47 protein-coding genes (1 of these 47 running past the window's edge) are annotated in these 57,671 nt (G+C 64.5%); 28 read left to right on the top strand and 19 right to left on the bottom strand.

The annotated features are described in order from the left end of the window. A protein-coding gene (locus tag G8O24_RS31615) for a YeaH/YhbH family protein (RefSeq protein ID WP_188106272.1) crosses the window boundary here: on the bottom strand, positions 1-597 show its 5' portion. 681 nt of this gene lie to the left of the window's left edge; 597 of the gene's 1,278 nt are visible here — the first part of the coding sequence; it begins with the start codon at positions 595-597; its stop codon lies off the left edge, out of view. A gap of 19 nt (positions 598-616) precedes the next feature. Continuing rightward, the gene (locus G8O24_RS31610; protein ID WP_188106267.1) at positions 617-2,560 is read right to left on the bottom strand and encodes a PrkA family serine protein kinase; all 1,944 of its coding nucleotides are present in this window, start codon (positions 2,558-2,560) and stop codon (positions 617-619) included. A 924-nt stretch (positions 2,561-3,484) separates the two neighbouring features. Between G8O24_RS31610 and G8O24_RS31605 the strand changes: the two genes are divergently transcribed. The 7 genes from G8O24_RS31605 to G8O24_RS31575 are packed head-to-tail and all read left to right on the top strand — an operon-like array spanning position 3,485 to position 11,693. Beyond that, positions 3,485-6,334: a bifunctional transaldolase/phosoglucose isomerase gene (locus G8O24_RS31605; RefSeq protein WP_188106265.1), complete on the top strand. Its 2,850-nt coding sequence runs from the start codon at positions 3,485-3,487 to the stop codon at positions 6,332-6,334. A gap of 12 nt (positions 6,335-6,346) precedes the next feature. Continuing rightward, positions 6,347-7,345, top strand: coding sequence for a phosphogluconate dehydrogenase (NAD(+)-dependent, decarboxylating) (gene gnd / locus G8O24_RS31600; RefSeq protein ID WP_188106263.1), 999 nt, complete (start codon positions 6,347-6,349; stop codon positions 7,343-7,345). 29 nt (positions 7,346-7,374) lie between these two features. Further along, positions 7,375-8,886 carry a glucose-6-phosphate dehydrogenase gene (gene zwf / locus G8O24_RS31595; protein ID WP_188106261.1) on the top strand — a complete coding sequence of 504 codons (1,512 nt, stop codon included), beginning with the start codon at positions 7,375-7,377 and terminating at the stop codon, positions 8,884-8,886. Then, positions 8,886-9,635, top strand: a complete 750-nt coding sequence (gene pgl / locus G8O24_RS31590) for a 6-phosphogluconolactonase (protein WP_188106259.1) — start codon at positions 8,886-8,888, stop codon at positions 9,633-9,635. The genes zwf and pgl overlap by 1 nt, the downstream gene beginning before the upstream one ends. A gap of 22 nt (positions 9,636-9,657) precedes the next feature. Beyond that, positions 9,658-10,161: a gluconokinase gene (locus G8O24_RS31585; protein WP_191093401.1), complete on the top strand. Its 504-nt coding sequence runs from the start codon at positions 9,658-9,660 to the stop codon at positions 10,159-10,161. A gap of 14 nt (positions 10,162-10,175) precedes the next feature. Then, positions 10,176-10,991: an HAD family hydrolase gene (locus G8O24_RS31580; RefSeq protein WP_188106256.1), complete on the top strand. Its 816-nt coding sequence runs from the start codon at positions 10,176-10,178 to the stop codon at positions 10,989-10,991. Between the two features lie 24 nt (positions 10,992-11,015). Next, entirely contained in the window at positions 11,016-11,693 is a 678-nt protein-coding gene (locus G8O24_RS31575; RefSeq protein WP_188106254.1) for a phytanoyl-CoA dioxygenase family protein, read from the top strand. 14 nt (positions 11,694-11,707) lie between these two features. Here G8O24_RS31575 and G8O24_RS31570 read toward each other — a convergent pair whose 3' ends face one another. Together G8O24_RS31570 and malQ are read right to left on the bottom strand one after the other, a co-directional pair. Further along, positions 11,708-13,513 carry a glycoside hydrolase family 15 protein gene (locus G8O24_RS31570; RefSeq protein WP_188106252.1) on the bottom strand — a complete coding sequence of 602 codons (1,806 nt, stop codon included), beginning with the start codon at positions 13,511-13,513 and terminating at the stop codon, positions 11,708-11,710. Positions 13,514-13,542: 29 nt separating this feature from the next. Beyond that, entirely contained in the window at positions 13,543-15,504 is a 1,962-nt protein-coding gene (gene malQ, locus G8O24_RS31565) for a 4-alpha-glucanotransferase (protein ID WP_188106250.1), read from the bottom strand. 204 nt (positions 15,505-15,708) lie between these two features. Between malQ and G8O24_RS31560 the strand changes: the two genes are divergently transcribed. From G8O24_RS31560 to treY, 6 genes are read left to right on the top strand one after another with little or no spacing between them, the layout of a single operon-like run. Further along, entirely contained in the window at positions 15,709-17,655 is a 1,947-nt protein-coding gene (locus G8O24_RS31560) for a maltotransferase domain-containing protein (protein WP_188106248.1), read from the top strand. 10 nt (positions 17,656-17,665) lie between these two features. Beyond that, entirely contained in the window at positions 17,666-20,959 is a 3,294-nt protein-coding gene (gene treS / locus G8O24_RS31555) for a maltose alpha-D-glucosyltransferase (RefSeq protein WP_188106247.1), read from the top strand. Continuing rightward, positions 20,952-23,099 carry a 1,4-alpha-glucan branching protein GlgB gene (glgB, locus tag G8O24_RS31550; protein WP_188106245.1) on the top strand — a complete coding sequence of 716 codons (2,148 nt, stop codon included), beginning with the start codon at positions 20,952-20,954 and terminating at the stop codon, positions 23,097-23,099. The genes treS and glgB overlap by 8 nt, the downstream gene beginning before the upstream one ends. A gap of 3 nt (positions 23,100-23,102) precedes the next feature. Next, the gene (glgX, locus tag G8O24_RS31545; RefSeq protein WP_188106243.1) at positions 23,103-25,181 is read left to right on the top strand and encodes a glycogen debranching protein GlgX; all 2,079 of its coding nucleotides are present in this window, start codon (positions 23,103-23,105) and stop codon (positions 25,179-25,181) included. Beyond that, positions 25,178-26,932 carry a malto-oligosyltrehalose trehalohydrolase gene (treZ, locus tag G8O24_RS31540; protein ID WP_188106241.1) on the top strand — a complete coding sequence of 585 codons (1,755 nt, stop codon included), beginning with the start codon at positions 25,178-25,180 and terminating at the stop codon, positions 26,930-26,932. Before glgX ends, treZ begins: the two co-directional genes overlap by 4 nt. Position 26,933: 1 nt before the next feature. Then, complete coding sequence (treY, locus tag G8O24_RS31535) at positions 26,934-29,717, top strand: malto-oligosyltrehalose synthase (protein WP_188106239.1); 2,784 nt, start codon at positions 26,934-26,936, stop codon at positions 29,715-29,717. 3 nt (positions 29,718-29,720) lie between these two features. Here treY and G8O24_RS31530 read toward each other — a convergent pair whose 3' ends face one another. Further along, a complete protein-coding gene (locus tag G8O24_RS31530) occupies positions 29,721-30,038 on the bottom strand; it encodes a polyhydroxyalkanoic acid system family protein (protein ID WP_188106237.1) in 318 nt (105 codons plus the stop codon). Between the two features lie 183 nt (positions 30,039-30,221). Here G8O24_RS31530 and G8O24_RS31525 point away from each other — a divergent pair, with 183 nt between their 5' ends. After that, the gene (locus tag G8O24_RS31525; RefSeq protein WP_188106235.1) at positions 30,222-30,386 is read left to right on the top strand and encodes a DUF3309 family protein; all 165 of its coding nucleotides are present in this window, start codon (positions 30,222-30,224) and stop codon (positions 30,384-30,386) included. A 141-nt stretch (positions 30,387-30,527) separates the two neighbouring features. Here the strand turns inward: G8O24_RS31525 and ligD are convergent, their stop codons facing one another. Continuing rightward, positions 30,528-33,179, bottom strand: a complete 2,652-nt coding sequence (gene ligD / locus G8O24_RS31520) for a DNA ligase D (RefSeq protein WP_188106233.1) — start codon at positions 33,177-33,179, stop codon at positions 30,528-30,530. Between the two features lie 118 nt (positions 33,180-33,297). Here ligD and ku point away from each other — a divergent pair, with 118 nt between their 5' ends. After that, entirely contained in the window at positions 33,298-34,182 is an 885-nt protein-coding gene (gene ku / locus G8O24_RS31515; protein ID WP_188106231.1) for a non-homologous end joining protein Ku, read from the top strand. Between the two features lie 127 nt (positions 34,183-34,309). Here the strand turns inward: ku and G8O24_RS31510 are convergent, their stop codons facing one another. From G8O24_RS31510 to G8O24_RS31485, 6 genes are all read right to left on the bottom strand, one after another. Then, complete coding sequence (locus G8O24_RS31510; RefSeq protein ID WP_188106229.1) at positions 34,310-34,999, bottom strand: response regulator; 690 nt, start codon at positions 34,997-34,999, stop codon at positions 34,310-34,312. Continuing rightward, positions 34,996-37,719 carry a DUF4118 domain-containing protein gene (locus tag G8O24_RS31505; RefSeq protein WP_188106227.1) on the bottom strand — a complete coding sequence of 908 codons (2,724 nt, stop codon included), beginning with the start codon at positions 37,717-37,719 and terminating at the stop codon, positions 34,996-34,998. Before G8O24_RS31505 ends, G8O24_RS31510 begins: the two co-directional genes overlap by 4 nt. 39 nt (positions 37,720-37,758) lie before the next feature. Next, complete coding sequence (locus G8O24_RS31500) at positions 37,759-38,364, bottom strand: K(+)-transporting ATPase subunit C (protein ID WP_188106226.1); 606 nt, start codon at positions 38,362-38,364, stop codon at positions 37,759-37,761. Positions 38,365-38,474: 110 nt separating this feature from the next. Beyond that, a complete protein-coding gene (kdpB, locus tag G8O24_RS31495) occupies positions 38,475-40,589 on the bottom strand; it encodes a potassium-transporting ATPase subunit KdpB (protein WP_188106223.1) in 2,115 nt (704 codons plus the stop codon). Positions 40,590-40,622: 33 nt separating this feature from the next. Then, a complete protein-coding gene (gene kdpA / locus G8O24_RS31490) occupies positions 40,623-42,326 on the bottom strand; it encodes a potassium-transporting ATPase subunit KdpA (protein ID WP_188106222.1) in 1,704 nt (567 codons plus the stop codon). A gap of 112 nt (positions 42,327-42,438) precedes the next feature. After that, the gene (locus G8O24_RS31485; protein ID WP_188106220.1) at positions 42,439-42,528 is read right to left on the bottom strand and encodes a K(+)-transporting ATPase subunit F; all 90 of its coding nucleotides are present in this window, start codon (positions 42,526-42,528) and stop codon (positions 42,439-42,441) included. Positions 42,529-42,966: 438 nt separating this feature from the next. Here G8O24_RS31485 and G8O24_RS31480 point away from each other — a divergent pair, with 438 nt between their 5' ends. The 8 genes from G8O24_RS31480 to G8O24_RS31450 all read left to right on the top strand — a co-directional run bounded on the left by G8O24_RS31480 (position 42,967) and on the right by G8O24_RS31450 (position 48,112). Further along, positions 42,967-43,434, top strand: coding sequence for a hypothetical protein (locus tag G8O24_RS31480; protein ID WP_188106218.1), 468 nt, complete (start codon positions 42,967-42,969; stop codon positions 43,432-43,434). Positions 43,435-43,575: 141 nt separating this feature from the next. Beyond that, positions 43,576-43,824 carry a hypothetical protein gene (locus G8O24_RS31475; RefSeq protein ID WP_188106216.1) on the top strand — a complete coding sequence of 83 codons (249 nt, stop codon included), beginning with the start codon at positions 43,576-43,578 and terminating at the stop codon, positions 43,822-43,824. A gap of 24 nt (positions 43,825-43,848) precedes the next feature. Then, positions 43,849-44,766 (top strand): 4-hydroxy-tetrahydrodipicolinate synthase, encoded by a 918-nt coding sequence (gene dapA, locus G8O24_RS31470; RefSeq protein ID WP_188106214.1) that lies wholly within the window; start codon positions 43,849-43,851, stop codon positions 44,764-44,766. Between the two features lie 129 nt (positions 44,767-44,895). Next, positions 44,896-45,087: a hypothetical protein gene (locus tag G8O24_RS31465; protein WP_188106213.1), complete on the top strand. Its 192-nt coding sequence runs from the start codon at positions 44,896-44,898 to the stop codon at positions 45,085-45,087. Between the two features lie 10 nt (positions 45,088-45,097). Next, complete coding sequence (locus G8O24_RS31460; protein WP_188106210.1) at positions 45,098-45,475, top strand: hypothetical protein; 378 nt, start codon at positions 45,098-45,100, stop codon at positions 45,473-45,475. Between the two features lie 100 nt (positions 45,476-45,575). Further along, a complete protein-coding gene (locus G8O24_RS45245) occupies positions 45,576-45,704 on the top strand; it encodes a hypothetical protein (protein WP_283815607.1) in 129 nt (42 codons plus the stop codon). A gap of 167 nt (positions 45,705-45,871) precedes the next feature. After that, positions 45,872-46,507, top strand: a complete 636-nt coding sequence (gene upp / locus G8O24_RS31455; RefSeq protein WP_188106209.1) for a uracil phosphoribosyltransferase — start codon at positions 45,872-45,874, stop codon at positions 46,505-46,507. A gap of 33 nt (positions 46,508-46,540) precedes the next feature. Then, positions 46,541-48,112 (top strand): AMP-binding protein, encoded by a 1,572-nt coding sequence (locus tag G8O24_RS31450; protein WP_188106207.1) that lies wholly within the window; start codon positions 46,541-46,543, stop codon positions 48,110-48,112. 19 nt (positions 48,113-48,131) lie between these two features. On the opposite strand, the gene G8O24_RS31445 is transcribed toward G8O24_RS31450, so the two are convergent. Beyond that, a complete protein-coding gene (locus G8O24_RS31445; protein WP_188106205.1) occupies positions 48,132-49,298 on the bottom strand; it encodes an acyl-CoA dehydrogenase family protein in 1,167 nt (388 codons plus the stop codon). A gap of 187 nt (positions 49,299-49,485) precedes the next feature. On the opposite strand from G8O24_RS31445, the gene G8O24_RS31440 reads away from it, so the two are divergent. Together G8O24_RS31440 and G8O24_RS31435 are read left to right on the top strand one after the other, a co-directional pair. Further along, a complete protein-coding gene (locus G8O24_RS31440; RefSeq protein WP_188106203.1) occupies positions 49,486-49,938 on the top strand; it encodes a MaoC family dehydratase in 453 nt (150 codons plus the stop codon). After that, the gene (locus G8O24_RS31435; protein WP_188106201.1) at positions 49,938-50,789 is read left to right on the top strand and encodes an HpcH/HpaI aldolase/citrate lyase family protein; all 852 of its coding nucleotides are present in this window, start codon (positions 49,938-49,940) and stop codon (positions 50,787-50,789) included. Before G8O24_RS31440 ends, G8O24_RS31435 begins: the two co-directional genes overlap by 1 nt. A gap of 26 nt (positions 50,790-50,815) precedes the next feature. Here the strand turns inward: G8O24_RS31435 and G8O24_RS31430 are convergent, their stop codons facing one another. From G8O24_RS31430 to G8O24_RS31415, 4 genes are all read right to left on the bottom strand, one after another. Continuing rightward, the gene (locus G8O24_RS31430) at positions 50,816-51,607 is read right to left on the bottom strand and encodes a fumarylacetoacetate hydrolase family protein (RefSeq protein WP_188106199.1); all 792 of its coding nucleotides are present in this window, start codon (positions 51,605-51,607) and stop codon (positions 50,816-50,818) included. Positions 51,608-51,695: 88 nt separating this feature from the next. After that, positions 51,696-52,514 carry an alpha/beta fold hydrolase gene (locus G8O24_RS31425; protein WP_188106197.1) on the bottom strand — a complete coding sequence of 273 codons (819 nt, stop codon included), beginning with the start codon at positions 52,512-52,514 and terminating at the stop codon, positions 51,696-51,698. Beyond that, complete coding sequence (locus tag G8O24_RS31420) at positions 52,514-53,302, bottom strand: SDR family NAD(P)-dependent oxidoreductase (RefSeq protein WP_188106195.1); 789 nt, start codon at positions 53,300-53,302, stop codon at positions 52,514-52,516. The genes G8O24_RS31425 and G8O24_RS31420 overlap by 1 nt, the downstream gene beginning before the upstream one ends. A 10-nt stretch (positions 53,303-53,312) precedes the next feature. Next, positions 53,313-54,284, bottom strand: coding sequence for a Bug family tripartite tricarboxylate transporter substrate binding protein (locus G8O24_RS31415; protein ID WP_188106193.1), 972 nt, complete (start codon positions 54,282-54,284; stop codon positions 53,313-53,315). A gap of 291 nt (positions 54,285-54,575) precedes the next feature. On the opposite strand from G8O24_RS31415, the gene G8O24_RS31410 reads away from it, so the two are divergent. The 3 genes from G8O24_RS31410 to G8O24_RS31400 all read left to right on the top strand — a co-directional run bounded on the left by G8O24_RS31410 (position 54,576) and on the right by G8O24_RS31400 (position 56,006). Continuing rightward, positions 54,576-55,475: a LysR substrate-binding domain-containing protein gene (locus G8O24_RS31410; protein WP_188106191.1), complete on the top strand. Its 900-nt coding sequence runs from the start codon at positions 54,576-54,578 to the stop codon at positions 55,473-55,475. Between the two features lie 139 nt (positions 55,476-55,614). Continuing rightward, the gene (locus G8O24_RS31405) at positions 55,615-55,833 is read left to right on the top strand and encodes a hypothetical protein (protein WP_188106190.1); all 219 of its coding nucleotides are present in this window, start codon (positions 55,615-55,617) and stop codon (positions 55,831-55,833) included. Continuing rightward, positions 55,830-56,006, top strand: coding sequence for a hypothetical protein (locus G8O24_RS31400; RefSeq protein ID WP_188106189.1), 177 nt, complete (start codon positions 55,830-55,832; stop codon positions 56,004-56,006). Before G8O24_RS31405 ends, G8O24_RS31400 begins: the two co-directional genes overlap by 4 nt. A gap of 71 nt (positions 56,007-56,077) precedes the next feature. On the opposite strand, the gene G8O24_RS31395 is transcribed toward G8O24_RS31400, so the two are convergent. Together G8O24_RS31395 and G8O24_RS31390 are read right to left on the bottom strand one after the other, a co-directional pair. Continuing rightward, entirely contained in the window at positions 56,078-57,184 is a 1,107-nt protein-coding gene (locus G8O24_RS31395; protein ID WP_188106188.1) for a trypsin-like peptidase domain-containing protein, read from the bottom strand. 164 nt (positions 57,185-57,348) lie between these two features. Next, the coding region (locus tag G8O24_RS31390; RefSeq protein WP_188106186.1) for a hypothetical protein at positions 57,349-57,671 on the bottom strand (323 nt) is incomplete at its 5' end.

Here is a 57,671-nt window from a genome sequence, read left to right as displayed (position 1 = left end):
CTCAGCGCGCTCGTCCTCGTCGGTGCAGGCGGCAATCTCGGCTTCCAGCTCGTCGATCTCGTCCTTGCTGGGGCGCTTGAGCGCGATGCGGCGCGCGAGCGCCAGCTTCACGGTGCGGCTGACCGAGATGTTGGCGGGCGAGCCCGAGGTGGTATAGCCGGCGCGCTGGATGCCCTCGCTCTCGGTCTGCGCGATCTTGCGCTTGGCAAGATCAGGCAGCTCGAGATCGTCGAGAAAGAGATCGACGAACTCGTCGCGGCTGAGCACGAAGCGGAAAGCGTCCTCGCTGTCGCCTTCGCCGGGACCGGAATCCTTGGCGCTGCCCTGGCCCTGGCGCTGGAGGTAGTCGCCCTCGATGAACTTCTTGTTGCCGGGCAGCACCATGTCGCGCGTGCCGCCCTCACGGCGGAACCGCGGCTCGTGCATGCCATCGAGCGGGATCGTGACCTCACCCCCCTCCAGGACGTCCTTGATGTCGCGTTCCTGCGAGGTCTTCTTGACGGCGCCCTGCACCAGGGATTTGGCCCGACGCAAGAACCGCTGGCGGTTCTCAAGACTCTTGCCGCCTGGATTCAGGCGCCTGTCAATAATGTGAATGGCCACTTTCTCATCCGCCTCAACCGGCTTGCTTCACGCGCATGTACCACTCGACCAGTCGGCGAACCTGACGCTCGGTGTAGCCGCGCTCCACCATGCGTGCCACGAACTCGCCGTGCTTCTTCTCCGTCTCGCCGTCCTTCTTCGAACCGAAGGAGATGACCGGAAGCAGGTCCTCGACCTGGGAGAATATCCGCTTTTCGATCACATCGCGAATCTTCTCGTAGGAGGTCCAGGTCGGATTCTTGCCGCCGTTCTGGGCCCGGGAGCGTAACGAGAATTTGACGACCTCGTTGCGGAAGTCCTTGGGGTTGGCGATGCCCGCCGGCTTCTCGATTTTCGTCAATTCCTGGTTCAACAGTTCGCGATCGAGCAGCTGGCCGGTGTCAGGATCCTTGAAGTCCTGGTCCTCGATCCAGGCATCGGCGTAGTCGACATAGCGGTCGAACAGGTTCTGACCGTAATCGGAGTAGGATTCCAGATACGCCTTCTGGATCTCGTTACCGATGAACTCGGCGTAGCGCGGCGCGAGCTCGGCCTTGATGAATTCGAGATAGCGCTTCTCGACTTCCTCGGGCAGCTGTTCCCTGCGGATCGACTGCTCCAGCGCGTACATCAGGTGCACGGCGTCGGCGGCGACCTCCTGCGGATCGTGGTTGAAGGTCGCAGCCAGGATCTTGAAGGCGAAGCGGGTGGAGACGCCGTCCATGCCCTCGTCGACGCCGGCGGCGTCGCGATATTCCTGGACGCTGCGCGCCTTCGGATCGGATTCCTTCAGGCTCTCGCCGTCATAGACCCGCATCTTGGCGAACAGCGTGGAGTTCTCGTGCTTGCGCAGGCGCGACATCACGGAGAAGCGGGCCAGCGTCTCCAGGGTCGAGGGCGCGCAAGGTGCGGCCGCGAGCTCGGAGCCCTGGATCAGCTTTTCGTAGATCTTCTGCTCTTCGGTGACCCGCAGGCAGTAAGGCACCTTGATGACGCAGATGCGGTCGATGAAGGCTTCGTTGTTCTTGTTCGACTTGAAGCTCGCCCACTCCGCCTCGTTGGAGTGCGCGAGGATGACGCCGGTGAACGGGATCGCGCCGATATTCTCGGTGCCGATATAATTGCCTTCCTGCGTTGCGGTCAGCAACGGGTGCAGCATCTTGATCGGCGCCTTGAACATTTCGACGAATTCGAGCACGCCCTGATTGGCGCGGTTGAGACCGCCGGAATAGCTGTAGGCATCAGGGTCGTTCTGCGCGTAGGTCTCGAGCTTGCGGATGTCGACCTTGCCGACCAGCGAGGAGATGTCCTGGTTGTTCTCGTCGCCGGGCTCGGTCTTGGCGATCGCGATCTGGCGCAGCCGCGACGGCTGGATCTTGGCGACCCTGAACTGGGAGATGTCGCCGCCGAAGGCTTCGAGCCGCTTGTAGCACCACGGGCTCATCAGGCCGGAGAGACGCCGGCGCGGAATGCCGTACTTCTCTTCGAGCATCGGCCCCAACTGATCGGGATCGAACAGGCTGAGCGGGCTCTCGAACACCGGCGAAAGTTCGTCGCCGGCCTTGAGCACGTAGACCGGATGCACTTCCATCAGCGACTTCAGCCGCTCGGCGAGCGAGGATTTGCCGCCGCCGACCGGTCCGAGCAGATAGAGGATCTGCTTGCGCTCTTCGAGGCCTTGCGCCGCGTGGCGGAAGAAACCGACGATGCGCTCGATGGTTTCTTCCATGCCGTAGAAGCCGGCGAAGGCCGGATAGGTACGGATGGTGCGATTCAAAAAAATACGGCCAAGGCGTGGGTCCTTGGCCGTGTCAATCGTCTGAGGCTCGCCGATCGCCGCTAGTAACCGTTCGGCCGCGTTCGCGTATTTCATGGGATCGCTTCGACACGATTCCAGATATTCCGCCATCGACATGTCGTGCTGGCTTCTCGCCTCGAACGACCGAGCGAAAGCGTTGAATAGAGAATCGTTGTACATGATCCCTCTCCGCGTGAGTTCCGCTACAAGCTGAAACGAAAGCAGTTACTAGACCGTTCCTCAGGCCGCTTCTCGAATCAGCGTGAGCACATGACAGTCATTGGACACCCGCCTGCCGACGCGACGCAACGCACAAGGTAGGCACTCCGTGAATTACGAACAGGCACTTGCCTGTAATTTGTGCGAATCTTTGTCTATCTTGGCTTATTTCCAGAAATTGTCACTGGCTCGCCACATCCGGGCAAATACCGAGGCGGAGCCCTCCGGCACTGCAACATGACAATCTGCGAGCGGCAAACTTATGACGCTTGCGGCACGAAGTCTTGCGTGCGGCGTTCATCTTCCTGCTGCAATGCGGTGGCTCGACTGCCTGCAGCGGCCTCACCGCTTGCAGCATGACAATTGCGGCAAACGCGCAGCAATGTAGCAAAATCGGTCGCCAACCCCTCCGCACGGACAACAAATCGATCGCTTGGCATGTCGCGCACCAAAACGCACGGACGTGATCTTGGGATGCATTGACGCAGACGGTCGGCGCAATCGATGGCCGGTGACCTGAGAGGGTCATGCCATCAGGACGCGCGTGCATGCCTTTCCCAGCATGGCCATTCGCATCGCGGCCGAGCCAATGGCAATCAGACGGAGACAATCAGACGGAGCGATATCCGCCGACGACACTCCGCATCCGCTGACCAATCTCAGCGACGCGACCGATCAACACCCCAGCCAAACCAATTCGGCCAAATCTTTATTACGCAAAACCTCATCGCCGCCTGGATCGTCATGATCGCGACGGAGTTACACTGCAAGGATGACGTCTACGTCCTGGTTTGGTTCCTTCTCAGGAGCATGTTAGCTACAGGATAGCGCGTCGGGACCGGGGCGGAAACCCCTCGCCCGGAGGCTTGGAGATAAAAAATCATCATGAATCCCGTCAAAGAACTGGAAAAGCACGGACAAGCCGTCTGGCTGGACTTTCTGGCCCGCGGCTTCATCGCCAAGGGCGACCTGAAGCGGCTGATCGACACCGACGGCGTCAAGGGCGTCACCTCCAATCCCTCGATCTTCGAGAAGGCGATCGGCAGCTCGGACGAATACGACGCCCCGATCGGCAAGGCGCTGAAGCGCGGCGACCGCACCGTGGCCGATTTGTTCGAGGCGGTCGCGGTCGAGGACATCCAGCACGCCGCCGACGTGCTGCGCCCGGTCTATGACCGCCTGAAAGGTGGCGACGGCTATGTCAGCCTCGAAGTCTCGCCCTATCTCGCCATGGACACAGCAGGCACGGTCGCTGAGGCGCGCCGGCTCTGGAAGGACGTCGGCCGCAAGAACCTGATGGTGAAGGTGCCGGCGACGCCAGAGGGCCTCCCCGCAATTGAAACGCTGATTGGCGAGGGCATCAGCATCAACATTACGCTGCTGTTCTCGAAAGCCGTCTACCTGGAGGTCGCCGAAGCTTACCTCGCCGGGCTGGAAAAATACGTCGCCGGCGGCGGCGATCCCTCCCATGTCGCGAGCGTGGCGAGCTTCTTCGTCAGCCGGATCGATTCCGTCGTCGACAAGCAGCTCGACGAGAAGATTGCCAGGGCGAACGACCCATCCGAGAAGGAGCGCCTTGCCGCGCTGAAGGGCAAGGTCGCCATCGCCAATGCCAAGGTCGCCTATCAGGACTACAAGCGCCTGTTCTCGGGGCCGCGCTGGGAGAAGCTTGCGGCCAGGGGCGCCAAGCCGCAGCGCATGCTGTGGGCCTCGACCGGCACCAAGAACAAGGACTACAGCGACGTGCTCTATGTCGAGGAGCTGATCGGCCCCGACACCATCAACACCGTGCCGCCGGCGACGCTCGACGCGTTCCGAGACCATGGCAAGCCACGCGACAGCCTCGAGGAAAACATCGACGACGCCCGCCGCGTGCTGGACGAGCTGGAGCGCTCCGGCATCTCGCTCGACGCCATCACCGAGGAGCTCGTCAAGGACGGCGTCAAGCAGTTCGCGGATGCCGCCGACAAGCTGTACGGCGCCGTCGCCCACAAGCGCGCGACCGTGCTCGGGCCGGCGATCGACCGCCAGCAGCTTTCGCTCGGCGACGGCCTCGGCAAGGCCGTGGCCAAGAGCACCGAAGAGTGGCGCGCCGCGGCCAAGATCCGCAGGCTGTGGCAGCGCGACAAGTCGGTCTGGACCGGGACGGATGAGGACAAATGGCTGGGCTGGCTCGACAGCGCCGCCAAGGCCGACGTCGCCGACTATGAGGATTACGCGGCCCGCGTGAAGGGACAGAAATTCTCCGACGCCGTCGTGCTCGGCATGGGCGGATCGAGCCTCGGCCCCGAGGTGCTGGCCGAGACCTTTGCGCGGAAGCCGGGCTTTCCGAAGCTGCACGTGCTCGATTCCACCGATCCGGCCGAGGTGCGGGCGATGGAGGCCAAGATCGACATTGCCAACACCGTGTTCATCGTCTCCAGCAAGTCCGGCGGCACCACCGAGCCGAACGCGATGAAGGACTATTTCCATGAACGCGTCGCGCAGGCCCTCGGCCCGAAGGCCAAGACCGGCTTCCGCTTCATCGCGGTGACCGATCCCGGATCGTCGCTGGAGAAGGCGGCCAAGAAGCTGAACTATGCCCGCATCTTCCATGGCGAGCCCTCGATCGGCGGACGCTATTCGGTGCTGTCGCCATTCGGCCTGGTGCCGGCAGCCACCGCCGGCATCGACGTCAAGACCTTCATCAAACATGCGCTGGCGATGGCGCGCTCCTGCGGACCCGACGTGCCGCCGAGCGAAAACCCCGGCGTCCAGCTCGGCCTCGCCATGGGCCATGCCGGCCTCGAAGGCCGCGACAAGGTGACGATCCTGGCGTCGAAGAAGATCGCCGATTTCGGCGCCTGGGCCGAGCAGCTCATCGCGGAATCGACCGGCAAGGAAGGCAAAGGCCTGATCCCGATCGCCGGCGAGCCGCTCGGCGAGTCCGCGGTTTACGGCCATGACCGTTTCTTCATCGACATCCGCACCGAGGGTGAAACCGATGCCGCCCATGACTCGGCACTCGCCGGGATCGAGGCGGCCGGCCATCCGGTGGTGCGCATCGTCATGAAGTCGATCGACCATCTCGGCCAGGAATTCTTCCGCTTCGAGATGGCGACTGCGGTGGCCGGCAGCATCCTCGGCATCAATCCGTTCGACCAGCCCGACGTTGAAGCGGCCAAGATCAAGACCCGCGAGCTGACATCGGCGTTCGAGAAGACCGGCGCGCTGCCGGCGGAAGAGCCCGTCGTCAGCACCGATCAGGCCGATCTCTACACCGATGCGGCCAACGCCAAGGCGCTGCGCGCTGCCGGCGCCAATGGCGATCTCACCTCCTGGCTGAAGGCGCATCTGTCACGCTCCGGCCATGGGGACTATGTCGCGCTGCTCGGCTATATCGCACGCGACAAGGCCAACATCGACGCGCTTCAGGCAATGCGCCTCGAAGTGCGCGAGAAACGGCATGTCGCGACCTGTGCCGAGTTCGGACCGCGCTTCCTGCACTCGACGGGCCAGGCCTACAAAGGCGGGCCGGACAGCGGCGTGTTCCTCCAGATCACCGCCGACGACGCCAAGGATCTGCCGGTGCCGGGCCAGAAGGCCAGCTTCGGCGTGATCAAGGCGGCGCAGGCCCGCGGCGACTTCGACGTGCTCACCGAGCGCGGCCGGCGCGCGCTTCGGATCCACCTGAAGGGTCCGCTCAGGAAAGGTCTCGCGGCGCTCAATGCCGCGCTCAACGACGCACTGAATTAAGGGATCTCTCACATGCAACTCGGCATGATCGGCCTCGGCCGGATGGGCGGCAACATCGTTCGCCGGCTGATGCGCCACGGCCATTCCACCGTGGTTTATGACAAGGACGCCAAAGCCGTCGCCGGCCTCGCCGCAGACGGCGCCGTCGGCTCCGCAACGCTCGAGGAGTTCATCTCGAAGCTGGAGCGGCCGCGCACGGCCTGGGTGATGCTGCCCGCGGGCCGCATCACGGAAGCGACCATCGACACGATCGCAGGCGTGATGCAGGACGGCGACGTCATCATCGACGGCGGCAACACGTTCTGGCAGGACGACGTCCGCCGCGGCAAGGCACTGAAGGCGCGCGGCATCCACTATGTCGACGTCGGCACGTCGGGCGGCGTCTGGGGCCTCGACCGCGGCTATTGCATGATGATCGGCGGCGAGAAGCAGGTGGTCGACCGGCTCGATCCGATCTTCGCAGCCCTGGCACCGGGCGCGGGCGACATCCCGCGCACGGAAGGACGCGAGGGCCGCGATCCCCGCATCGAGCAGGGCTACATTCATGCCGGCCCGGTCGGCGCCGGACACTTCGTCAAGATGATCCACAACGGCATCGAATACGGCCTGATGCAGGCCTATGCCGAAGGCTTCGACATCCTCAAGAACGCCAACACCGACGCACTGCCCGTCGACCATCGCTATGACTTCGATCTGGCCGACATCGCCGAAGTCTGGCGGCGCGGCAGCGTGATCCCGTCCTGGCTGCTCGACCTCACCTCGACCGCGCTCGCCGACAGCCCGCAGCTTTCGGAATATTCCGGTTTCGTCGAGGATTCCGGCGAGGGACGCTGGACCGTGAATGCCGCGATCGACGAGGCCGTGCCGGCCGAAGTCTTGACCGCGGCGCTCTACACACGTTTCCGTTCCCGGAAGGAACACACCTTCGCCGAAAAAATTCTTTCCGCGATGCGCGCGGGATTCGGCGGCCACAAGGAGCCGAAGCAGCCGGACGCTTCGAAGCCCAAATAAGATCTTCCCAAAGCGAAGGCCGATCGCTCGTGACAAAAGACCCACAAGAAAAACGCAAGCCGGAAAACTGTGCCTTCGTCATTTTTGGCGTCACCGGCGATCTCACCCATCGCCTGGTCATGCCGTCGCTGTACAATCTGGCGGCCGAGCACCTGCTGCCGGAAAAATTCTGCGTCGTCGGCGTGGCCCGCAAGGGCCAGTCCGATGACGAACTGCGCGACAGCCTGATGAAGGGCCTGCGCCAGTTCGCCACGCGCCCCATCGACGACGACATCGCCCGGAAACTGCTGGAATGCGTCACCTTCGTCGAGGCCGACCCGAAGGACCCGCCCTCCTTCGACCGCCTGCGCGAGCATCTGGATTCGCTGGAATGCGCGCAGGATACCGGCGGCAACCGCCTGTTCTATCTGGCAACACCGCCCGCTGCGTTCGCACCGACTGCGCGCGAGCTCGGCCGCACCGGCATGATGAGGGAAAACGGCGCCTGGCGGCGCCTGGTGATCGAAAAGCCTTTTGGCACCGACCTCGCATCGGCCAAGGCGCTGAATGCCGAGCTCCTGAAGATCATGGACGAGCACCAGATCTACCGGATCGATCATTATCTCGGCAAGGAAACAGTGCAGAACATCCTGGTGCTGCGCTTTGCCAACGGCATGTTCGAGCCGATCTGGAATCGCAACCATATCGACCACATCCAGATCAGCGTGGAGGAAAAGCTCGGCGTCGGCCACCGCGGCGGCTTCTATGATGCCACCGGCGCGCTGCGCGACATGGTGCCGAACCACCTGTTTCAGCTGATGTCGCTGGTCGCGATGGAACCGCCGGCGCGCTTCGACGCACATTCCGTGCGCTCCGAGAAAGCCGAGGTGCTCACCTCGATCCAGCAGCCGAACCACGAGGAAGCCTTGCGAAACTCGGTGCGCGCGCAATATCTCGCCGGCCGCATCGGCGACGACGAGCTCCCTGATTATCGCAAGACCGAGGACGTCAAGCCCGGCAGCACCACCGAAACCTTCGTCGCGCTGAAACTGATGATCGACAATTGGCGCTGGGCCGGCGTGCCGTTCTATTTGCGCACCGGCAAGGCGCTCGGCCACAAGCGCACCGAGGTCGCGATCAAGTTCAAGCAGGCGCCGCTGTCGATGTTCTCCGGCACGACGATCGACCGCCTGTCGCAGAATTTCCTCACCATCGGCATCGCGCCGACCGAAACCATCGAGCTTCAATTCAACGCCAAGATTCCCGGGCCGAGCATCACCATCGACGGGGTCGAGATGAAGTTCAGATACGGCGATTATTTCCGCGCCGATCCCTCCACCGGCTACGAGACGCTGATCTACGACTGCATGATCGGCGACAACATCCTGTTCCAGCGCGCCGACGGCATCGAGGCCGGCTGGGCGGCGGTGCAGCCCTTCCTCGACGCCTGGAAGACCGCGGGCGACAACGGCATCGAGACCTATGAGGCCGGCAGCGACGGCCCGGCCTGCGCGGACGAGCTGTTGCGACGCGACGGCCGCAGCTGGCGGAAGTTTTCGTGATGGCGGCGGCTGACCAGCCGAAGCTGATCGTCGCGGCCGACGCCGAGGCCCTGGCGCAAGCCGCGGCCGAGCGGGTGATGGCGCGGATCGCGGCCAATCCCGGCCGGATCGCGATCTGCCTCACTGGCGGCTCCAGCCCGAAAAAGCTCTATCAGCTGCTCGGCAGCGATAGCTGGCGCGGCAGGATTCCCTGGGATCGCGTGCACTGGTTCATCGGCGACGAACGTTTTGTCCCCGACAGCGATCCTCTCAACAACATGGCGGTCGCCCGCGCCGCGTTTCTCGACCGCAACGCACCATCCGGCCATATCCACCCGATTCCGACCACGACCGAGAGCCCCGGCCGGAGTGCGGAAGCCTATGCGCGCGAGCTCGCGGCCTTCTACGGCTCTGAGAAGCTCGATCCGGCAAGGCCGCTGTTCGATCTGGTCCTGATGGGCGCCGGCCCGGACGGACACACCGCCTCGCTGTTTCCCGGCTATCCCGAAATCGAGGAAGCCACGCGCTGGGTCGTCGGCGTGCCCAGAGCCAATGTCGCGCCCTTCGTGCCGCGCGTCTCGCTGACGCTTCCCACGCTCGCCTCCTGCCGCGAAATGCTGTTCGAGATTGCAGGGCATGACAAGCAGCCAATCTTGACGCGCCTCTTCAATGGCGAGACTCTGCCGGCGTTACGCGCGCGCTCCAATGGTGAGACCGTCTGGCTGGTCGATGAGGCCGCGCTTCCGGAGGGAATTCGTGGGCCGCGCTAAAGCACCTTGTGCGTTGATCGTGATGGGCGTCTCGGGATCGGGCAAGAGCACGATTGCAGCAGCACTTGGGGAACGCCTTGGCTGGCGGTTCGAGGATGGCGACAGCTTTCACCCCGCAAGCAATGTCGAGAAGATGAGGGCCGGCCAACCGCTCACCGACGAGGACCGCTGGCCCTGGCTCAACGCCATTGCCGACGAGATCGGGCGGGTCTGCAGCAGAGGCGAACAAATCATCATCGCCTGCTCGGCGCTCAAGCACAGCTATCGCAACGTGCTGCTGCGCGGACGCGACGACGTGCGCTTCATCTTTCTCAAGGGCACGCAGGAGCTGATTGCCGACCGGCTGGCGCACCGCAAGGGCCATTTCATGCCATCAGGGCTCCTGACCAGCCAGTTCAACACGCTGGAGCCGCCGGAGGCCAGCGAGCACGTCATCACGGCCTCGATCGACGAATCCGTCGAGGCGATCGTCGACGGCATCGTGCGGCAGCTGAAGATCGACGGCGGCAAGAGCAGGGCCGTTTAAACCAAGGTTTCGCCATGACGAAAATCTCACTGGTCGTTTCCGATGTCGACGGCACGCTGCTGACCAAGGACAAGACGCTGACGGACCGGGCGAGGAGCGCGGTGCAGCGGCTGCACCAGGCCGGCATCGGCTTCACCGTCACCTCCAGCCGCCCCGCGATCGGCATGCGCTTCCTGATCGAGCCGCTGGCGCTGTGGCTGCCGGTCGGCCCGTTCAACGGCTCCTCGATCGTCGATCCCGAGATGAGGCCGGTCGAGCAGCATCTGATCCCGAAGGGCGCAGCCGAGCGGTCATTGCAGATTCTCCGCGAGTTCGGCGCCGACATCTGGCTGTTCACCACCGACAAATGGCTGATCGACAACCCCGGCGGCCATTACGTCGCCCACGAGCAGCACACCATCCGCGCCGACCCGACCATCGTGACGGATTTTTCGCCCTACTTCGCCAGCGCCTGCAAGATCGTCGGTGCCAGCGTCGATGCCGCCGGGCTCGAGCGATGCGAGAAGGCGATGCAGCAGGCGCTCGGAGCCGAGGCGACGGCGGTGCGGTCGCAGACCTATTATCTCGACATCACCCCGCCCGGCTTCGACAAGGGCACCTTCGTGCAGGCCATGGCCAATCGCCTCGGCATCTCGCTGGATGCGGTCGCCACCATCGGCGACATGCAGAACGACCTCGCGATGTTCCGCGTCAGCGGCACCTCGATCGCCATGGGCAACGCCACCGACAACGTCAAGGACCAAGCCACCCACGTCACCGCAACCAACGAGCAGGACGGTTTTGCCGAGGCGATGGAGATGATCCTGACGCGGAACGGGGTGGTGGGCTGAGCAATCGGGTATGGATGTACGGCCTTGGAAATTGACCGGCTGACTCTTCGGGACGACGGCGCGCAGCTGTTCCGGCAGGCGTTGACATCCGATCGAGTACAGGAACTTAAGGAAACCCTGTCCCATTTGCCGCCCAATCAAGCCGGACTGAGATTAAAAGGCATTGAGGGTCTCGCGCCCTTCCTTGCTCCGCGCGGAGAAGTCGGAAGCTTTGCCGCCTCAGTGCTCGGAGAGACGTGCCGCCCGGTCAGGGTCGTCCTGTTTGACAAGACGGCCGCGACGAATTGGGCCTTGGGCTGGCACCAGGACCGCACCATTGCCGTGAAGGCACGCATTCCGGTCGATGGCTTCAATACCTGGAGCGTCAAGAGCGGCATGCAGCATGTCGAGCCGCCCTTTGCCTTGCTGTCGGGCATGGTGACCCTGCGGGTCCATATCGACCCGGCCCCGGTCAGCAATGCACCACTGTTGATCGCGCCCGGGTCGCACAAGCTTGGGCAGATTCCGGAAGACAAGGTGCGGGACGTCGTCCGACGTTGCGGCACAGTTGCGTGCCTGGCCGATGCCGGCGACATCTGGTTGTACGCGACGCCTATTCTCCATGCTTCGAACGCCGCCACCGCTCCAATGCATCGCCGCGTCCTGCAAGTCGACTTTGCCGTCGGCGAACTCCCGGGCGGCCTGGAGTGGCTCGGGGTCTAGGACGCGGGCTGTCTTCACTGCTTCGACCGCTGCATCGCCGGCTTCGCGCTCTTCTGCCGCGCTGCCGACAGATTATGCGCGGTGTTGATCAGGGCGATGTGGGTCAGGGCCTGGGGGAAGTTTCCGGTCTGGCGCCCGGCGCCGGAATCATATTCCTCGGCCAATAGCCCGACGTCGTTCGCGATGCCGACCACGCGGTCGAACAGGACTTGCGCCTGGTCGAGATTGCCCGACAGCACATGGGCGTCGGCGAGCCACAACGTACAGGCCAGGAACGCGCCTTCGATCGGCTGTTGCTCCTCGGAGACCTCGCGCGGATCGTGCCGCAAGACAAAGCCGTCGCGCATCATGTGCTTCTCGACCGCTGCGATGGTGCCGCGGATGCGCGGATCGTCCGCCGGCAGGAAGCCGACGGCCGGCAATAGCAAGAGGCTCGCATCCAGGAGTTTCGAGCCATAGGATTCGACGAACGTACTCTCTTCCCGATCAAACCCCTCGTTGCAGACATCGCGATGAATCGCCTCCCGCAGCGTGCACCAGTGCAGCAGCGGCGCCTTGAAGCCGAAGGTCTCGGCGCTCTTGATGGCGCGGTCGAAGGCGACCCAGGTCATGACCTTGGAAAAGACGTAGTGCCGGGGCTGGCCACGCCGTTCCCAGATGCCGTGATCGGGCTGGTCCCAGACCTCGGCGAGATGGTTGAGCACGGCGCATTCCAGCGACCAGGTCGCGTCGTCATCGAGCTTCAGCTTGGCCATGCGCGACTGGTGGAAGGCGTCGATCAATTCGCCATAGACATCGAGTTGAAGCTGCGCATGGGCGGCATTGCCGATGCGCACCGGCTTTGCGCCCTCATAGCCGTCGAGCCAGCCCGCCTCCCATTCCAGGAGCCGACGCTGGCCCCAGATGCCGTACATGATCTGCATGTTGGCTGGCGAGCCGGCCGCGGCGCGCAAGAGCCAGTTGTGCCAGGCCGAGGCTTCCTCGGTATAGCCCGAATTCATCAGCGCCAGCAGCGTGAAGGTGGCATCGCGCAGCCAGCAGAAGCGGTAGTCCCAATTCCTGCTGCCGCCGAGCTTTTCCGGCAACGAGGTGGTTGGCGCCGCGACGATGCCGCCGGTCGGACCGAACGTCAGCGCCTTCAGCGTGATCAGCGAGCGCATGACGAGATCGCGATATTCGCCGTCATGCGTGGAGCGGCTTGACCATTCGTGCCAGAATGTCTCGGTCTCCTGAAGCGCGAGGTCGGGGTCGATCGCCTCGGGCGGATCGAGATGCGAGGGACCGTAGGTCAGCACGAACGGCACGGTCTCGCCGGCCTTGATCTCGAAATCGGAAACCGTCGTGAGGTCCTCGCCGCGTATCTCGGCCGGCGTGCGCAGCACCGTCATGTCCTGGCCCGCAATGGCCATCAGCGAGTGGTCGATCCGCCGCACCCAGGGAATGTCGACGCCGAAGCCGAAGCGGATCACGAGCTCCATCCGCATCTTCACGGTGCCCGAGAGGCCGCGCACCAGCCGAACGATGTCGGAGGCCTCCCCGCGCGGCGGCATGAAGTCGACCAGCGCGACAGTGCCGTTCTCCGTCTCGAAGCGCGTTTCGAGGATCAGCGTATCGCCGAGATAGCGGCGCGAGATCGCGGTGACCTCCCCGCTCGGCGCAATCAGCCAGCGGCCGTTCTTGCTGGAGCCGAGGATGGCGGCAAAGCAGGCATCGGAATCGAAGGCCGGCCAGCACAGCCAGTCGATCGAGCCGTTGCGCCCGACCAGCGCCACGGTCTCGCAGTCGCCAATCAACGCATAGTCTTCGATCTTCCGTGACAAGGTCGTGAGAGCCTGGAAATCCCGCCAGATCAACTCCCGCCGTGCAGCGAACGTTCCCGCGTCGCCGCCTTCAAAGCCGCGAGATCGACCTTGGACGCAATCTTGTCCAGCGCGACCGGCAGGCGCTGGCGCCAGTTCGGATGTTCGTCGATCGTGCCGGGAATATTGGGCTGGTCGATCACGCCGAGCAGATCCTCCATCGATACCGCGAGCAGCCGCGAGGGCGTGCGCGACAGGAAACCGAGCACCGAATAGAGATCATTGGCGCTGATGCCGTTCTGGCGCAGGATCGCATCGAGCGCCCCGAGCGCGTCCCAGCGTGCCTGGTCGTCCTCGCCGGGATCGAGCCCGAGCGAACGCTTCATCCTGAGATCGCTGAAGGAACGCCAGCCCGCATAGGTGCAGAGGTCGTGCGTGTTGAGCGTGACCAGCGCGTTCGGCCGATAATGGTCGATGTTGCGGAAATGGCCGGCATCGTCACGCTCGAACATCATGACGAGATAGGACCAGATGCCGAAATCCTGCATCGTCTCGCGAAACCCTTCCGGCACGGTGCCGAGGTCTTCGCCGATCACGATGCATTTATGGGTGACGCTCTCGCGGACGACGGCCGCCAGCAGCGCCTCGAGCGGCATCTGCACATAGGCGCCGTTGTCGGGCTTGAAGCCGCGCGGCACCAGATAGAGCCGCTTCAGTCCCAGCACGTGATCGAGCCTGATCGCGCCGGCATGCCGCATCGAGGCGGCCAGCATGTCGGCGAACGGCACGAAGGATTGCGCCTCGAGGCCGCCCGCATTGAAACCGGCAAGGCCCCAGTCCTGCCCGACGGTGTTGAGCACGTCGGGCGGCGCGCCGACCGCGAGGTGGCGGGAGATCGCCGTTTGCTCGTTCCAGGCATCGAAGCCGTTGGACTGCACGCCGACGGCGACGTCGAGATAAAGCCCGACCCGCATGCCGAGCTCGGCGGACAGCGCCTTGGCGGCGTGCAACTGGCTATCGGCGGTCCATTGCACGAATTCGACGAACTCGACCTCGCGCTTGTCGGGCCCGTTGCGCATATCTGCGCATTTGGCATCGTCCGGCTGCTGCCATTCCGCCGGCCATTCCCACCACGGCACGTTGAACCGATGCCGCAGCACCTCGAAGCAGGCGAAGCGCGACAACAATGGCCCGCGGTCGGCACGGAAGGCATCAAACTGATTGCGGCGGACGCCAGTCGCTGACTTCACGAAACTGTCAAAGGCGGCGCGCAGGCCCAACCATTTCAGCGCCGCCATGTCGACATACGGGACACGATCCCCTTCGCGCAGCCGCGCGGCGGTCGCGGCCGCGTCCGGGACGAGATCGGCCGAATATTCCGGGATGGCCTCGACGTCGATATAGAGGGGATTGAGAAACAGCCGGCTGTTCGGCGAATAGGGGCTGCAATCGCCCGGCTGGTTGTCGAACAGGACATGGAGCGGATTGAGCCCGACGCCGTCGGCGCCGAGCTGCTTTGCAAGCCTGACAAGGCCGGCCAGATCGGTGAAGTCGCCGATCCCCCAGTTGCGGTCCGAGCGGACGCTATAGAGCTGCACGGCCAGCAGCCAGCCGCGATCGAAATCGCCGCCGAAGGCCCGCTCAGGCGCCACGATCATCGGCACCTCTTCGGTCGTACCTCCGGCATCGGTCAGCGTCAGGCGGTGGTAGCCGAGCGGCAGACCGGCGGGCCAGACGATGACGGGCTCGCGCGTCTCGCCTTGTGCGATCACATGTCCATTTCCGGTAACTTTCCAGCGCAGCGGCGCCGCGCCAATCGAAGCGAGCTCGGTGCGGGGATTGCCCAGCGCGCGCACCACGACCGGCCCGCTGACGAAGCGATAGACCCGTTTTTCGGGCAGGGCATCGAGGATGGATTTCAGCGCCTCGGGTGCGGTGACCCGCAGCTTCCCCAAGGCATCGACGAATTCAGATTGAACGCCCTTGATCCGGGCTTGAGCTAAAATGTCCATTCGGCACGCTGCTTGCAGGCCATCAGTCGGCCGGTGGGATCGATTTTAACGTGGTTACGGAAGAGGTTAGTCGCATTTAACTCACGAACCGCACCTGCCGTTCCCAAGGGAACCAATGACACACAAGCGGCTTTCTATAGTGGTACCAAGCGTAGGTTCCCGACAAGGGAAACGGGCCCCTGCTTTCTTGTCAATGGCATCACCGTGAACAAGACAATTCAAACTGTCGAGAGTGCCGCCGCCGGCAGCGCTTTCCTGATCGAAGACGTCTATCCCTCGATTGATGGCGGCCGCTTCGCCGTGAAGCGCATCGCGGGCGAACGGGTCGAGGTGTGGGCCGACATCTATCGCGACGGCGATGCCACCATCAGCGCCGCGCTGATCTGGCGCGGCGAGCACGAGCGGGAATGGCGGCGCGAGCCGATGACCCACCATGGCGACGACCGTTGGTCGGCCAGCTTCGTGCCGACCGAGCCGGGCCAATATGTCTATGCCATCGAAGCCTGGACCGACGAATTTGCCACCTGGCGCCACGGCGTCGAACGCAAGCAGCTCAACGGCGCCGACGTCACGCTCGATGCGATCGAGGGCGCGGGCTTGCTGACCAAGGCGCACGGCGCGCGACAGGATGCCGCGACCGTCATCGTCAGGCAATGCGAGGACTATCTCGGCAGCGGCGATGTCGCGCCCCTGCTTGCGGCCGAGCTGAGCGAGGCCATGGCCGAGAGCCAGGCGCGGCCCGACCTGACCCGCTCGCCGAACTTCCCCGTTGTCATCGACCGCGACAAAGCGCGCTTCAGTGCCTGGTATCAGATGATGCCGCGCAGCCAGAGCGCTGATGCCGGCAAGCACGGCACGCTCCGCGACTGCATCGCGCGCGTGCCCGATATCGCGGCGATGGGCTTTGACGTGCTGTACTTCACGCCGATCCATCCGATCGGCCGCACCAGCCGCAAGGGCCGCAACAATGCGCCTGTCGCCACCGAAGGCGAGCCCGGTTCGCCCTATGCGATCGGCGCGGCCGAGGGCGGCCACGATGCGCTGCATCCCGAGCTCGGCACCATCGAGGATTTTCGCGCGCTGGTCGCGACCTGCCTCGAATACGGCCTCGAACTCGCGCTCGACTTCGCCGTGCAATGCTCGCCGGATCATCCCTGGCTGACGCAGCACCCGGAATGGTTCAAATGGCGGCCGGACCGTTCGGTGCGGACGGCGGATGGTCCCTATTCGGACATCGTGATCCCCGATTTCGCCTCGGTCGACCGGGTCGGACTGTGGAACGCGTTCCGCGACGCCATGCTGTTCTGGATCGACCACGGCGTCACCATCTTCGCGATCGACAATCACGACAGCGCACCGCTGCCGTTCTGGGAGTGGCTGATCCGCGAGATCAGGCAACGGCATCCCGAGGTGATCCTGTTCTCCAAGACCTTCGCGCGGCCGAAGCTGATGAAGGGCCTCGCCAAGCTCGGCTTCGCGCAGTCCTTCAGCTATTTCCCCTGGCGCACGCAGAAATGGGAGCTCGAGCAATATCTCGGCGAGCTCGCGCGCTATCCGGAGCGGGACTTCTATCGGCCGAACCTGTTCGTCAACACGGCCGATTTGCTGCCTTATCATCTCCAGAGCGGAGAGGCCTGGGTCTTCAAATCACGCATCGCGCTGGCAGCGACGCTGTCGGGCAATTACGGCCTCTATAGCGGATTTGAGCTGCTGGAGCACGAGGCCGTTCCCGGCCGCGAAGAATATCTGGATTCCGAGAAGTACCAGATCCGTCAGCGTGACTGGGACAAACCCGGCAACATCAAGCCTTACATCGCCGCGCTGAACCGCATCCGCAACGACAATCCGGCGCTGCAGCAGACCAATAATCTGCGCTTCCTCGGTGTCGAGGACGGCGAGACCATCGCCTTCGCCAAGGAAGCGGCTGAACCGGCCAATACTGTCGTCGCGGTCATCGCGCTTTCGCGGCATGTGCGCGAGATCTGGTTGCCGATCGGCGATCTCACCATCGACGTCGGCGGCGAGCGCCGCCCAGTCACCTCGCTCGAAAATCTCATGACAGGCGAACAGTCCCGCATCGAATGGGGCGGGATCAAATTGCGTATCGATCCCGACCGCGATCCGGCGCTTCTGTTCCGCTGCCTGGCGTAAGGATCACGCCATGAATGTTCTGTCTTCCGTCGACACCAAGAAGGCCGAGGCTGCCGAGGTCGTGGATGAGCTCTGGTACAAGGACGCCATCATCTACCAGCTCCACGTCAAGGCCTTTGCCGACAGCAACAATGACGGCATCGGCGATTTCGCAGGGCTGACCGAGAAGCTGCCCTATCTGCAGGAGCTCGGCGTCACCGCGCTGTGGCTGCTGCCGTTCTACCCCTCGCCCGGCCGCGACGACGGTTACGACATCGCGGACTACGGCTCCGTCAATCCCGATTTCGGGACGATGAAGGACTTCAAGCGCTTCATCCAGGAGGCGCAGAAGCGCGGCTTGCGCGTCATCACCGAGCTCGTCGTCAACCACACCTCCGACCAGCACAAATGGTTCAAGCGCGCGCGGCGCAGCCATCCGGGCTCGAGCGCGCGCAACTGGTATGTCTGGAGCGACACCGACCAGAAATACCAGGGCACACGCATTATCTTCACCGACACCGAGAAGTCGAACTGGACCTGGGATCCCGAGGCCGGCGCGTTCTACTGGCACCGCTTCTTCTCGCACCAGCCCGATCTCAATTTCGACAATCCGCGCGTCGTCAGCGCCATCATCCAGGTGATGAAGCGCTGGCTGGATGCCGGTGTCGACGGCTTCCGTCTCGACGCCATTCCCTATCTCTGCGAGCGCGAGGGCACCTCGAACGAGAACCTCCCGGAGACGCATGCGATCATCAAGCGCCTGCGCCAGGAGCTGGACGCCTATTCCAAGGGAAAGCTGCTGCTGGCCGAGGCCAATCAATGGCCTGAAGACGTGCAGGAATATTTCGGCCGCGGCGATGAATGCCACATGGCCTATCATTTCCCGCTGATGCCGCGCATCTACATGGCGATCGCGCAGGAGGACCGCTTCCCGATCACCGACATCCTGCGCCAGACGCCTGACATCCCCGCGAGCTGCCAATGGGCGCTGTTCCTGCGCAATCATGACGAATTGACGCTGGAGATGGTTACCGACGTCGAGCGCGACTATCTCTGGACCACCTATGCCAACGATCCCCGCGCGCGCATCAATGTCGGCATCCGGCGTCGCCTCGCGCCGCTGATGGACAATGACCGGCGCAAGATCGAGCTGATGAACTCGCTGCTGCTGTCGTTTCCGGGCACGCCGATCATCTATTACGGCGACGAGATCGGCATGGGCGACAACATCTATCTCGGCGACCGCAACGGCGTGCGCACGCCGATGCAATGGAGCCCGGATCGCAATGGCGGTTTCTCGCGCGCCGACCCGGCCCGCCTCTACGCGCCGCTGATCATGGACCCCGTCTACGGCTATGAATCGGTCAACGTGGAAGCGCAGTCGCGCAGCCTGTCCTCGCTGCTGAGCGCCACCAAGCGATTGATCTCGGTGCGCAAGTCGACGCTCGCCTTCGGCCGCGGCACCATGACCTTCATCCGCCCGGCCAACCGCGCAGTGCTCGCCTATGTCCGGAAATATCGCGACGAGGTGATCCTTTGCGTTGCCAATCTGTCGCGCGCGGCGCAGGCGACCGAACTCGATCTGTCGCCGTGGAAAGACCGCATCCCGCAGGAGATGCTCGGACGGACGCGTTTCCCGGCGATCGGCGAACTGCCCTACATGATCACGCTCGGGCCCTATGGCTTCTACTGGTTCCAGCTCCAGGAGCGCGACAAATCCGAGCCGGTGATTCCGCGCGCCGTGCCGGAATTCGAGACGCTGGTGGTGCCCGTGAACTCGAACTGGGTGTCACTCGCCCGCGAGCGCGGCGTGTTCGAGCGCGACGTGCTGCCGGGATTTTTGTCACGGACGCGCTGGTATCCCGAGCACAACCCCAAGCACATCAAGGCGACACTGACCTCGGCCGTGCCGTTCAGCGACATCGGCGACAACAGGCCGTGGATTGCGTTCTTCGAGACGACGCAGGACGACATCACGACGCGCTACGTGCTGCCGATGCAGATCGAGTGGGTCCGCTTCGACCGCGAGCGCTTCAACCCGAAGGCGCTCGCTGCCGTGCGCCAGGGCGCACGCGAAGGCACGCTGCTCGACGTCGCGACCGACCAGATCTTCATCGGGCTTTTCCTGCGCGGCTTGTCGCAGAATCTCGTCGTGGAGGAGAACAATCTGCGGCTGGAGTTCAAGGCGACGAGCCGGTTCTCCGAATACACCGTCAAGGAGCCGGCGCGCATCCGCGCGGTCGAGCAGTCCAACAGCACCGCGCTGGTCGACAACCAATATGTCGCCAAGATCTATCGCCGGCTCGAAAGCGGTGCCAACCCTGAGATCGAGATCGGCCACTATCTCACGGAGATCGCGCACTTCCCCAATACGCCGGCACTGCTCGGCAGCATCGAACTGGTCGAGGAGGACGGAAGCAGTGCGCTCGGCGTGCTGCATGCCTATGTCGAAAACCAGGGCGACGGCTGGGCCGTCACCACGGGCTATCTCGACCGCTATGTCGACGAGCAGCGGCTGCTGCCGCCAGGCGAAACGCATCGCGGGGCCCAGGAGCAGGCGCCCTATCTGCACTTCATGGCGCAGATCGGCCGGCGGCTTGCCGAGTTGCACATGGCGCTCGCCGCCGCAAAAACCGCCGATCTTGCCCCCGAGCCGACCGCTCCTGCCCACGTCAAGCGATGGGCGTCTGACCTCAAGAGACGGGCGGGGCGGGTCTTGGACCGGCTGGCAGAGAGCCGGGAGGGCCTGCGCGAGAGCGACCGGCTTCTGATCGACCAGCTGACCGCGATGCGCGCGGCCCTGCCGGACCACATCAACGCGCTCTTGCCATCCGACGTCACCGGGTTGAACATCCGTCATCATGGCGACTTCCGCCTCGGGCAAATTCTGATCGTGAAGGACGACATCTTCATCATCGACTTCGACGGCGATCCGCATCTCGCACTGGCCGACAAGCGGCGCAGGCTGCCGGCCGCGCGCGACGTCGCCGGCCTGGTCCGCTCGATCGATCTTTCGGTTAATGCGGCGCTGAATCGGGCGATCTTGGTGGGGAATGACGAGCACGGCCGGCTGACGACGGCGCTCGACGAATGGCGCGACCGCGCCACCGCGACCTTCCTGTCCGCCTATCATGAGGCCATGACCGACCGGCGGCTCTGGCCGGAAAGGAAACATTCCGCGGACAGCATGTTAAGGTTTTTCCTGCTTGATCAAGCGTTCGACGAGGTAGAGTACGAGCTGTCCCACCGACCGGAGGGGCTCCATGCGCCGCTGATCGGCCTGCTTCGCATTCTGTCCGGTGCCGAGAGCGAAGCCCATGCCTAAACTGCCAGCCGAAGCCTACGCCATCATCGAGGGCCGCCACTCCGACCCCTTCCATTATCTCGGGCTGCATCCCGAGGACGGAAGGAGCGTGGTGCGTGCCTTCCTGCCGGAGGCCTCGAATGTCGAGGCGGTGGGTGAGCACGGCGAGGTGGCGAGGCTCGATCGCGTCCACGATTCCGGCCTGTTCATCGGCGCCCTGCCCAACGGCTCCAGGCGCTATCAGCTCCGCGCCAAATTCGGCGAGAACGTCGTCGAGTTCGAGGATGCCTATCGGTTTCCGCCGATCCTGACCGATTTCGACCTCTATTTGCTCGGCGAAGGCACCCATCAGCGTCTCTATGACAAGCTCGGCGCACATCCGATGCGGCTGGAGGGCATCGACGGCATCGGCTTCGTGGTGCTGGCGCCGAACGCGCGGCGCGTGTCCGTGGTCGGCGATTTCAATTTCTGGGACGGGCGGCGTCATCCGATGCGGGTGCGTGGCGCCGGTTATTGGGAATTGTTCATTCCGCACGCCAAGCCCGGCGATCACTACAAGTTCGAGATCATCGGCCCGCATGGCCATCTGCTGCCGCTGAAATCCGATCCAATGGCGTTTGCCACCGAGGTGCGACCGAAGACGGCCTCCATCGTGTTCGACGAGGCGCATCTGCCGCGGCCACGCCAGGCACCCGAGGGCATCAATGCGCTGTCGGCGCCAATGTCGATCTACGAGGTCCATCTCGGCTCGTGGCGGCGCAAGGACGGCAACGAATGGCTGACCTATCGCGAGCTGGCCGAACAATTGCCGGCCTATGCGCGCGACATGGGCTTCACTCATCTCGAATTCCTGCCCGTCAGCGAGCATCCGTTCGACGGCTCCTGGGGCTACCAGCCGACCGGCCTCTATGCGCCGACCAGCCGCTTCGGGAGCCCGGAGGATTTTGCCGCGCTGATCGATGCCTGTCATCGCGAAGGAATCGGCGTGCTGCTCGACTGGGTGCCCGGCCACTTCCCTGACGATCCGCACGGGCTCGGCAGCTTCGACGGCACCGCGCTGTACGAGCACGCCAATCCGCTGCAGGGCCGCCACCTCGACTGGGGCACGCTGATCTACAATTACGGCCGCACCGAAGTGACGAACTTCCTGGTGTCGAATGCGCTGTTCTGGCTGGAGCGCTACGCCATCGACGGCCTGCGCGTCGATGCGGTCGCGTCCATGCTCTATCTCGACTACAGCCGCCCTCCCGGCGCCTGGATACCCAACCAGTATGGCGGCCGCGAGAACATCGAGGCGATCAACTTCCTGCGCCGCTTCAACACCGAATTGTTCGCCCGTTTCCCGCAGGCGACCACGGCCGCGGAGGAATCCACCGCATGGCCGCAGGTCTCACGCCCGGTCGAATTCGGCGGGCTCGGCTTCGGCTACAAGTGGAACATGGGCTGGATGCACGACACGCTGAATTACATCAGCAAGGATCCCATCCACCGCAGGCATCATCACGGCGAGATCCTGTTCGGCCTGCACTACGCCTTCTCGGAGAACTTCATCCTGCCGCTGTCGCATGACGAGGTCGTGCACGGCAAGCGCTCGATCCTGGGCCGCATGCCCGGCGACGAGTGGCAGCGCTTTGCGAATCTGCGTGCCTATTACAGCTTCATGTTCGGCCATCCCGGCAAGAAGCTGCTGTTCATGGGCGGCGAGATCGCGCAGAGCCGCGAGTGGAATCACGACCAGTCGCTCGACTGGCACCTGCTCGAATACAAGTATCATTCCGGCATCCAGTCCCTGGTCCGCGACCTCAACCGGCTCTATCGCGCGGTGCCGGCGCTACACCAGATGGATTGCGACCAGGCCGGCTTCGAATGGCTGATCACCAACGATGCCAATCGCAACGTGTTCGCCTGGCTGCGCAAGGGATTTGACGAGCACGCGCGATGTCTCGTCGTCGTCAACTTCTCGCCCAACGTCTATCGCAACTACCGCGTCCCCGTGCCCTTTGCCGGCAAGTGGAGAGAGGTACTCAACTCGGACTCAGCCCATTATGGCGGCACCAATGTCGGCAATATCGGTGAGGTCCAGACCGTGGCCGGCACGGCACCCGAACTCCGCCTTACCATTCCGCCGCTCGCTGCGATCTTCCTCGTTCCGGAAAGCTGACCGATGCGCCTGACTACTGGATCGCCCGCGCGCCTCGGTGCAAGCTGGGACGGACGCGGCACCAATTTCGCGCTGTTCTCGGCCCATGCGCAAAAGGTTGAGCTGTGCCTGTTCGACACGCAAGGACGCCGCGAGCTCGAACGCATCGAGCTGCCAGAAAGAACCGAGGACGTCTGGCACGGCTATCTCAACGACGTCTCGCCGGGACAGCTCTACGGCTATCGCGTGCACGGCCCCTATGAGCCCGAGCACGGCCACCGCTTCAACGCCAACAAGCTGCTGCTCGATCCCTACGCCAAGCGGCTTGCCGGGCGCCTGGTCTGGAGCGATGCACATTTCGCCTATCGCACCGGCTCGGCGCGCGAGGATCTGTCGTTTGACCGGCGCGACAATGCCCGCGGCATGCCCAAGGCCGTCGTGGTCGACGAGACCTTCAACTGGGGCCGCCGCGAGATCCGGCCCAACATTGCCTGGGAAGACACGATCATCTACGAGGCCCACGTCAAGGGCCTGACGCAGAAGCGGGACGACGTGCCCCCAAATTTGCGCGGCACCTATGGCGGGCTGTCGTCGCCCGCGATGATCGAGCATCTGAAGAAGCTCGGCGTCACGACCATCGAACTGCTGCCGATCCACAGCTTCGTCGACGACCGCATCCTGGTCGAGAAGAAGCTCGCCAATTACTGGGGCTACAATACGCTGTCCTTCTTCGCACCCGAGCCGCGCTATGCCCAGGACAACGCGCTGGATTCCTTTCGCACGACTGTCGCGCGGCTGCACGATGCCGGCATCGAGGTGATGCTGGATGTCGTCTACAACCATACCGCCGAAGGCAACCATCTCGGCCCGACGCTGTGCTATCGCGGCATCGACAATGCCTCCTATTACTGGCTGAATCGCGAGAACCCTCGCTATTACGACGACTTCACCGGCTGCGGCTCCTCGGTGAACCTGACCCATCCGCGCGTGCTGCAGATGGTGATGGATAGCTTGCGCTACTGGGTCGAGGTCTGCCATGTCGACGGCTTCAGATTCGACCTCGCCACCACACTCGCCCGCGGACCGAACGGCTTCGATCGCGGCATTTCGTTCCTCACCGCGATCCGGCAGGATCCGGTGCTCGCCACAGTCAAGCTCGTCGCCGAGCCGTGGGACCTTGGCCTCGGCGGCTATCAGGTCGGCGCCTTCCCCTCGCAATGGTCGGAGTGGAACGATCGCTACCGCAGCGCCATGCGCCGCTACTGGAGCGGCGAAGGCAGCCTGATCGGCGACATCTCCAGGCGCATGACGGCGTCCTCAGACCTGTTCAACCATGACGGACGGCGACCGCGCGCCAGCATCAACCACATCACCGTGCATGACGGGTTCACGCTCGCCGATCTCTTCAGCTACAACGAGAAGCACAACGAAGCCAACGGCGAGGGCAATCGCGACGGCTCAAACGACAACCACAGCAACAATTGCGGTGTCGAGGGCCCGACCGATGATCCCAAGATCCTTGGCCTGCGCCGGCAGCTTCGCAAGAACGTGCTGGCTTGTCTGATGCTGGCGCAGGGCGTACCGCTGGTCCTTGCCGGCGATGAAGTCGGTAACACGCAATCCGGCAACAACAACGCCTATTGCCAGGACAACGAGGTCGGCTGGGTCTCGTGGGACAATCTCGGCAAGGACGGCGACGACGTGGTCGATTTCGTTGCTCATCTTGCGGACATCCGCCGGCAGTTCTCGCAACTTCGCAGCCATCGATGGCTCGACGGCCGGCCGAAAGACGGCATCTCCTACGGCGCGCTATGGCTGACGCCGGAAGGCAACGAGATGACGGAGAGCGACTGGACTTTCCCGGATGGGCGGTTCCTCTCTTATGTGATGGGACCGATGGAACCGGGCAGCGCGGCGATCTTTATCGTATTGAACGCCGCCCCCGAAGAGATCGCATTCAAATTGCCCAAAATGCCCGAATACAAGAGCTGGCAGCAGATCCTGAACACGACGGATGCCAAGCTGAACAGCATCGATTTCCAACCCGGAAGCGACAGCAAGGCGCCGCCGCGCTCCGTGCTCGCCTTCGCGGGGGCGCTATGAGGCCATCCTTCGGGGCGAAGCCGACCAAGGACGGCGTGTCGTTCCGACTGTGGGCGCCGGGCGCGCGCCGCGTCGACCTCCTGCTCAACCGACGGCATGCAATGCAGCGCCGGCAGGACGGCTGGTTTGTCGCCGAGATCAGCGGCCTGCGGGTTGGCAGCCCCTACAAATTCAGGATCGATGACGAGATCGACGTGCCCGATCCCGCCTCCGCGTTCCAGCCCGAGGATGTGTTCGGCCCGAGCGAGGTGATCGATCACGACGCCTTCGCATGGCGCGCGAAAGATTGGCGCGGTCGCCCCTGGGAAGAGACGGTGCTGATCGAGACCCATGTCGGCACCTTCACGCGTGAAGGCAGCTACCGCGCCATGATCGACAAGCTCGATCATCTGGTCGCATCAGGCATCACCGCGCTTGAGCTGATGCCGCTCGCCGATTTCGCCGGCGGTCGCGGCTGGGGCTATGACGGCGTGCTCTGGTACGCGCCGGACAGCGCCTATGGCCGGCCAGAAGACCTGAAGATGCTGATCGACGCAGCCCATCTGCGCGGGCTGATGGTGTTTCTGGACGTCGTCTACAATCATTTCGGGCCGGAAGGAAACTATCTCGGCCGCTACGCGCCAAGCTTCTTTACCGACGCGCATACGCCCTGGGGCAGTACGATCGACTATCGGGCGCCGCAAGTCCGCGCCTTCGCGGTCGAGAATGCACTGTCCTGGCTCACGGACTATCGGTTCGACGGGTTGAGGTTAGATGCCGCCAACCACATCATGGCGATTCCCGGTGAGCAATCGATGCTGCAAGACCTCAGCGTCGCCACGGGCGAGCTCGCCAAGGTCACCGGACGGCACATTCATCTCGTGCTGGAGAATGGCGACAATCGCGCCAGCCTGCTCGACGCCGCGCAGGAGCCGCCGAACGGCAAATATCGCGCGCAATGGAACGACGACTATCACCATGTCTGGCATGTGATGCTGACCGGCGAGCACGCCGGCTATTATGCCGACTACCAGACCCCACGCATGGATCTGGCCCGTGCACTTGCCTCCGGCTTCGTCTATCAGGGTGAGATCTCGGAGTTCTGGGGCAAGAAGCCGCGTGGCGAGCCGAGCGGCAAACTGCCGCCGGCGACCTTCGTCAACTTCCTGCAGAACCACGACCAGATCGGCAACCGCCCGCTCGGCGATCGGCTGGAGAGCCTGGCCTCGCCGGAGCAGATCGAGGCCGCGCTCGCCGTGACGCTGCTCGCGCCGATGGTACCGATGCTGTTTCAGGGCGAGGAGTGGGGCTCGAAGGTGCCCTTCCCGTTCTTCTGCGATTTCCAGGGTGGGCTCGCTGACGCCGTGCGCAAGGGACGCAAGCAGGAATATGCCTGGGCCTACGCGAAATACGGCGACGAGGTGCCGGACCCGCTCGACCCGGCCACGCTGCAATCGGCCGTGCTCGACTGGTCCGGCCGCTCGCCGGAGCAGGAGGCGCGACTTGCGCTGGTGCGTGATCTCCTCGCGCTCCGCCGCAAGGAGATCATGCCGCGGCTGAAGGGAGCGCGCTTCGGCGATGCCGAGGTCACCGACAGCGGCCTGCTCACCGCGCATTGGCTCATGGGCGACGGCGCCAGGCTGCGTCTGACTGCCAATCTGTCGGACAAGGACATCACACATTCGAGCAGCAACGCGGGCACGCCGATCTGGGGCGGCGCGGCCAGCGACCGGCTTCCGCCCTGGTCGGTGGTCTGGCATCTCGGAGGTTGATATGCCTTCCGCGATTCCTCTCGCGACCTACCGGCTTCAGCTCACCGCGGATTTCGACTTCGACAAGGCCGCGGCCATCGTGCCTTATCTGAAGGCGCTCGGCATCACGCATCTCTACGCCTCGCCGGTGATGAAGGCCCGCAAGGGCTCGACCCATGGCTACGACACCGTCGACCACGGCCAGTTCAATCCGGAGCTCGGCGGCGAGGCCGGCTTTGCGCGGCTGAGCGAGGCGCTCGCCAGGCACGATCTCGGCCTGATCGTCGATTTCGTGCCGAACCATGTCGGCGTCCATTTCGCCGACAACCCCTGGTGGCTCGACGTGCTGGAATGGGGCCAGGCCTCGCCGCACGCGGTCTCATTCGACATCGACTGGGATCAGCTGGCCTTCCGCGCCCGCGGCGGCGTGCTGCTGCCGATCCTCGGCGTCTCCTATGGCGAGGCGCTTGAACGCGGCGAGATCGAGCTGCGCTACGATCCGGACGAGGGCAGCTTCTCCGCCTGGTATTTCGAGCATCGCCTGCCGATCGCGCCGGAGCGCTATGGCGAGATTCTGCGGACAATCGTGAAGGAGGCCGACGCGGCCGATACCGTCGCCGGCAAGCGCCTGCTCTCGCTCGCCGTGCGCTACACGGGCCTGCGCCGGCCGAACCGCAAGGAAGCGCCCGCCTTCAAGACCGAATTAAAAGAGATCGCGGGCGGCGCCGACATCATCATCCACGGTCTCGCCGCCTATCGCGCGGCCAAGGATCGCCCGGCGCAGACGCTGGCGCTGCATCATTTGCTGGAGCGGCAGAACTACAAGCTCGGCCATTGGCGGCTGGCGTCGAGCGACATCAACTACCGCCGTTTCTTCGACGTCAACGGGCTTGCCGGCTTGCGCGTCGAAGACCCCGGCACTTTCGCGGCGACGCACCGGCTGGTGAAGCAGCTCGTTGCCGACGGCAGGCTGCAAGGCATCCGCCTCGATCACATCGACGGTCTGCGCGATCCCGCGCAATATTGCCAGCGGCTGCGCCGGCTGGTCCGCGACGCGCAGGGCAACGAACAGCCGTTCTACACGGTGATCGAAAAGATCCTGTGCGAGCATGAGAAGCTGCCGCACTTCGCCGGCGTTCAGGGCACCACCGGCTATGAATGGATGAACGTCATCACCCATGTCCTGGTCGACGCCAAGGGGCTCGAGGCGCTGGACGAGACCTGGCGGCAGATCAGCAACCGGCCGCCCCAGCTCGCCCCTTACGTCAAGGACGCCAAACGGCGCGTGCTGGAAACGCTGTTGACCAGCGAGTTCACCGTGCTGACCCGGCTGCTCGCGCGCATCGCCAACGGGCACTATTCCACCCGTGACTTCTCCGCCGACAGCCTGCGCCAGGCGCTCGAGCTCTATGTGCTGCACTTCCCGGTCTATCGCACTTACTTGACGCATAGCGGCCCGACCGCGCTCGATCGAAAACTGATCGACGACACCATCGCGCGCGCCCGCGCCGAATGGTTCGCGGCCGACGAAGGCATTTTCGACTTCCTGCGCGATGCGCTCACCATGGACCTGCTCAAGCCCGGCCGTCCGCCGCACAGCGCGCCGCGCGTGCGCCGTTTCGCACTGAAAGTGCAGCAATTCACCGGGCCAATGATGGCGAAGTCGCTGGAGGACACCGCGTTCTACCAGTTCCACCGGCTGCTCGCCTTGAACGAGGTCGGCGGCGATCCCGCGAGCAAGGGCCTCTCCATTCCCGCCTTCCACGAGGCAATGCGGGCCCGGGCCAAGGAATGGCCGCTCGGCATGACGGCGACCGCAACCCACGACACCAAGCGCGGCGAGGACGCGCGTGCGCGGATCGCGGCTTTAAGCGAAATTCCCGGCGAATGGACCAGCGCGGTCGCACGGTGGAAGGTACTGAACGCACCGCATCTGTCGCTACAGGGCCAGCTGCGCGCGCCGTCGGCGACGTTCGAGTACATGCTCTACCAGACCCTGCTCGGCGCGTTACCTGTCGAGGGGCCGGATGCCAGCTTCGTCGCGCGCATCCAGGCCTATGCGCTCAAGGCGGCGCGCGAGGGCAAGGAAGAGACGAGTTGGCTCAATCCGCACGAAGCGTATGAAAACGGCGTCAAGGTCTTCATCGAGAAGATCCTCGATCCCGCGCTGTCAGGCGAATTCCTGCAGACGCTCCAGACCTTCGCCCGCCGCGTCGCGCTGCTCGGCGGGCTGAACTCGCTCAGCCAGCTCACGCTGAAGGCGACATTGCCGGGCGTGCCCGACTTCTACCAGGGCACCGAATATTGGGACCTGTCGCTGGTCGATCCCGACAACCGCCGCCCTGTGGATTTTGCCGCGCGGAAGGCCGCGCTGGCGTCCCCGGCAACACCGGACTGGAGCGGCCTGATCAAGAGCTGGCCCGACGGCCGGCTCAAGCTGGCCTGGACGCGCCATCTCCTCGAGTTGCGCAACGGCCTCCCCGAGGTCTTTACAAAGGGCGACTATCAGCCGCTCGAGGTCCGCGGCGCACATGCCGATCATGTCATCGCTTTCGCGCGCCGATACGGCCGCACTGCCGCCATCGTCGTGGTCGGACGCCAGTTTGCTCCGTTCACGCAAGCGGGGCGGGAATGGCCGACACTCGAAGGTGTCGACGCAACCGTCGACATCTCCGGCTACAGCGCGGCGGGCCTTGCGAGCAACGAACTCCCGGTCGCGCAGGCCTTCCGTGATCTTCCTGCTGCGGTCATCGAGGCCCGCGCGGCAGGCGTCATCAGGCCGCCGCGACAGCGCGTCCGCACCTGACGCCTATTTCCCGCCATCCTTGGTCAGCAGCAGGTGTCCGCGCTTCTTGATGGTTGCCTGCGCCATCTCGGCAAAGCGCTGCAACAACCACGGCAGCACCACCTCGACCTTGACGTGATCGTCGGCGACGTCGACCTGCCCGCTCGCGATCTGCCCGAGCGCGCGGATGCGGAAGTTCATGGTATCCCCGCTCCAGCGCTCTTCCTCGACCTGCATCACGGGAATGCTGGCCGCGGCACGGCCAAGCCCGGTCTTGAGCCGGCGTACCGCCTCCTCGCGGCCGAGACGGTGCGGAATAGAAACGACAAGCGGTGCTGACATGATCTGTGCCCGGTGGTGACCGATCCTCACATAATCATGCCGGCCCGATGCGCAAAGGTTCCATGCAAGGTGAGGCCCGACGTCGCGATCCAAATCCGGAACTTTAAAACATGCGGCAAGTTGCCCCCGCACAACGGGACAGGTTGCAACGACCCTTTCTACGAAGGGCTGGAGGAGATTGGCATGTCTATCGGTACGATCATTCTGATCATTTTGGTCATCGCGCTGCTCGGCGGCTTCAGCGGCGTCGGCGGCGGCCCGTTCTACGGCACCGGCTATTACGGCGGCGGCGGCCTCGGGCTCGTCATCGTCATTCTGCTGATATTGCTGCTGATGGGACGGATCTAGCGACGAGGTGTCGTAGGGTGGGCAAAGGCGCTCTTGCGCCGTGCCCACCCTTCCCTCGTTGTAACAAAGAAATGGTGGGCACGCTTCGCTTTGCCCACCCTACGAGAGCCGTTCTACGAGAGCCGCCCTCGGCGCACGGACCTACTTCTTCGCGGCCAGCTGCTTCATCGCCGCCTTGATCGACGCGGCCGCATCGTCATAGCCCTCCCATGCCTTCGACCGCGCCAGCAGGCCCGGCACCGTCCGCACTGTGTAGCGCTTGGGATCGAGATCGCTCTTCACTTGCGCCCAGGTCACCGGCATGGACACCGTGGCGCCGTCGCGCGCACGCGGCGACAACGGGGCCACCGCCGTCGACATGCGATCATTGCGCAGATAGTCAAGAAAGATCTTTCCGTTGCGCAGCTTCTTGGACATGTTGAGCAGGTAGCGTTCGGGATCGTCATCGGCCATCCATTGGCAGACGCCTTGCGCGAAGGCTTTGGCTTCCTTCCAGCTGACCTTGTCGCGGGCGCCGTGGAGCAGTGGCACCACGACGTGGAGACCCTTGCCGCCGGTGGTCTTGCAGAAGCTCTCCATGCCGACGTCAGTGAGCCGCTGCCGCATCTCCTTCGCCGCCTCGACGACATCGGCGAACTTCACGTCGGGCGCGGGATCAAGATCGAATACCAGGCGGCCCGGCGTGTCATAGGCGTCAGGCGCGCAATTCCAGGGATGCAGTTCGACGCCCCCAATCTGCGCGACCGCAGCGAGGCCCTCGACGCGATCGATCTGCAAGTAAGGCTTTCGATCGCCGGAGACCTTGGCGAGCTCGAGCAGGTTCGACGTGCCCTGCATGGCATGGCGCTGGAAAAATTTCTCGCCGACGATGCCGTCGGGCGCACGCAGGAGCGAGCAGGGACGGCCCTTCAGATGTTCGATCATCCAGGCGCCGACGGCCTCGAAATAGCGCGCGAGATCCAGCTTCGTGACGCCCTCGCCGTCGCCGCCGTCAGGCCATAGCTCCTTCTCGGGCTTCGAGATGACGACGCCCATGACTTCGGCGGTACCCTTCCCTTTCGCCGGTTGCGCTGGCGCGCGCTTTCCGACGGAAGGCTGCGCAAGCTTGGTATCCACGGGCGTCTCCGCCTCGACCTCTACGGCAGGCTTGTCCTGCCGCAGGCCCTTGAAGGCGGCCTGGCGGATATTGCCGTCGGCGGTGAAGCCGGCGAACTCGATCTCGGCAACGAGCTCCGGCTTCAGCCAATGCACGTCGCGCGTCTTCCTCGGCGCATTCTTGCCGCCGAAGGGACTTTCCTTGGCCTCCATGGCCTTCAGCGACGGCATGATGCGCTTGACCTTGTCGGCGCCAAATCCGGTCCCGACCATGCCGACGAAGGCGAGATGATCGTCTCGATGCACGCCCGCCATCAGCGAGCGGAACTTTCCATTGGTGGTCTTGTAGCCGCCGATCACGACCTCATGTCCCGCGCGACACTTCGCCTTGGTCCAGCTCTCGGTACGGCCCGACCGGTACGGCGCGTCGAGCTTCTTCGAGACCACGCCTTCGAGCTCCAGATTGCAGGCCGATTGCAGCACCGCATCGCCGCCGCTCTCGAAATGCTCGACATAGCGGATCTGGCTCGCCTTCTTCCTGCGCGCGCCCAGCAAATCCTTCAGCCGGTTCTTGCGCTCGCCGAGCGGCAGCCGGCGATAGTCCAGGCCCTCGGCGAACAGCAGGTCGAAGGCAAAAAAGATCAGATCCTCATCCTTGCCATCCGACAAGGCGGCTTGCAACGAGGAGAAATTTGGCGCGCCGTTGTGGTCGAGCGCAACGATCTCGCCGTCGATCAACGCGTCTGGCAGGCCACCCGCCTCCTTCGCGATCGACGCGAACTTGTCGGTCCAGTCGAGGCCTTTGCGCGTCTTCAAGGTCGCCTCGCCGTCCTCGACGCGGAGCTGGACGCGGTAGCCGTCGAATTTGATCTCGTGGCACCAGCCGTCGGCGGCGGGCGGCCGTTCGACCGGCGTGCAGAGCTGCGGCGCGACGAAATCCGGCATCTGCGAGACCTTCTTGGCCGGCGTCGCGCTCGTCGCCCGGCTTTTCGAGGTCTTGCCGCGCTTCAACGCCGTGCGCGGGGCCGGCTTGACGGTGCGTCCCTTGCTCTCCTCGGCGCGATTGGATTGCCAGACCGCATCGGCCTTGCCCGTACCCTTCGCCAGCATGAACGGTTTTGGCGCGCGGCCCTTGCCGCTTGCGATCTGTTCCATGGCACGGCCGGAGGCCACGGACTTGTCCTCCGCCAAAATGTCCTCGTCCTCGCTGGCATAGTCGTCGCGGTGCTTGATCAGCAGCCAGTTGGTGCGCTTCTCGCCGCCGCGGTTGCGCATCCGCACCAGCACCCAGCTGCCATGCAGCTTCTCACCGTGGAGCGTGAACTTGAGGTCGCCCTTCCTAAAGCCGGCTTCGGGATCATCGGCCTCCCAGGTGCCGCGGTCCCACAGCATCACCGTGCCGCCGCCATATTGCCCCTCGGGAATCGTACCTTCGAAATCGCCATAGTCGAGCGGATGGTCCTCGACTTCCACCGCCAGCCGCTTGTCCTGCGGGTTGAGGGATGGCCCTTTCGTCACGGCCCAGGATTTGAACACGCCGTCGAACTCGAGCCTGAGATCGTAATGCAGCCGTGTCGCATCGTGCTTCTGGATCACGAAGCGGCGCTGTTTGGAGGGCGCCACCGCCGTCTTGCCCGACGGTTCGGGTGTCTTCTCGAAATCACGCTTCTTTCGATAGGTGGAGAGTTTTTGCAGCACGACGGGTCCCACATCCTCTAATCGCGTTGAAGCCTATCACGGCCAAGGTCCCACCCGGAACCAAAACCCCGGCGGGTGGTTGGGGTTCCAAAACGCCTTGAAATCACTGGAGAATGGAATGGCCCCGCGCGCCTATTGGAAGGGAACGTTGAAACTGTCGCTGGTCAGCTGCCCCGTCGTGCTCTACCCCGCGACCACGGCGGCCGAGAAGACCCGGTTTCACATGATCAACCGCGAGACCGGCAACCGGCTCAAGCAGCAGATGGTGGATGCCGAGACCGGCGACGTCGTCGAGAGCGATCAGAAGGGTCGCGGCTACGAGCTCTCCAAGGGCAAATATGTCGAGATCGAGCCGGAAGAGCTCGAGGCCGTCCAGATCGAGAGCAATCACACCATCGACATCGAAAGCTTCGTGCCGAGCGAGGAGATCGACCAGCGCTATCTCAACCATCCCTATTACATCGCGCCCGAAGGCAAGGCCGCGATCGACGCCTTCGCGGTGATCCGCGACGCCATGAAGGACCAGGACCGCGTGGCGCTCGCAAAAATCGTGCTGACCAACCGCGAGCACATCATCGCGATCGAGCCTCGCGGCAAGGGCCTGCTCGGCACCACGCTGCGCTTTCCTTACGAGCTCCGTGACGAGGACGAATTCTTTGGCGACATCAAGAGCCCGAAGATCACCAAGGACATGGTCGAGCTCGCGGGCCACATCCTGCAGACCAAAGCATCGCATTTCGATCCGAGCAAGTTCAAGGACGACTACGAGACCGCGCTGAAGGCGCTGGTGAAGCGCAAGGCGAGCGGCAAGAAGATCGAGCTGCCGGAACCCGAGGAGCGGCCGAGCAATGTCGTCAGCCTGATGGATGCGCTGAAGCAGAGTTTGAAAGGGCGCGGCGGAAAGAAGACTGCGGCCACGTCGCATGCGCGGCGGACAACCGGGCGGCACCGTGCGGCGAAGAAGTCGCACCGCGCGACGGCGCGACACAGGAAGGCGGGTTGAAGAGACCGCTCGTGAAGCGTTCGATATCGTAGGGTGGGCAAAGCGAAGCGTGCCCACGCATTGTTTCTGATCGAGAGCGACGGTGGGCACGGCGCTTTGCGCCTTTGCCCGCCCTACAGGTCTGCGATCAATCCCCCGCCTTCAGCCGATACCCGATCCCCGTCTCGGTCAGCACATATTGCGGCCGCTCCGGATCGGCCTCGATCTTCTGGCGGAGCTGGCGGACGTAGACGCGAAGATATTGCGCATCGGTCAGTTCGTCCCAGAGCTCCTTGAGCAGGAATCTGTGGGTCAGCACCTTGCCGGCGTGCTGGACCAGCACGCGCAGCAGGTCGTATTCCTTCGGCGACAGCTTGATCTCGCGCTCGCCGAGCTTGACGATGCGGCGGACCAGATCGACCGAGAGATCGCCGGTGCGAAACACCGGGCGCTCCCCCTGCACCTGCAGCTGGTGCCGCAGCGCAGCGCGCAGGCGCGCCAGCAGCTCATCCATGCCGAAGGGTTTTGTGAGATAATCGTCGGCGCCGAGATCGAGCGCCTGCACCTTGCCGGCCTCATCGCCGCGGCTCGACAATACCACGATCGGCACATTCTCATTGCGGGCCCGGATGGTGCGCAACAGCTCATGGCCCTGGATATCAGGCAAGCCGAGATCGAGGATGATCAAGGCAGGCCCCTCAGCCAGCTTCTCCAGCGCGATCTTGCCGTTCGAGGCCTCGAGAATCTCGTAGCCCTGCGTCGACAATCCCATCCGCAATAATTTGCGGATCGGCGGCTCGTCGTCGATCACCAGGACCTTGATCGGGGCAGCACTCATGCGGCGGTATCCAATGCGTGGGTCTGCGCAGGGACGGGCAGACGGATGGTGAGGACCGCGCCGCTTCGGTCGCTGCGGTTGGCGGCCGAGATCGTGCCGCGCATGGCCTCGATGAAGCCACGGGAGATGGCGAGCCCGAGCCCGGTGCCAGGACGGACATGATCGCCCTTCTGCACGCGGTAAAACTTGTCGAATACGCTTTCGAGCTCGTCCGGCGGAATGCCGTCGCCTTCGTCGGCGACTTCGAGCACCACCTGATCGCGCTCGCGGCGGCTCCTGATCGCGATCGTGGTCTCGGGCGACGAATATTTCGCGGCATTGTCGAGCAGGTTGAACAGCACCTGCTCGAACAGCACGGCATCGAGCTCGAGCATCGGCAGGTCCGCGGCCAGCACCAGCTCGACCTTGTGCGCGGTCAGGATTTTGGAAGCCCGCCGCAGCGCGCTGCCGACAATCTCGCCGAGATCATGCAGCGCGGTGTTCGGCACGATCGCGCCGGACTCGAGCTTGGTCATGTCGAGAAGATTGGCGATGAAGCGGTTGAGCCGCTCGGACTCGTCGATCACGGTCGCGAGCAGATCGCGCTTCTCGGTATCGGACAGCGCACCGGCGAGATCGCGCATGGTCGAGGCCGCACCGAGCACGGAGGCGAGCGGCGTCTTCAAATCGTGCGAGATCGAGGTCAGCAGCGCGGAGCGCAGCCGCTCGGATTCCACGGTACGCTTGACGCGGTCCATGTCCTCCACCAGCAGCACGCGCTCGATCGCGAGCGCGCCCTGATCCACCAGCGCATCCAGCAGCCGGCGCTGGTCCGGCGTCAACAACGGCCCGGTACGGTCGTTGTCGATGCCGATCACGCCGATCGGACCGCGCCCGGTGCGCATCGGCAGGAACAGCCGTTTTGCGCCCGGCAGCGTGTCCGAGCCACGGCCAGCCGTACGATCGTTGCTCCAGGCCCAGTTGGCCGCTGCAAGATCCGCCTGGTCGAGCTGGTCCTCCGGTGGGTAGCCGGACTTCACTGTCAAAAGTCCGTCCTCGGGCAACAGCAGCACGACGCGGACCTTCAGCATCAGCGCGATCTGATAGGCCGAGGCCCACAGCACGTCGTCGAGCGTGGCGGTACCGGCGAGCTTGCGGCTGAAGGCATAGAGCTGCTCGGTCGTGCGGATGCGTCCGATCGCGGTATCCGCCTGCGTGCGCACGCGCGCGGCGACATTCGACACCAGGATCGCGATCAGCATGAAGAAGAAGAACGCCGCGACGTTGGTCGGGTCGGTGATGGTGAAAGTATAGACCGGCGGCAGGAAGAAGAAATTATAGGCGAGCGATGCCGCGATGCTCGCGAGCAGCGACGGCCACAGACCATAGCGCACGGCAACCGCGACCACCGCGGTCAGCAGCACAAGGTCCACGTTCTCGATGCCGAACCGCGGCTGCAACAGTTCCGCGGCGCCGAGGCCGACCAGAACGATGCCGAGCGATTTCAGATAGGGCAGCGGATCGAACGGCTCGGACCGCGCTGCGGTCTGCACTGATGTCTTCGGCACCGCCTCGTCGGACAGCTCGTCACCGGGAATGACGTGAACACTGATATGGCCGGCGCGGCGCACCAGATCGTGCACGACGGAGCCGCGCGTCATCTCGAACCAGCGCGAGCGCGTCGACTTGCCGATCACGATCTGGGTGACGTTGTTGCCTTGCGCGAAATTGATGACGTCGTCGGCGATGCGGCGGCCGACGGCAGGGATGGTCAGTGCCTCGCCGCCGAGTGACTCGGCAAGCCGCAGCGTGTCGGCGAGCCGGTCGCGCTCCTCGTCCGAGAGCTGCAGCGAGCGCCGCGTCTCGATCGAGATCGCGGTGAACGGCGCGTGCAGCCGATCGGCCAATCGCTTGGTGTAGCGCACCAGCCCGGCCGCGCGCGGATCCTCGCTGACACAGACCAGGATACGCTCGCCCGCCGCCCAGGGGCCGGCGATGGCGTTGGCCTGCATGTGGTTGAGCAATTGCTCGTCGACGCGCTCGGCGGTGCGCCGTAGCGCGAGCTCACGCAGCGCGGTCAGATTGCCCGGCGAGAAATAATGTTCCAGCGCCCGCTCGGCCTGCCTGGGGACGTAGACCTTGCCTTCCCGCAGACGCTGGATCAGGTCATCAGGCGTGAGGTCGATCAGCTCGATCGCGTCGGCGCGGTCGAAGATCGAATCCGGCACCGTCTCGCGCACCCGGACATGCGTGATCTGGGCGACGACGTCGTTCAGGCTCTCGATGTGCTGGATGTTGACGGCGGTGTAGACGTCGATGCCGTGCGAGAGCAGCTCCTCGACATCGAGATAGCGTTTGGGATGCCGGCTGCCGGCGGCGTTGGTGTGGGCGAGCTCGTCAACCAGCGCGATTTGCGGTCGCCGCGCGATCACGGCGTCGAGGTCCATCTCCTCGACGATCTGGCCGCGGTATTCGAGCCGCTTGCGCGGGACCACCTCGAGCCCGCGCACCAGCGCCTCGGTCTCGGCACGGCCATGGGTCTCGACAAAGCCGACCACGACATCGATGCCGGTCTTCCGCCTGGCATGGGCGCTCTGCAGCATCTCATAGGTCTTGCCGACGCCGGGGGCGGCGCCGACGAAGATCTTCAGCTTTCCCCTCGCGCTCTCCTCCCGGCGCGCGGCTTCCAGCAGCGCCTCGGGCGATGGACGTTGTTCGGGATCGCGGCGCTGCTGAACCATCAGGCCAATATAATCATCCTGATATTGCCGGCCTAGACGCTACTTCGCGGCGGCACGATCCAGCGCCAGGTTCAGCGCAAGAACGTTAACCCTGGGTTCGCCGATCAGGCCGAGCCAGCGGCCTTCGGTGTTCGAGGCGACGAGCTGCTTCAGCGAAGCTTCTGGCATATTCCGCGCCTTGGCGACGCGCGGCACCTGGAATTCCGCGGCCTCGGGCGAAATGTCGGGGTCGAGCCCGCTCGCCGAGGTCGTGACCAGATCGACCGGAACGGCGGCGTTAGGGTTCTCGGCCTTCAGCCTGTCCACGTCCTCCTTCAGCCGATCGGCCAGCGCCTTGCTGGTCGGGCCGAGATTGGAGCCACCGGAATTGGCGGCGTTGTAGGGTGCCGGTACCGTTTTGCTCGAATCATTCGGATCCGGAGCCAGCGTCGCCGACGGGCGACCATGGAAATATTTGTCGTCCTTGAACTCCTGCCCGATCAGGGTGGAGCCGACCACCTTGCCGTCTTTCTCGATCAGGCTGCCTTGCGCCCTGGCGGGAAAGATCGCGCCGGCAATGCCGGTCATCGCGAGCGGATAGGCAACGCCGGTGATGGCGGTGAGTGCCAGCAACAGGACGATGGCGGGGCGGATTTCTCTGAGCATGTGTTTCTCCAGTTTCTCCTGTCATTGCGAGGAGCTCTTGCGACGAAGCAATCCAGGCTGCCAATCGTGGAAACATCTCTGGATTGCTTCGCTTCGCTCGCAATGACGACTCAGGCCAGATGCAAGGCAACAACGACGAGGTCGATCGCCTTGATGCCGACGAAGGGAATGACGATACCCCCGAGCCCGTAGATCAGCAGGTTGCGGCGGAGCAACGCGCCGGCACCGACCGCGCGATAAGCGACGCCCTTCAGCGCCAGCGGGATCAGGCCGATGATGATGAGCGCGTTGAAGATGATCGCCGACAGGATCGCGCTCTGCGGGCTCGACAGGTTCATGACGTTCAGCACGTTGAGCTGCGGGTAGAACGCCAGGAACATCGCGGGGATGATCGCAAAATATTTGGCGACGTCGTTGGCGATCGAGAAGGTCGTCAGCGCACCGCGCGTCATCAACAGCTGCTTGCCGATCTCGACCACCTCGATCAGCTTGGTCGGGTTGGAATCGAGGTCGACCATGTTGCCGGCCTCGCGGGCGGCCTGGGTGCCGGTGTTCATGGCGACACCGACATCGGCCTGCGCCAGCGCCGGCGCGTCGTTGGTTCCGTCGCCGCACATGGCGACCAGCTTGCCCTTGGCCTGCTCGTCGCGGATCAGCTTGAGCTTGTCCTCGGGCGTTGCCTGCGCCAGGAAGTCGTCGACGCCGGCTTCCGCGGCGATCGCCGCCGCCGTCATCGGGTTGTCGCCCGTGATCATGATGGTGCGGATGCCCATGCGGCGCAGCTCGGCGAAGCGCTCGCGGATGCCGCCTTTGACGATGTCCTTGAGTTGGATGATTCCGAGCAGTTTTCCGTCCTTGGCAACCGCCAGGGGCGTACCGCCGGCCTTCGAGATCTCGTCCGCGATGGCCTGGACCTCACGGCCGATCTCCGAGACCGCGGCGGGCTGGATCGCCCGCGCCGTGTTGCCGGAGGCGACCGCCAACGGCGCGCCACCGCCGACATAATTGAGCATCGCGTCAACCGCACCCTTGCGCACCGAGGAGCCGCCGGCATCGACGCCGCTCATGCGGGTCTGCGCCGTGAACGGGATGAAGGTGGCGCCCAGCTCGGCCATGTCGCGGCCGCGGATGCCGTACTTCTCCTTCGCCAGCACGACGATGGAGCGGCCTTCCGGGGTCTCGTCGGCGAGCGAGGCGAGCTGGGCCGCATCGGCCAATTCCTGTTCGGTCACCCCGCGCACGGGGCGGAACGCCGTCGCCTGGCGGTTGCCGAGCGTGATGGTGCCGGTCTTGTCGAGCAGCAGCGTGTCGACGTCGCCGGCGGCCTCGACCGCGCGACCGGACATCGCCAGCACGTTGAAACGCACCAGGCGGTCCATGCCGGCGATGCCGATCGCCGACAGCAGCGCGCCGATCGTGGTCGGGATCAACGTCACGAACAGGGCGACCAGCACGATCACCGAGATCGAGCCGCCGGCATAGGCCGCATAGCTCGGAATGGTGACGGTGGCGAACACGAAGATGATGGTGAGGCCGGCGAGCAGGATGTTGAGCGCGATCTCGTTCGGCGTCTTCTGCCGCTCGGCGCCTTCGACCAGCCTGATCATGCGATCGATGAAGGTCGAGCCCTGCGCCGCCGTGATGCGGACGCGGATCCAGTCGGACAGCACCTGCGTGCCGCCCGTTACCGCCGAGCGGTCGCCGCCGGACTCGCGGATCACGGGGGCGGATTCGCCGGTGATGGCGGCCTCGTTGACGGAAGCCACGCCCTCGATCACCTCACCGTCGGAGGGGATGGTGTCGCCGGCTTCGACCAGCACGACGTCGCCGACCTTCAGGCTCGTGCCCGGCACCAGCTTGAAATCCCGGCCTGTGCCACCGAGCAGCTTGGCCTGGCTTTCGGTGCGGGTCTTGCGCAGCGAATCCGCTTGCGCCTTGCCGCGGCCCTCGGCGACGGCCTCGGCGAAGTTCGCGAACAGCACCGTGAACCAGAGCCAGAGGATGATCTGGAAGGTGAAGCCGAGATTGGCGCCTGATGTGACGAGGTCACGCAGGAAGATCACGGTGGTGAGCGCGGCCACGACCTCGACCACGAACATGACGGGGTTCTTCACCATCAGCCGCGGATCGAGCTTGGCGAAGGAGGCGCGGATCGCGGGCAGCACGATTCTGGGATCGAGCATTGCCGACATCGGCGCACGCTTTTGTAGTTTCATCGTATCCATGGAGGTCACTCCAGACAATCAGAAGAGGTTCAGTCAGAACAGCTGGCTTGCGTTCATCGCCAGATGCTCGACGATCGGGCCGAGCGCGAGCGCCGGAAAGAAGGTCAGGCCGCCCATGATCAGGATCACGCCGACGACGAGGCCGACGAAGAGCCCGCCCGTGGTCGGGAATGTGCCCATGGACGGCGGGATCGATTTCTTCCCCGCGAGCGAGCCCGCAATCGCCATCGCCGGGACGATCATGAAGAAGCGGCCGACGAACATCGCGCTGGCGAGCGTGAGGTTGTAGAAGAAGGTGTTGCCGGAGAGGCCGGCAAAGGCCGAGCCGTTGTTCCCCGTCGCCGAGGTGTAGGCGTAGAGCACCTCGGTGAAGCCGTGCGGCCCGGCATTCGCCATGGAAGCCACCGCCGCCGGATAGACCACGCCGACCGCGGTCCAGCCGAGAATCATCAGCGGCAGCACCAGGATCGCCAGCATCGCCATCTTGACCTCGCGCGCCTCGATCTTCTTGCCGACATATTCCGGCGTGCGACCGACCATCAGGCCGGCGACGAAGATGGCGAGAATGACGAACAGCAGCATGCCGTACATGCCGGCGCCGACGCCGCCGACGATGATTTCGCCGAGCTCGATGTTGATCAGCGGGATCATGCCGCCGAGCGCGGTGAAGCTGTCGTGCATGGCGTTGACGGCGCCGCACGACGCTGCGGTGGTGATCACGGCGAACAGCGCGGAGGCAACGATGCCGAAGCGCACTTCCTTTCCCTCCATATTGCCGCCGGTGAGGCCCAGCGCCTGCAGCGTCGAGGTGCCATTGGCCTCGGCCCAATAGGTGACGGCGACGCCGGCGACGAACAGCACGCCCATCACGGCGAGGATCGCCCAGCCCTGGCGCTGATTGCCGACCATGCGGCCGAACACGTTGGTCAGCGCGGCGCCGAGCGCGAAGATCGACAGCATCTGCACGAAGTTGGACAGCGCGGTCGGGTTTTCGAACGGATGCGCGGCATTGGCGTTGAAGAAGCCGCCGCCATTGGTGCCGAGCATCTTGATCGCGACCTGGGAGGCGACCGGGCCGACCGCAATGGTCTGCTTGGCGCCCTCGAGCGTGGTCGCCTCGACGTAATCGCCGAGCGTCTGCGGGATGCCCTGCCAGACCAGGAACAGCGTATAGACGACGCAGATCGGCAGCAGCACGTAGAGCGTGCACCTGGTGACATCGACCCAGAAATTGCCGACCGTGCGCACCGAGGCGCGCGAGAAGCCGCGGATCAGCGCCACGGCGAGCGCGATGCCGATCGCGGCCGACAGGAAGTTCTGGTGCGTGAGGCCGACCATCTGCACCAGGTAGGACAGCGTGCTCTCGCCGCCGTAGTTCTGCCAGTTGGTGTTGGTGATGAAGGAGACCGCGGTGTTGAAGGAGAGATCCTCGGCGACCGCCGCCTGCCCGGCCGGATTGAAGGGCAGCACGGCCTGCAGGCGCATCACGCCGTAGATGATGAGGAAGCCGCCGACATGGAACAGCAGCATGGCGACCGTATAGGTCAGCCAGTGCTGCTCGCGCTTCTCATCGACGCCTGATATCCGGTAGATGCCGGCCTCGATGGGGCGCAGCACCGGCGAGAGAAACGTCCGCTCGCCATTGAAGACGCGCGTCATGTACCAGCCCAGCGGTTTGGTGAGCGCGACGATGATGACGCAGAACAGAATGATCTGGAGCCAACCGATCATGGTCATGGAATCAACCTTTCAGGCTCGATGCCCGGCGCAACAGCGGCAGGAGCACCACAAGCAGGCAGCCGACGAGCGCGATGTCCGCCAGCAGCAATTCGAAAAGCAGCAGCACGGCTCAGAACCGTTCCGGCCGCAGCAGCGCATAAGTGAGATAGATCAGCAGGCCGAGCGAGACGGCGCCGGCGAGCGCATAATCGAAGATCATGGTCCGCTCCGTCACAGCCGTTCGCAGACGTAGGTGTAACCGATCGCAAGGGCAAAGAAGCCGAAGCCCAGCGCCAGCATGAGAACGTCCATCATGGGATACTCCTCGTTGCGCTCAGTCCTGGCGCAATCATTCCGTGGTTTCGGGACGTCATCTTGCGATGGATCAAAAGCGATCCGCGTAACGCCGCCCGGGATTTTCGCACCTGTGACGTGCCACCACCGCCATAGGTTTTCGAGATTGGGGCTAGGACGAAATTATAGGAATCTCATAAAGGGCCAGGCGGTTGGGCCGCCCGCCTCGCCCCTGATACAGCGCTCCTCCCGTCTTTATGAGATTCCTATATCTCGCCTCCCCTTCCCGTCTCGTTTTCCAATGCCCGTCCCGCCATCCTGAAGAAACCGGCCGACTGACCGCCGCCAATTTCAGGAGGCTGACATGAATGTCGCTTTCCGCCACTACGACCCGCCTTCCCTCGGCGACCGCCTGCGCAACGCGCAAGGCATGACCCGGCCGCTGATGCTCGAGATCATCGACAGGGCCTGCCGCCGCTTTCCCTCGCTCGGACAGTCCGAGCGCACCGCACGCCTCATGCACCTGATCGACGCGGAGGCCTGGACCGACGCGGCGCTGGCGCTGATGGAGCTCGAACTGCCGCTGTGGCACGTCCGCCGCATCGCCTATGACGAGGGCGAGTGGCATTGCGCGCTGTCGCGTGAACGCGAACTGCCCGATTGGCTCGACACCGCCACCGAAGGGTGTCATGGCGATCTCGCGATTGCGCTGCTGTCCGCTTTCGTGGAAGTCCAGTCGCTGGCCGCGGAAGCGCCGCGGCCGAGCGTTCCCAATGTGCGCCGCGCCGCAGACCCGTTGTATGAGCCGGCGTCTTGCGAGAATTTTAGCTGAACGAACGCCAAAGCCCTATGGCGTTCCTATGAGATCGCGGCGCGCTCTCTCTCGAAATCCTATCCATCCGGAAAGATATTGATCGGGCGGCCAGCGGGACGAGATCCCGCAGCTCCCGCGTCAATTGGAAGGACAATATCCGTGAAACTGGTCGAACCTCCCTCGTGCAGCGCGCTCTCCAGCATCGTCTTCATCGGCAGGAACCACCGTGGACAGTGGATCGCGCAAGAGCAGAACGGCCTCTATGGCGGCCTGTTCGTCAGCCGCGCCCAAGCCATCAAATACGCGCTGTTCGAGAATGGACGGCACCCCGAAACCATCGTCGAGCTGCAACGCGTGATCGAGCTCGACATGGGCAAAAGTCCCGATCTTTCGCAGCACGCCGCCTGAACCGGCGCACTCGGCGAACAAGCCATGTTCACCCCTCCTTCAGCCTGGTTCACCGGTTTCATTCCGGATCTGCCGACGCCATTCGATGCGGCCGACACGATCGATCTTCAGGCGTTCGCCGCGCTGTGCGAGCGCCAGGTTTCGGCCGGGGTTCCCGCACTCGTGGTCTGCGAGACAGCGGGCGAGGCACCGACGCTCTCGCCCGCCGAGCAGGAGCTCGTCATTCGCACCGCGGTCGACGTCGCTCGCGGACGCACACGGATCATTGCCGGTGCGATGTCGAACGCAACCGGCCGCGCTGTCGAACTGGCCCGCCGTGCGGAGGCGGCCGGGGCTGACGCCATCATGTCGGTCGTGCCCGCCTACAACAAGCCGATGCAGGAGGGGATGCTTGCGCATTTCCGTGCCGTTGCCGGCGCGACGGGGCTCCCCGTGATCCTGCACGACATTCCCTCCCGCACGCTGCGGCCGCTCGCCGACGAGACACTGCTGCGGCTGGTCGAATCCCGCCAGTTCGTGGGCCTGCGCGACGGCAGTGGCGACACCACTCGCCCGATGCGTCTGAGCCGCCTCTTGCCATCAGGCTTCCGCCTGCTGTCCGGCAATGACGTGACCATCTTCGGCACCATTGCCGACGGCGGCGACGGCGCGATCTCGGAAATCTCCAACATCGCTCCGGATCTGTGCCGGACGATCTTCTCACAAGTGAGACAAGGTCGCCTGCAGACGGCGCGCTATCTGCACAAGCGGCTGGTTCCGCTGATCGCCTGCCTGTCCCGCGAGAGCCCGTCTGCGCTCAAATACGCGCTGAGCACGCTGGGCCTGATGTCGCCGGCCACAAGGCTGCCGATCGTGCCGCTGGATGAGGCGGCCCGCGCCGAGGTCCGGAAGGCCTTCGCGGCGATTGCCGACGAAGACCTGATCGACGGCGTTGGGGCTTAACGAAGGCCTTTTATGGCGCTCCTATACGACAGCATTGGCGCCCGTCTCGCATTCCTATGCTGCGCTGCTCATCATAGGAGGGAGATTGGAGCGACCGTCTCGTCGCTCCAAGGATGAGGACAGTCTCACATGTCGATGCTGACACAGGGCTTGGAACGGCCCATGGCCTGGGCCGAGCGCCCGGCGCGAAGATCGAAGGCGCGCAAGGCCCAACTCAAGCGCGTCGCGCTCCGTGCGCTCGCCGTGCTCACGATGGGCAGCGTGCTGACTGCGCTGATCGCACTGAAGACCGCAATCTATGTCTGGCATCTCCACGCCTGAAGGCGCCGTCATGACCCTGCAAATCTGCGAGGAGGCCGCCATGGCCGCGATCGCTCTTCAAGCTGTTCACCGCCAGCCGCCGCAGCGGCCCGCGGCGGAGCTCGAGCCGCTCGATCCCGATGTGATCAGCGAGGCCATTCCCGCCTTCTTCATCGGCCGCAATGCCGCCGGCCTCTGGGTCGCACGCGAGGCGCGCGGCCGCATCGGCGGTCTATTCCTGTTCAAGAGCTCGGCCGTCGAATTTGCCAACCGTCAGAGCGCGCCGGCACGGTGCGCGCTGGTTTTCCCCAGCGAGATCTTCGAGCTCGACGTCGCAAATCGCGGCAATCCCCTGATCGTGCTGGCCGGGCGAGCGAGGCGGATGCTGGCCCGGATCGTCGCGAGGTGACGTGACATGGTCGAACTCAAGATCGCGATGCTGCTCGCGCTGATGGGCGCGCTGTTGCTCGGCCTGCGCCTCACCGCGGCGCCGGCGTCGGACCATTAGCATGCCGCTGTTCAGGGGAGATCTCGAACACGCGGTCACCACGACCATTCTGACCATGACGTTGAGCCTGGTCTGGGGTGCGGTCCTGACGATCGTGATCACGCTCGCGGCGCGCGGGCTCGGCCTCTAATCCCAATCGCGGCCACGCGATCGACCGCGAATTGACCATCGCTGCCTACAAGGCAAGCAACCGGGCATGGACGGAGGTTGCGATGCCGGACCGGCCGGCCTCGCGCTCTTGCGGAAAACCTCCGGCCGATCTGGCGCAGTTTCACGGAACCGTGTTAGATCGGCCGCATGAGCACAAGCAGCGTGAACGTCGTCGCCCACCCCCTGGTCCAGCACAAGCTTTCCCTGATGCGGGAGAAGGACCGCTCGACCAAGAGCTTTCGGGAAATCCTGAACGAGGTCGGGATGCTGCTCGGCTACGAGGTGACGCGCGACCTGCCGCTCGAAATGGTCGAGATCGAGACGCCGATCTCGCCGATGCAGGCGCCAAAGATCGCCGGCAAGAAGCTCACGCTGGCGCCGATCCTGCGCGCCGGCGTCGGCTTTCTGGACGGCATGCTGGCGCTGATGCCCTCCGCCCGCATCGCCCATATCGGCCTCTATCGCGACCCCGAGACCTTGCAGGCCGTGGAATATTACTTCAAGGCCCCGCAGGACCTGTCCGACCGCACCGTGATCCTGATGGACCCGATGCTGGCGACCGGCAATTCAGCCTGCGCCGGCGCGTCCCTGCTCAAGGACCGCGGCGCGCGCGATATCCGCTTCGTGTGCCTCTTGGCGGCGCCCGAGGGCATCGCGCAGTTCCAGAGCGAGCACCCTGACGTGCCGATCTGGACCGCCGCAGTCGATGAGCGGCTCAACGACCACGGCTACATCGTGCCGGGCCTGGGCGATGCCGGCGACCGGATGTTCGGCACCAAGTAGACAGGTTTGCGCGATCGGGCTACTCCGGTTGCCATGCATGCCGACGAAGTTTCACTGCAATCGCTGATCGAATCGGAGAGCGCTGCCGAGCCCGCCTTCGTGTTCGACGGCACGCCGGTGTCGCGCGCCGAATTCGCCGGGAAGGTCGGGCAGACCACGGCCTGGCTTGCCGCGCAGGGCATCGGCAGGGGCGACGTCGTCGCAGTCTGGCTGGTCAACCGGGTCGAATGGATCGCGCTGCTGTTGGCCGCCGCCCGGCGGGGTGCGATCGTTGCCGCCGTCAATACGCGCTACCGCAGCGCGGAGGTCGAGCATCTGCTGAAGCTGTCCGGGGCGAAACTGCTGATGATCGAGGCGGCGTTCCGCTCGATCGATTTCGCCGCCATTCTCGCCGACATCGCCAGGGACGAAGTCCCCGCGCTGCAAAAACTCGCGGTCGTCGGCGCCGCTACGATCCCCGCGCAATGGCCCTGTGTGCATTTCGACGCCTTCGACAAGCCTTATCCGCCAGCTCTGTCCCAGGGCGAGGTCGATCTGCCGGTGCTGCTCTACACCACATCGGGCACGACCAAGGGACCAAAACTGGTCGCGCATTCACAGCGGACGCTCGCGACCCACGCCAGGGCCGTTGCCGTGGCGCTCCGGCTTTCCCCGCAGCGCCACGCGCTGCTGGCGATGCTGCCGTTCTGCGGCACCTTCGGCATGACGAGCCTGCTCGGCTTCATCGCCGCCGGCGCGACCGTCCATGTGCTCGACGCGTTCGAAGCGGCGCCGGCGCTGAAGATCCTCGGCGAGCACAAGATCACGCACAGCTTCGGCTCCGACGAGATGTTCCGCCGCATCCTCGCCCTCACCTCGGCGCCACGCCCGTTTCCGCATGTCGAAGTCTGCGGCTTTGCCGCGTTCCAGCCCGGCTGGCGCGAGCTTGCCGCGGAGGCCGAGGCGCGCGGCCTGCCGCTGTTCGGCCTCTACGGCTCGAGCGAGGTGCAGGCGCTGTTCTCGATCGCCCGACCCGGCGACGCCTTTGCCGATCGCATCGAGGGCGGCGGCCAGCCGATGTCCCCGGACGCCAAGGTCCGCGTGCGCGACACCGAAACTCGTGAGCTCGCAGCGCCTGGCGTCTCCGGCGAGATCGAGATCAGCGCGCCATCGCGCTTCCTCGGCTATTTCGGCAATCCCGAGGCTACGCGCGATGCGATCACTTCGGACGGCTTCTTCCGGACCGGCGACATCGGCCGCCTCCGCGGCGACGGGTCGTTCGTCTATGAGACCCGCGCCGGCGATGCCATGCGCCTCGGCGGCTTCCTGGTCGCGCCCGGGGAGATCGAGGACGAGCTCAAATCCTGCGACGGCGTTGCCGATGCCCAGGTTGTCGCGGTCGATCTGAAGGGCCAGGCGCGCTGCGTTGCGTTTGTCATCCCGGCTGACGCGCCTCCGCAACAGGAGACGCTGATCGCGCGTCTGCGCGAGCGGCTTGCCGGCTACAAGGTGCCGGCGCGGCTCTATATCGTGGACGCCTTTCCCGTCACCGACAGTGCCAACGGCGTCAAGATCCAGCGCGCCAAGCTTCGCGCCATGGCGATGGAGCGGATCGCCACGGAATAGAAAAAAGTTCAGTACGACGTCAGTACGACTTGGCGAGACCCAGCACCTTCTCCGCGATGAAGCTGAGCGCGAGCTGCGGGCTGACCGGCGCGATGCGCGGGATCAGCACCTCGCGCAAATAGCGTTCGACGTGGAATTCCTTGGCATAGCCGAAGCCGCCATGGGTCATCACCGCCTGCTCGCAGGCATGGTATCCGGCTTCGCCCGCGAAATATTTCGCGGCATTCGCGCCAGCGCCGCAGGGCAGGCCCTTGTCGTATTGCCAGGCTGCCTGCATCACCATCAGCCAGGCCGCCTCGAGCTCGACCCAGTTCACCGCAAGCGGATGCTGGATGCCTTGATTCTTGCCGATCGGACGATTGAACACGATCCGAGTCTTGGCATATTCCGTCGCGCGCGACAGCGCGAGCTTGCCGAGGCCGACGGCTTCGGCCGCGATCAGAATCCGCTCGGGATTCATGCCTTCCAGAATGTACTGAAACCCTTTGCCCTCTTCGCCGATGCGGTCCTCCATCGGAATTTCAAAGTCCTCGAAGAACAGCTCGTTGGAATCGACGATCTTGCGGCCCATCTTCTCGATCTCGTGGACCTTGATCCTGTTGCGATCGAAATCGGTATAGAACAGGCTGAGCCCGTGCGTCGGCGAGCGCACCTCCTCCAGCGGGGTGGTGCGCGCGAGCAGCAGGATCTTGTGCGCGACCTGGGCGGTCGAAATCCACACCTTCTGGCCGTTGACGACGTAGCGGTCGTTCTTGGCGACGGCGCGGGTCTTGAGCTGCGTGGTGTTGAGCCCGGTGTTGGGTTCGGTCACGGCAAAGCACGCCTTCTCGCGGCCCTCGACCATCGGCGGCAGCATCCGCTTGCGTTGTTCCTCGGTGCCGAACACGACGACGGGGTTGAGGCCGAATACGTTGATGTGCACCGCGGAGGCGCCGGACATGCCGGCGCCGGACTCCGCGATGGTGCGCATCATGATTGCAGCTTCGGTGATGCCGAGGCCGGAGCCGCCATATTCTTCCGGCACGCAGATGCCGAGCCAGCCAGCGTCGGCCAGCGCCTTGTGAAAATCGTGCGGAAAGCCGCCGTCGTGGTCCTTCTTCAGCCAATAGGCATCGGGAAAGCCTTCGCAGATCTTGGCGATGGCATCGCGGATGGCTTCCTGCTGATCGGTGAGCGCGAAATCCATGATTTGACTCCTTGCCGCGCGGCCCTCGTTCATTTCTTGCTTGAGCCGAAGGTACATATCGGTGAATCTAGCTGTCAACGACATGAGCAACGCATGGCTCCATGCGTCGCAGCAAAGGCATTTTCCGTCCAGCGGTTCACGCGCGTAATGGTACGGACGGAGGGGCAAGGGACAGGGAGCGAGACGGATGGCCGGACTCTATTTCGAGGACTTTTCCGTGGGCCAGGAGTTCAGGCATCCGCTGACCCGGACCGTCACGGAAATGGACAACACCCTGTTCAGCCTGCTGACGCTCAACCCGCAGCCGCTGCACATCGACGCGCATTTCGCCGAGAAGACCGAGTTCGGCCAGCGCATTTTCAACAGCCTTTACACCCTCGGCATCATGATCGGCATGACGGTCTATGATACGACCCTGGGCACCACCGTCGCCAATCTCGGCATGACCGAGGTGACCTTTCCGAAGCCGGTCTTCCATGGCGACACCTTGCGGGCGACGACGAAGGTGCTTTCGTTGAGGGAATCCAAATCGCGCCCGAGAGCGGGCATCGTCGAGTTCGAGCATCATGCCTTGAACCAGAACGACGAGATCGTCGGCACATGCCGCCGCATGGCGATGATGCACAAGAGGCCGGTCTGATGCGATCCATGCTGTTCGTGCCGGGCGATTCCCCGCGCAAGTTCGAGAAGGCGAGCGAAGGCAAGGCCGACGCGCTGATCATCGATCTCGAGGATTCCGTCGTCGCCGAAAAGAAGCCGGAGGCGCGCGGGCTGACGCTGGCGATGCTGAAGCGCCGCCCCGGCCCGCATCTTCTCTATGTGCGCGTCAACGCGCTCGAGACCGGCATGACGCTGACCGATCTCGCCGCGGTGATGCCGGGCAGGCCCGACGGCATCGTGCTGCCGAAATCGCAAGGCGGCGACGACGTGCGCCAGGTCGCCACCTGGCTCGAGGCCCTGGAAGCTGCGTCCGGCCTCACGGTTGGCGCGACGCGTATCGTCTGCGTCGCGACCGAAACCGCGAGCGCGATCTTCGGTCTCGGCAGCTACAAGGGCTGCTCGCCTCGCCTTGCCGGCCTGATGTGGGGCGCGGAAGATCTCTCCGCCTCGCTCGGCGCCACCGAGAAGGCGTCAGGCGGCGTGTTCCACAGCCCCTATCGTCTCGCGCGCGACCTCTGCCTGATGGCGGCGGCCGCGGCGGACGTGGCACCGATCGACACCGTTTATACCGACATCGACAATCTCGCCGGCCTCGAAGCCGAGACGCGCGCAGCCCGGCGCAATGGCTTTTCGGCCAAGGCGCTGATCCATCCCAAGCATGTCGACATCGTCAATGCAGCGTTCGAGCCGACCGAGGCCGAGCGCATTTGGGCGAAGAAGGTGATCGCAGCGTTCGCGAGCAATCCCAACTCCGGCACGCTGCGGCTCGACGGCCAGATGATCGACAAGCCGCATCTTCGCGCCGCGAAGAAGATCCTCGGCCAGCCCTAGGAAGCGGGGTACCTCCCGGACGGCGATCAGACGATCTTGATCGACATGTCAGGCAGGCCTTCGAGCTTGCACAGGAGCACGTCGCCCTTCACGACCGGGCCGACATTCTCCGGCGTGCCGGAATAGATGATGTCGCCAGCCTTCAGCTCGAACGCCTCCGACAGCTTTGCGATCTGCTCGGCGACGCTCCAGATCATCTTGCTGAGATCCGAGCTCTGCTTCACGTTGCCGTTGATCGCGAGCGAGATCGCGCCCTTCTCGAAATGACCGGTCTTGCTGGCCGGGTGGATCGGGCCGATCACCGCGGCGTGGTCAAAGCTCTTGCCGATTTCCCACGGTTTCTTCTCCGCGGCCATGCCGTTCTGGAGATCGCGGCGGGTCATGTCGAGGCCGAGCGCGTAGCCGTAGACATGGTCGAGCGCCTTGTCGGCCGGGATGTTGGTGCCGCCGGATTTCAGCGCCGCGACCAGCTCGACCTCGTGATGATAGTTCTTGGTCAGCGACGGATAGGGATGGTCGGCGACTTCGCCAATCGCGACGTTCTGGATCGCGTCGGTCGGCTTCTGGAAGAAGAACGGTGGCTCGCGGTTCGGATCCGAGCCGCGCTCGATCGCGTGCGCGGCATAGTTGCGGCCGATGCAATAGATGCGGCGGACCTGGAATACCTGGCTCTCGCCGACGATCGGGATCGCAACCATCGGCACCGGGAAGATCGGCTTCGGTCCGGCCTGGGCGGCGGCCGGTGCCACCTCCGTGAGGCCCGCCGCGGTCATCGCGGCTGCGGCGGTGAGCACGCTGCGTCGCGTGGTCGTTGTCACGGCTTCTCTCCCTGATAGGTCCCGTTTCTTGTCGAGCGATCATCATAGAGTCAAACGACGGGCGGGCCAATGGCCCGCCCTGTACGCCTTAAGTCGCGACGCGATCGAAGAACGCACGAACTTTTTGCGCGCAGACATCGGGGTCGGTTGCAGCGACGTGATAGGAATCGCCGGGCAACACTTCGAGCTTCGATCCCGGAATCGTCTCCTGCCACGCCTTCACCGAGGCGACGTCGCCGAGACCGGAGCCGGTGGTGGTGATCACCAGCGCGGGACGCCTGATGGACGGAAGCTCACCGGTGACGTCGACCGTCGGCACCATCTGGAGGAAGGCCTCCAGCGTCGAAGCCCTGGTCTTCGACATCAGCCTGATCCACCAATCCAGCGCCGCCGGCGGCAGCGAAGAACCGAGCCGGCCCGCCGTGGTCTCACGCACCCAGGGCTCGACGCCCTGCTCGCGGATCTGCTTGCGCCAGGCCGGCGCCCGCTGATCGAACGAGGTGAGCGAGGCCGGCGCACCGACCGCGGCAACCGCGATCACGCGATCCGGGTGTTTGGCCGTCAGGTGCATCGCCAGCGTGCCACCGATCTTGCCACCGACCAGGAACACACGGTCGAGCTTCAACGCGTCGAGCATGCGGACGATGTCATCGCCGAGGCCCGCGAAGCGATAGGGATAGGTGCCCGGCATCGGCGTCGAATCGCCGTAGCCGCGCAGATCGGGCCGCACCACCAGGTGATGCGTGGCGAAATACGGCACCCAGCGGCGGAACGCCTCGCCGCTTTCGGCGAGCCCGTGCAGCATCACGACCGCCGGCCTGGTGTCCCATGGCAGCAGATAATCGTCGATGCGGACCGCAAGCTCGCAATCCTCGCTGACACCGATCTTCCGCAGTTCGCTACCCATCAGATACACCTCGTTCCACCGCCATCGACATTGATGCAGGTACCAGTAATGAAGGAGGCGCGATCCGAACAGAGGAACGCGACGAGGCCCGACACCTCGTGCGGCTGCCCGACCCGGCCGAGCGGCACCGAGGCAATCGCAGCCGCATTGGTCGCGCCCTGATCCTGCCCCGAGATCGCCGCGCCCTGGGAGATGAGGCTGTCCCAGCGATCGGTCTGCACCGGTCCGGGATTGACGCCGGTGACCAGCACATTGTCGGGAGCGCATTCCTCGGCGAGCGCCAGCGTGAAATTCAGCAGTGCGGCGTTGACCGCGCCGCCGGCCAGATAGGCCGCGCGCGGCTGATGTCCGCTGCGGCCGATGATGTTGATGATTCGACCCCAGCGTCGGTCGCGCATCTCCGGCAGCACGTTGCGCGCACAGCGCATGTAGCCCAGCAGCTTCAGCTCGATAGACTTGGCCCAGATCGCATCCGGCGTCTCGGCGATCCTCCCCATCGGCGATGCGCCCGCATTATTGACGAGAATATCGATCCGGCCGAAGGCCTCGCGCGCGGTCACCATTGCGCGGGCGATATCGTCGGGCTTGGTCATGTCACCGGCGCAGGCGATCACACGCCGGCCGGTGTCGCGCGACATCTCCGCCGCCGCCGCCGCCAGCCGCTCGGCGTCGCGCGCGACGATGACCACGTGCGCCTGCTCGCGCGCGAGCTCGGCGGCAATGGCGCGGCCAATGCCGATGCTGCCGCCGGTGACGACGGCAACCTTGCCGCCCAGATTGAGATCCATGACGCGACCCTCAATCCACCGTGGCGCCGGAGGCCTTGACGAGCTTGCCCCACTTCGTGGTCTCGTCCGCCATGAACTGCCCGAAGGCAGGGCCGAACATTGCGCCAGGCTCGGCGCCGAGCTCGGCAAGCCGCTTCTTGACGTCAGGCATCTTCAGGATCGTCTCGAGCTCATCGCTGAGCTTGGCAAGTGCAGGCTCCGGCGTTTTCGCGGGCGCGACCAGCCCGAACCAGGACGAGGCCTCGAAGCCGGGAACGGTTTCCGCAACCGTCGGCACGTCGGGCAGCGCTTCAGCGCGTTTGGTGCCGGCGACGGCAATCGCATTGATCGCCTTGCCCTGCACCTGCGGAAGCACCGCCGGCATATTGTCGAACATGAAGGGAATCTGCCCGGCGAGCAGGTCATTCATCGCCGGCGCGGCGCCGCGATAGGGCACATGCACGATGTCGATGCCGGCCATGCTCTTGAGCAGTTCGCCGGCGAGATGATTGGTCGAGCCGATTCCCGACGAGCCGAAATTCAGCGAGCCCGGCTTGGCCTTGGCGAGCGCGATCAGCTCGCCGACGTTCTTGGCCGGTACCGAGGGATTGATGACCAGCACGATCGGCACCGAGGCGATCAGGGCCACCGGGGCAAACGCCTTGGCCGGATCGAACGGCAGCTTCTTGTAGAGCGAGCCGTTAATGGTCAGCGGAGGAGGAGCGGTCAGAAGCAGCGTATAGCCGTCGGGCTCTGCGCTCGCGGCGGCCTCGGCGCCGATATTGCCGCCGGCGCCGCCGCGATTTTCGACCAGGAAGGTCTGGCCGTTCCGTTCGGTCAGCTTCTGAGCGACGATACGGGCGATGATGTCGTTGGAGCCGCCGGCCGGGAACGGAACGATGATCTTGACGGGCCGGGAAGGGTAATCCTGCGCTAGAGCCGCGCCGGAGAACAGAACGGCCGCACAGGCGGCCAGAAAGGTGCGTCGCATAACCCCGCGCATGGGCACTTCCTTGATGTTTGTCTTGTTGTTGTTTGATTCATCACACCGCCAGCAATGGCCTCAACTTCCCGACGTCGTCAAGCCGGGTGAGATCGCAGCATTTGCAATGGCCTGCACCATTGCGGTCGGGTCTCGCATTGTCACGAGCAGGCTTCGTTCTCAGTTAGTTTCTCGGGAACGCAGGCCAGCGGAATCTCGAAAAATTGCCGCAGCCCGGTTATTCTTGCGGCAATCCCCGTCCGCCGCCCCTAGCATGGAACTTGCATAAATTCTGGGCGACATGGACCCCGCATGAACCTCATCAGTCTCGACATCCGTATGCTCCGGTCGCTGATCTCGGTGGTCGAGACCGGCAGCATCACCGAGACCGCGCGACGGCTCGGCCGCACCCAGCCGGCGATCACGCTGCAATTGCAGCGGCTGGAGGAGCTGACCGGCAAGCAGCTGTTCGAGCATGGCGGCCGCAGGCTGACGCTGACCGACGACGGCACCACCGTCCTCACCTACGCCAAATCCATCCTGAGGTTGCATGACGAGCTGATCTCGCAGCTGGCGTCGCAGGAGATCGAGGGCCAGGTGGTGCTCGGCACGCCCGACCTCTATGCGGCGTTCATGCTGCCGCAGATCCTCAGCGTATTCCGAAAGTCGTTTCCGCGCGTGCAGGTCGAGCTCAACTGCGCGCTGTCGACGCCGCTGGTCGGCCTGGTCAAGCGCGGCGACGTCGACATCGCGCTCGTCACCCGCATGAACGATTTCACTGGCGGCCAGGTGGTGCGGCGCGAGCAACTGGTGTGGATGACGGGCGAGCAATCCGCCGCGCATCAGGAACGCCCGATCCCGCTGGCGCTGCTGCCGCCGGGCAACATCTACCGCGACTACGCCATCGATACGCTCGAGCGCGCGAGCCTGCGCTGGCGCATCGCCTGCGTCAGCGAAAGCGTCGGCGGCCTGCAGGCCGCGGCGTTCGCCGGCATGGCGGTCACCGTGCTCGGCCGCAGCGCGCTGGTGCCGGCGATGCGGGAGATCGGCCCGAATGAGGGCCTGCCGCCGCTGCCGAAGATCGAGCTGCTGCTTTACAAATCCAGCGGTGCGACCTCGAAGGCGGCGACCGCGCTGCACGACTATCTCGCCCATTATCTGCGCCTCGATGAGGAGCTCAGCGGCCGCGGCGCGCCGATCGAGCTGTCGTAATTCCTGCGACGAGAGATGCTCGACGACGCCTCGCAATCCTCTTGACACGGAATTCCGGCTGCATATTTTTTGCGCCGAGAAAGCTGTTTCTCGCCCTCGAAAATCAAAGGACCCAACGCGACCGTCTGGAGAGACGACGATGCTCGACGAGAATTTGGCCCGCATTCGCGCACACCGTAACAACATCCACCGCTACCGGCGCCTTCTGAAGACCAGGCTGTCGGAGCTCGAGCGCCAGTTCATTGACAGGCGCCTCACAGAAGAAAGGTCGGCGCTCGAAAGCCTGACCGCAGCCACCTTCCCGGTTGCTCTCTGTGCCGCCCAGGCGCCGGTCGATGCGAGGGGAGCAATGCAATGACCAGCCAGCGAGCGCTGCTCATTCGCGGCAGCGAAAAGGTGATCGGCCATTACGAGCTGCTTCTGGCAAGCGCAAAGACCGAGCAAGAACGCGAGCTCTATCGCCAGCGCATCGAGCGCGAGCTGCGGCTGATCAGAGATTTGCAACGCGAGCAGGATCACCGCGCAGCCTGAGCCACGGTCATGCGGCTCGCCACCCTCGCAGGGGAGATCGCCGATGCTTCGGCGCAACCCCTGCGATCCGTTCAACGAAGGAGGCGATTGGGCCCTGCGAGGGCGCTGCTGGATTCACTTGCGGGCGCGACCCTGACGCTCACGGCGAGCGGAGCACCGTTACGCAGCACGGAGAGCCTCACATGTTCGCCGACCCGGGCAAGGCCGATCGTGTTGCGGAGCTGGGCGGCGGTGCGGATCGGGCGGTCGTCGGCCGCGGTGACGACATCCCCTTTGCGCAAGCCGGCCCTGTCCGCGGGCGAATCCGCGGCGACCTCGGCGATGACGGCCCCCTGGGTCAATCCCTTGTTGACCGAGGGAAGCGGATCCTTGAGCGAGATGCCGATACGACCGCGCTCGACGCGGCCATTGGCGATGATCTGCTCCATCACCTTGCGCGCCATGTTGACCGGAATGGCGAAGCCGATCCCGACATTGCCGCCGGCGGGCGAGATGATCGCCGAGTTGATACCCACCAGCTCGCCGCGGAGGCTGACCAGCGCGCCGCCGGAATTGCCAGGATTGATCGCGGCATCGGTCTGGATGAAATCCTCATAGCCCTGCTTGCCGAGACCGGTCCGGCCCAACGCGCTGACGAGCCCCGATGTCACGGTCTGGCCGAGGCCGAAGGGATTTCCGATCGCGAGCACGAAGTCGCCGACCTCGAGCGTGTCGCTGTCGCCGAAGGCAAGCGCCTTGAGGCCGGCCGGGTTCTGGATCTGCAGCACGGCAACGTCCGTCGGCGGATCGCGCCCGACCACCTTGGCCGAAAACTGCCGACCGTCCTTGGTCGTGATCTGCACGGCGGAGGTACCTTCGACTACGTGATTGTTGGTCAACACGTAGCCGCGCTGGGCATCGACGATCACGCCCGAGCCGGTCGCATTGACCTCCTTCTCGATCTGCCGGGGGACGTCGAAGAATTCGCGGAAGATCGGATCGCGATAGAGCGGATTGTCCTCGCGCACGCGACCGTGCACGGAGATGTTGACCACGGCCGGCGTCACCTGGCGCACCAGCGGCGCCAGGGTCGGCACCGAGCCGCCGGTCTTCAGATCGGGGATTTGGCCTGCAGCAGGCTGTGATGCCGTGAGTGTCAGCACCAGCAGCGCCAGCAAGAGCAGACGCACAGCATTCATCTTGGTCACCTGCCGCTATGTCTTGGGCGAGGGAATTTGGAGGATCGTGGCTCATCCTTCGCCGCGTGACGCGACGATCCAGCCCTGCATGGCCAGAAACGGAACGGCGCAGACCGCCGCGGCCTGCCCGAGCAGCACGAGGCCCAGAACGGTTTGCGTGAACATCATGTGCTCCGCCCCTCGGCGGCGGCCCAGGGCCGCCGCAGCCGCATTGGGACGCCGCCGCCGCGCGGCGGATCGTCATTGTCGTTGTCGCCGTCGAGTTTGCGCAGCGCGGCCAGGATATCGGTGAGCCGAATCGTGTGGCTCATGCCGGGGATCTCGCGCAGGGCGGGACAGGACTCGACCGCGTACATGTCGGACGCCCAGGACGACAGGATGATCCGCTTCTCCGGACCAGAGAGCTCGCTCGCATTCAATACATCAGCAGGCGAATCGTAATGCGCAGCGGGATAAAACAGCGGATTGAGAGTGCCGGAATTCGTAT

It is taken from the genome of Bradyrhizobium campsiandrae (assembly GCF_014529705.1).
Classification (GTDB): Bacteria; Pseudomonadota; Alphaproteobacteria; order Rhizobiales; family Xanthobacteraceae; genus Bradyrhizobium; species Bradyrhizobium campsiandrae.
The sequence above is the reverse complement of the archived record's forward strand: the minus strand, read 5'-3'. Positions and strand labels throughout refer to the sequence as shown.

Excerpts from the sequence above, each read along its gene's own strand:
- G8O24_RS31480 (WP_188106218.1), top strand. The coding sequence starts at position 42,967 with ATGAATGTCGCTTTCCGCCACTACGACCCGCCTTCCCTCGGCGACCGC.
- G8O24_RS31585 (WP_191093401.1), top strand. The coding sequence starts at position 9,658 with ATGGGCGTCTCGGGATCGGGCAAGAGCACGATTGCAGCAGCACTTGGG.
- G8O24_RS31400 (WP_188106189.1), top strand. The coding sequence starts at position 55,830 with ATGACCAGCCAGCGAGCGCTGCTCATTCGCGGCAGCGAAAAGGTGATC.
- G8O24_RS31425 (WP_188106197.1), bottom strand. The coding sequence starts at position 52,514 with ATGGGTAGCGAACTGCGGAAGATCGGTGTCAGCGAGGATTGCGAGCTT.
- G8O24_RS45245 (WP_283815607.1), top strand. The coding sequence starts at position 45,576 with ATGCCGCTGTTCAGGGGAGATCTCGAACACGCGGTCACCACGACCATT.
- kdpA (WP_188106222.1), bottom strand. The coding sequence starts at position 42,326 with ATGACCATGATCGGTTGGCTCCAGATCATTCTGTTCTGCGTCATCATC.
- G8O24_RS31580 (WP_188106256.1), top strand. The coding sequence starts at position 10,176 with ATGACGAAAATCTCACTGGTCGTTTCCGATGTCGACGGCACGCTGCTG.
- malQ (WP_188106250.1), bottom strand. The coding sequence starts at position 15,504 with ATGGACATTTTAGCTCAAGCCCGGATCAAGGGCGTTCAATCTGAATTC.
- G8O24_RS31405 (WP_188106190.1), top strand. The coding sequence starts at position 55,615 with ATGCTCGACGAGAATTTGGCCCGCATTCGCGCACACCGTAACAACATC.
- G8O24_RS31410 (WP_188106191.1), top strand. The coding sequence starts at position 54,576 with ATGAACCTCATCAGTCTCGACATCCGTATGCTCCGGTCGCTGATCTCG.
- G8O24_RS31485 (WP_188106220.1), bottom strand. The coding sequence starts at position 42,528 with ATGATCTTCGATTATGCGCTCGCCGGCGCCGTCTCGCTCGGCCTGCTG.
- treS (WP_188106247.1), top strand. The coding sequence starts at position 17,666 with ATGAATGTTCTGTCTTCCGTCGACACCAAGAAGGCCGAGGCTGCCGAG.
- G8O24_RS31530 (WP_188106237.1), bottom strand. The coding sequence starts at position 30,038 with ATGTCAGCACCGCTTGTCGTTTCTATTCCGCACCGTCTCGGCCGCGAG.
- glgX (WP_188106243.1), top strand. The coding sequence starts at position 23,103 with ATGCGCCTGACTACTGGATCGCCCGCGCGCCTCGGTGCAAGCTGGGAC.
- G8O24_RS31505 (WP_188106227.1), bottom strand. The coding sequence starts at position 37,719 with ATGGTTCAGCAGCGCCGCGATCCCGAACAACGTCCATCGCCCGAGGCG.
- G8O24_RS31465 (WP_188106213.1), top strand. The coding sequence starts at position 44,896 with ATGTCGATGCTGACACAGGGCTTGGAACGGCCCATGGCCTGGGCCGAG.
- G8O24_RS31605 (WP_188106265.1), top strand. The coding sequence starts at position 3,485 with ATGAATCCCGTCAAAGAACTGGAAAAGCACGGACAAGCCGTCTGGCTG.
- G8O24_RS31510 (WP_188106229.1), bottom strand. The coding sequence starts at position 34,999 with ATGAGTGCTGCCCCGATCAAGGTCCTGGTGATCGACGACGAGCCGCCG.
- G8O24_RS31415 (WP_188106193.1), bottom strand. The coding sequence starts at position 54,284 with ATGCGCGGGGTTATGCGACGCACCTTTCTGGCCGCCTGTGCGGCCGTT.
- G8O24_RS31460 (WP_188106210.1), top strand. The coding sequence starts at position 45,098 with ATGACCCTGCAAATCTGCGAGGAGGCCGCCATGGCCGCGATCGCTCTT.
- gnd (WP_188106263.1), top strand. The coding sequence starts at position 6,347 with ATGCAACTCGGCATGATCGGCCTCGGCCGGATGGGCGGCAACATCGTT.
- treZ (WP_188106241.1), top strand. The coding sequence starts at position 25,178 with ATGAGGCCATCCTTCGGGGCGAAGCCGACCAAGGACGGCGTGTCGTTC.
- ku (WP_188106231.1), top strand. The coding sequence starts at position 33,298 with ATGGCCCCGCGCGCCTATTGGAAGGGAACGTTGAAACTGTCGCTGGTC.
- G8O24_RS31525 (WP_188106235.1), top strand. The coding sequence starts at position 30,222 with ATGTCTATCGGTACGATCATTCTGATCATTTTGGTCATCGCGCTGCTC.
- dapA (WP_188106214.1), top strand. The coding sequence starts at position 43,849 with ATGTTCACCCCTCCTTCAGCCTGGTTCACCGGTTTCATTCCGGATCTG.
- G8O24_RS31610 (WP_188106267.1), bottom strand. The coding sequence starts at position 2,560 with ATGTACAACGATTCTCTATTCAACGCTTTCGCTCGGTCGTTCGAGGCG.
- G8O24_RS31420 (WP_188106195.1), bottom strand. The coding sequence starts at position 53,302 with ATGGATCTCAATCTGGGCGGCAAGGTTGCCGTCGTCACCGGCGGCAGC.
- glgB (WP_188106245.1), top strand. The coding sequence starts at position 20,952 with ATGCCTAAACTGCCAGCCGAAGCCTACGCCATCATCGAGGGCCGCCAC.
- kdpB (WP_188106223.1), bottom strand. The coding sequence starts at position 40,589 with ATGGATACGATGAAACTACAAAAGCGTGCGCCGATGTCGGCAATGCTC.
- pgl (WP_188106259.1), top strand. The coding sequence starts at position 8,886 with ATGGCGGCGGCTGACCAGCCGAAGCTGATCGTCGCGGCCGACGCCGAG.
- G8O24_RS31445 (WP_188106205.1), bottom strand. The coding sequence starts at position 49,298 with ATGGATTTCGCGCTCACCGATCAGCAGGAAGCCATCCGCGATGCCATC.
- treY (WP_188106239.1), top strand. The coding sequence starts at position 26,934 with ATGCCTTCCGCGATTCCTCTCGCGACCTACCGGCTTCAGCTCACCGCG.
- upp (WP_188106209.1), top strand. The coding sequence starts at position 45,872 with ATGAGCACAAGCAGCGTGAACGTCGTCGCCCACCCCCTGGTCCAGCAC.
- G8O24_RS31440 (WP_188106203.1), top strand. The coding sequence starts at position 49,486 with ATGGCCGGACTCTATTTCGAGGACTTTTCCGTGGGCCAGGAGTTCAGG.
- G8O24_RS31395 (WP_188106188.1), bottom strand. The coding sequence starts at position 57,184 with ATGAATGCTGTGCGTCTGCTCTTGCTGGCGCTGCTGGTGCTGACACTC.
- G8O24_RS31450 (WP_188106207.1), top strand. The coding sequence starts at position 46,541 with ATGCATGCCGACGAAGTTTCACTGCAATCGCTGATCGAATCGGAGAGC.
- G8O24_RS31435 (WP_188106201.1), top strand. The coding sequence starts at position 49,938 with ATGCGATCCATGCTGTTCGTGCCGGGCGATTCCCCGCGCAAGTTCGAG.
- G8O24_RS31500 (WP_188106226.1), bottom strand. The coding sequence starts at position 38,364 with ATGCTCAGAGAAATCCGCCCCGCCATCGTCCTGTTGCTGGCACTCACC.